This window comes from Rhodococcus cerastii, assembly GCF_033042195.1.
Classification (GTDB): domain Bacteria; phylum Actinomycetota; class Actinomycetes; order Mycobacteriales; family Mycobacteriaceae; genus Rhodococcoides.
The window spans coordinates 1-56,090 of record NZ_JAWLKF010000017.1; the positions used below are offsets into that span (position 1 = coordinate 1).

A 56,090-nucleotide genomic window follows, 5' to 3' on the forward strand; every position below is an offset into this window, starting at 1 on the left:
CACCTTCGAAGGACGCATCACCCCGAACGGAAACTAACCGACGCCAAGGTCGGATCCACCGTTAATCTGACACTCCCCCCGATGTGAAACCTCGGCGCGATAGATGTCGGATCGCACGGATCGAATGCGGGTGATCGATCGATGCATGCTGATCGTAATCGCAGGTTTGGCCGTCGACATTGCGGCGCTGGCAGCATGGAAATGCTGCTCGACGATCATCTGTGGTCGGCCGGCGCAGGAGCGACTCGTCCGTGCGTCCCGCGGCGTGTACATGACAGTCACCAGATCGGAGTCTCGGAGGCGGGGAGGTATTTTGCCTTCGGGTTCGACCTCGACGATCACCGTCGAATGGCGTCGTGGATCGCTCCGATGGCACCACTCGGGTAATTCGCCGAGACCGTGGGGCTCGTGATCGAAGAACGGTTCGTCGGACCACACGTCGGCGCGGCAGATTTCGATCCCGACGGTAGGCCACGTCAGGCGGACGTTTTCTTCTGTTCGGAGGGCGAGGCGTCCTGCGTCCCACCATCCACAGTGGGCGGTGTGGAAGACAACCCGGGCATTCCCGAACGCGGACTCCTCCAATTGTGCTGACTGCATGTCGACGCTGCGAAGCAGTTCGGTACGCCGTTGGGGCGTGAGGTCCGAAAATGGATGGTCGACCTCGACAACAACCACGAATCCGGGATCTCCAACGGGTATGTCGTTGGGCCCGAGGCGTGTTTGTTCCATAGTTCTCCTCTATGTGGAGCGAAGGTGTTGCCGAGAAAGTCGGCGAGAGCGGAGTCCGGACTACCGGACTGGCTGCAACTCCATGGGTACACGAGGGCACCGACAGGTTTGTCGCAGATGCTTGTCGAGTCGACTGGACTTGGAGTCCCATCCTGACGGTGTGGGGAATGTGTTTGCCGCGACTATGCGCGTCGACGCTAACCACCCGATTCGGGCCGAGATTCTGGACGAGCGAGCATTGCTCGACAGCCAGCTAATTTAGCTGAGCTGCACGCTTTGACAATCGTCCGCGGTAGGTACCGAGCATCAAAAGGGCCGACCTTGGTTCTCGCTGCACCGGTGGCGAGAAACCCAGTAGAAGAGCCACCAGCCAGCAGGGGAGCACGACAACCTCGACGAGCCGACGCGGTTGGTACACCATGGACCGGGTGACCATTGAGGTACAGACCACTTGGAACGGGCACCGATACACCTGGACGCTGCAGCCGGACGGTTGGTGGGATCTGACGCACCGCACCAGTGCACCGACCGTCAAGCGCCGGCTGCGAGCGCGCGAGTTCGAGAAGGAACATTGCGAACTCGTCACGTACGACTGACCCTGCGAACATCTCCGCGCTGCGTTCGCGCGTCGGTCGGCTTCGCTACGATCTCGAGATCAAGCAATGATCGTCGTCCAGGAAGTGCTTCCCGTCATGAATGTGCCGCTAACCCGCCGCGATGTCCGAGAGCCCGTCCGACGCAGTGCACAGAAGTTGGGATTCGCCGACGCCAGCACTCGCAAAGGCACTGCGGATCAGACCTTTCACATCGACGGTAAGAGAGTGATCGGACGAGGAACAGTCTCTTCGAGACCCGTCGAGGTCGACACACTGCACGCCATACATCGTGACGTCTATCTACTCGATCGGATGAAGAACAAGGTCAGACTCCACACTGCGCACGGCGGGTACAGCACCGAGGCGCGACGGTTCGCGCGTGAGAACAATATTCGCCTCTACACACTCACCTCGAAGGGCGAGTTGCGGCGCCTCGGCCGTGCCCCGGTGATCGCGGGTCGCACGCTCGACCGTATCGGCGTCTATGCGGTCGGGGTGTTGCTCGGGCTCATAGCGTTGGGGTGGGCTCTCACGCACCTGGAGACTGTCGGAACGGTGTTTCTCGTTGTCATCGCGGTGGCGGTAGCCATCCCGGTGCTGTGGATTCTGGGGTGGATTTTTGACCTCACCGGACCCCGGATCCGGAAGTAGCACTGTGGCTCTCTGACGGTAGAAATGCATTCACGGCTCCCTCGCGGCAATTCGTACGTCTGAAGCAGAAATTGTGCGAAGCGAATTCGATTGCGGTCAGCGACCGTGGCTCGGCTCACTCACGTGACCATCCCCGCCCGGAAGGCAGCCAATGCCGCCTCGACTCGATTGCGCACACCGAGTTTCACAAATATCCCGGAGATATGGGTCTTCACCGTCGTCTCGCTGAGGTACAGCTCCGACGAAATATCCGCATTGGTCGAGCCAGTAGCCAAGATGCGCAGCACATCTCGTTCCCGCGGGCTCAGCACGTCCATCGACGCCGATGTCGATGCCGCAGGCAACACCGACGTCGCCACAATTTTCCGGAGCGAATCCTCACTGAACAACGTGTTGCCGGATGCCACTGCTCGAACCGACTGATGGAACGTCTCGGGTGCCTCGCTTTTGCTCAGGAAGCTGTGCGCCCCTGCCTCGATGGCCAGTACCACCAGATTGTCCACATCCATCGCCGTCATCGCAATGACCTTCGGTGGGTGGGCCAGCGTCATCAACTCTCGGGTGGAGTCCAGTCCGCAGACCCGGCGCATCTGAAGATCCATCAGCACCACGTGCGGCCGGTACGCCGCCACTGCAGCAGGCACCTGATCGCCGTCCTCCACGTCGGCCACCACCGAAATGTCCGGGGTCTTCGCGAAGATGTCCGACACACCACGTCGAACAAAGGGGTCGTCGTCGACGATCAGAACGGTGATTGCGGCTGGCGCTGTCATGGTTCGCTGAGCTTAGAACGCGACTCAGACACTGCCCGTCAGGAGTACCACGGCAACCAGCACGCCACCACGAATTCGCCCGGCTGCGCACCGGCCGCGAATGTACCGCCCACTCCGCGGACCTGTTCGGCCAGACCGGCCAACCCCGTGCCCGACCCATGCTCGAACGCCGGTTGCCCCATCAGCTGATTGCGCACGTCCACACGAACACCCGCCTGATCGGACCCGTGCACCGCCACCCGAATCGTCGAACCGCCAGCGTGCTTCTGCGCGTTGGTGAGCGATTCCTGCACTACCCGATACGCCACATGACTGCTCGCAGCGCCAATTTCACCTGGCGTCACGTCGAGCATCAGTGACGTGTGCAAGCCCGCGTCCAGCGCCGAGTGCACCAGGTCGGAGATGCCCTCGACGCTCTGCCGGCCACCGCTCGAGGCATCCGCCGATCCGCGCAGTACGCCGATGATGCGCTTGAGTTCATCGAGTGCATCGTGGGCGGTCTGCCGAATCAGCGACGCAGTTTGGGCTACCTTCTCGGGCCCATCGGCGCTGTTGACCTGCATTCCGCCTGCGAACAGCGAGATGCGACTGAGGCTGGCCGCGAGGGTGTCGTGCATGTCGCGGGCGATGCGGGCACGTTCCGCATTGAGCAGCATCTCCTCACGGAGCGCGTTGGACTCCACCGTCACTTTGTCTCGCGCGACCACAGCCTCCGTCAGGTCGGATCGCGTGCGGCGCAGTATTGCTCCGCCCACGACCAACCCGACGAGCACTGCCGCGACGACCCACGGAATCCACGCCGGGACGTCCCATTCCACCGGTATGGACCCATCCTCGGCCTTCGTCGAACCGATGGTCAGGACGGAGTAGTACCGACTGCGATGGGCGTCGTACGTCAACGACACCCCGCACGCGACGTACACAGCGACTGCGGCAATCACGAGCGGCTTGGTTCGCGCGAACGCACCGACAGCAAACAGAGCAATCAACGCTGCCGTCGCATCGGTGGCGAAGAACAGCGGCCCGGCCAACGCCAGTCCCAGAACGACCCATGGCCGTTCGTGTCGCCAGATCAAGGCGACGCCTGCGATCAGGTTGAGCGCGACGCCGAGGCCCAGGTTCCACCCCGGCGTCCCGGACGCACCCGCCAACCCGGCGGTCATCATCGAGCAGAACAGGCTGAAGGCCACCGCCGCCGTCGTCCAGGCTTTGCGGCGCAGGGTGCCTGTCCGATGGGTGCTCACGAGGAGAAGCGTACGGCCGAGCACCGACACGGCGAATCGTCCGAACGGCCCGCATGGCCCATCGGATGCGACCGAAAGGAGGAGGCATACCGACCGGTCAGCCGAGGCGCGGACAGGGCCGACTGCGGTGTGGTTGATGCATCGCCGAACGAGAGGAATTTCGACATGCCCAACCACAACCCGAACCCCCAGCAGCAGTACGCCCCGCCCGCTCCCGAGCAGAAGAAGAGTTGGTTTGCCCGACACAAGATCCTGACCGTCATCCTGGCTATCGTCGTGCTGGGTGTCCTCATTCGGCTCATCGGTGGTGGCTCGTCGGAGAGCCCGACAGCTCCCGCGCCGGCCGGTTCCCCGTCGTCGGAAGAAGCGGCTCCTGCGGCCCCGGCCGAGCCGACTCAGCCGGGCATCGGCGTCCCAGTGCGCGACGGAAAGTTCGAGTTCGTCGTCACCGCGGTCGCACCACCCGTCGCGACGGTCGGTTCGGAATACCTGACGCAGACCGCACAGGGCGAGTTCGTTCAGGTGACGATGACCGTGCGCAACATCGGCGATCGTGCGCAGAGCTTGGACGCTTCCTCGCAGAAGTTGCTCGACGCCGACGGCAAGCAGTACTCGGTCGACAGCCTCGCGACTGCCTACCTCGACGAGGGCATCGGCTACGAGCAGATCAACCCAGGCAATGCGCTGGATACAACCGTCGTGTTCGACGTCCCCGTGGGAACCGTGCCTGCGGAAATCGAGCTGCACGATTCGGCGTTCTCGGGCGGCACGACGGTCGCGCTGCGGTAGCCGCCACCGATCGCTCTCCGTTCTCTCTCAATCTAATTCATCCGACGCGGCTCAGGCTGCGTCCTACGGAAGGAAACAATGACCAACCCGAAACTCTCTCTTGTTGCTGCTCTGCTCGACCGGTCCGGCTCGATGCATTCCATCGCTGACGACACCCGCGGCGGGTTCGACTCGTTCGTCGCCAAGGAGCGTGAGGCCGCCGGTCGGACCGTGGTCACGCTCGCGCAGTTCGACGACCGGTACGAGCTGGTCTACGACAACGCGCACATCGAGGACGTCGCTCCGCTCGTGCTCGAGCCGCGGGGCAGCACCGCGTTGTACGACGCGATCGGCCGGTTCGTCAGCGAGGTCGGCGCAGGTCTGGCCGCGATGCCGGAGGACGAGCGTCCAGGTTCGGTGACGGTGCTCGTGATGACGGACGGTCACGAGAACGCGAGCCGGGAGTGGACGAAGTCTGCTGTGCGGGAGCTTATTCAGCGGCAGGAAGCCGTCTTCAACTGGGACTTCGTGTTTCTGGGATCGAACATCGATGCCGTCGAGGTGGGTGCCGATCTTGGTTTTCAGCGGGACAAGTCGATGACGTACGTCTCGACGTCCGTTGGTGTGACTGCAGCCTTCGATTCGGTGGCGGACTATCAGCACCGGAAGCGATCGGCTGGTGTCGATGCGTGTTCGGTGTCGGCTTTCACTCCAGCGGACCGGAGACGAGCGCGAGGGGAGTAGGAGCGGTCGGCGACGGACAGGTGCGTGGCCACTCGCTGCAGACTCTCGACTGCCATCCGAGTGGAACCGCGCACGGCGCTGCTGCGTCTAACAGGCAGCGGCTCGATAGGTCAACAGATTCTGGACGTTTGCTGGGGGAGGTTTTGATGGGATCTGAACCGTTGTCGGTGGTGTTGGGGGAATTACGTGGTTTGTGTCGGTCGACTTACCGTGTTGCCGATGAGCTTGCTCGCGCACTCAGTTCGGTACAACCTGATGTCGAACGTGTGGCCGATGGTTGGGTCGGTGCTTCCGGTAGTGCGTTCGATGCTCATTGGGAGGAGCTGTGTAGTCGTGCCCGGGTTGTGACACAGGAGCTCGCATCGATCGCAGTCGATCTCGAGCAAGCAGCTCGGGAGTATGTCGATGCAGATGATGTGATCGAACTGCGCGTATCGGTTCTCGACCTTGACTGAACCCGAAGCTGAGTTCGCCGTCCAGCTGGGCGATCTTGAAATTTTGGTCTTGCGGCTCGACGGGCTGATCGAGTCTGTTGATCGAAACGTGGCTGAGCTGTCCGCGCAGGCAGCGAGTGTGAGGTCGTGTTGGACCGGTGAGTCAGCTGACGCCTACACCGAACGACACCATGCTTGGCATACCGCAGTGAGTGAGTTGACCGACGCAATTTCCGATGTTCAGGCGCGCCTCAGAAACGCGCACCACCAGTATTCGGATGCCGTAGCAACCAACTTGAAAATGCTTGCGCGGGAATGAGCTTCTGTGGCTCCGAATAAAATTCATGTGGATCCCAACACCTACTACGCTGCCGCCAACGTGTGTTTCAGGGTGGCATCGGGCCTGTGCGACGCAGTGCGCTCCGCGGGGAGTGTGTTGGATCGGTGTGGCTCGATGGCAGGCGCCTATCCCGAAGGTGCCACCTGGGCCGGAAGATACGACGAGCATGTCAACGACTTCTATTTCGGTGCGAACGATTTGGTGGAAGCGCTCGAAAACTACGGCGACGTGTTGACCCAGGCGGGCTACAACTACGCCGTCGCGGAGTGGGCAGCCAGCCAGTCAAGTGGCCTGCCGACTATGCCTGAGCTACCGAACTACATCGAAACGGCCGTTCTCACACCAGCGCCGGCGGCAGGGGGAACCGGTGAAGGGCTGCTCGATGACGGTCTCGGGCTGGTCGGGGAGATAGGAATACCGATTCCAGACGGTGACACAGCCAAACTGGAGCTCGCCTTGGGGGCGTGGAACGTCCTCGCTACGGGCAGCGGATCGACTAATCTGCCAGATGATCTCGTTGCCGCGGCAGCGTTGTTCGCCGATACAACTGGCCCCGACGTCGAATTCATCGATGACGACTTGCGTGAGTTGGGCACAGCGGCATCCGACTTGATCGCGGCAGCAGCTGAACTGCGCGACGCGTGCGCCGAATACAAGGCGTCGTTAGTAGAACTGCGTGAGGATCTCGAGTCGATCCTCACTGAGCTTGCTAGAGAACTTGCGGTAACCGTAGCCGTGGCAGTCGCGGCCTCGTTCATCACCTTTGGGGCCGGGGCTATTGCTGGTGCCGGTGCGTCGACCAGAGCCATGATGAAATACGGCAAGATCGTCCGAGAGGCCATCGTCCTCTGGAAATCAGCCAAAGGTCTGCGTACCAGGCTTGAATTCGCTAAGGACCTCAAGCGGCTGCGTGCAACTCTAGGACGTATCAAGGATCTGGGAAGGCGGACGAAGCCTGCTCCGGTGGGACCGCCGCCGCATGTTCCTACCGGGTGGGTACGTTCCCCCGTGAGGAATGGAAAGGGCGAGATGTGGCAGAAGCCGGGATCCTCCGGAAATTCCGATTCAATGCGGATCATGGATCCGACCGCGCGGTACCCGAACGGGTATGTTCGCTGCTACAACGAACACGGTCAGCCCGTCAACCTGGACGGTAAACCGGGGCCCAACCCTGAAACTCATTTTCCCATCGAGCCGGACGGCTCATTTTCAGTCCCGAGAGGGTGGTAGCACGTGGACATTCCTCTGGTAGGTCAAGTGATCGCGTCTCTGGAGTTCGGGTTCTCCCTCGCGCTGCGTACGAATCATGACTACGAACTACGTATCGAATCGACTTTTCGGCTCGATGAGCCTGAGTCCGACGGGTTCCAAGGTGCGCCCGACGCATCGCTCTCCGAAAACACCGCTGTCAGGCGTCTCGAGGGCAGACAGGTCGTACGCGCGCACGCCTCCGACGACGGCGACCTGCGGATCGAGTTTGCCGACCACACAAGTCTGGTAGTTCCTTTCGACCCCGATTTCGAAGCATGGACCGTTGCGGCACCCCAAGGCTTCAAGGCGGTCAGTGTGGCCGGCGGCGGGCTCACAGTCTGGGACTGAAGGGAGCGGGACCGGCAAGGACAGTCTGGAAGCCATAGCCGGCCGGCCTGCCACGCGGATGACGAACCTACCTGGACTTGATCGGATCACCGACCGCCGTACTTTGAGGTGATGCGGGTTTCCAACCACTGCAGGGCGATGGTGGGTGGCAGTGCCATCACGAGAATCAAGACAACCGTGCCCATGATGTTCTCCATCCGCACCAGGCTGACGTTGCGGAGGAGTTCGTAGCCGATGCCACTGGACGACGAGAACATCTCGGCGAGAAGCAGTCCCAGGAACGCCAAACCGAAGGTCATGCGCATACCCGTCGCCAGTGCGGGCAAGACCGCGGGGATGACGATCTGACGTATCAACCTGGGCCAGCTCACCTGCAGTGACGCTGCCATCTTGAGGTGGATTCTCTGGACCGATGCCGTGGCCTCGACGGCGACGAGGAACATCGGGATGAAGGCGGCGTAGAAAGAGAATCCGAACCGGCTCAGTGCGCCGATGCCCAGGAACGACAGGAAGATCGGGTACAGGACGATCTTCGGGATGCTGTTGATCGAGTAAACGATTGGGGCGATGGTTCGGGTCCAGAACGGACTCAGTCCCAGCGTCAGACCCAGCAGGGAACCCACGACCGTGCTGGCCAGAAACGCGAGCACGAGGATGCGCAGCGAGTCGCCGACATTGGCGCGGAAGTCTGCCTTGCCCAGGTCCTCGACGAGCGAAGCCATGGCCTCGGCAGGCGTCGGGAAGATGAGACTGTCGACCAGAACGGCCGCGATCCACCAGATCAAGACTGCGAGGACCGCCACGACCACCGGAGGGAGGAACCGTCGAGCGTTGGTTCGGCCCGCGGACGAGACGGCTTTCGGGGGAGCGGTGGGGGCGGTGGCTACTCTGTCCAAGGTGCTGCTCATCAGCGGCGCCTCCAATCGAATCGGTTGAGCGCGAGCGAGATCAGCGAGGTCGAGAGCAGAGCGATCAGCGCCACGATGAGGATCCCGGCATACATGTCGGCGATGTCGAACCCGTCGTAGGCAATGGAGATGAAGTGTCCGAGCCCCTGCGTCGACAGGATGAACTCACTGGCCAACACGGAGATGACGGCGTACGAGAGCCCCAGCTTGAGTCCGGTCACGATGCTCGGCAACGCATACGGAAGCAGAACCGATCGGAAGTACTGCCACCGTGTGAGCATCAGTGTCTTGCCGAGCTTGGTGACGATCGGCGACACCGCATTGAAGCCGGTACGTGCGTTCAACGCCACCACACCGAAGGCGAAGATGGTGGACAGAATGGCGATCGGAGCCACACCGGCACCGAACAGCACCACCATGATGGGGTAGAGCGCAAACGTCGGGACGGCGTAGTAGACGTTCAGATAAGGCTGAAACGCCCTGTCCCACAATTCGTACCGCCACAGAACGTAGGCGGCGGCGACGCCGAGTACGGAACTGAGCACAAACGCCAGAACGATGATCCCGAGCGTCCGTCCCAGCTCGTCGATCAGGAAGTCAGGATCGGTCAGCAGACTCAGCGACGTCGAGATCATGTCGGTCACCGGAACGATGTCCAGCGGTGAGGCGAAGAACCGTGCGGAGATGTCGATGGCCACCAGTGCCGCGACGAGGATGAGCACGGTCCATCCCCATGCGGGGAGACCGAGTTGTCTGGAGGGGGCCGGCCGGATGTATCCGGGGACCACGGAGGCGCGTGTGCTCTCGCGCGTGGGGGCACTCATGGTTCGATGCTCATCGTCTTCTTGGCCTCGTCCCGCAGCCGCGACCAAATACGTTCGTGCAGAGCGATAGCCTCGGGACTGGCCAGTACGTCTTCGGACCGTGGATGCGGGAGGTCGATGTCCACCTCGTCGATGAATCGACCGGGCCGCGCACTCATCACCAGCACCCGATCGGACAGCAGTACCGCTTCCTGGATGCTGTGGGTGATGAACAGGACTCCACACGTGAGCTTTTCGACGATCTTGAGTAGCTCGTAAGACATGACCAACCGCGTCTGCTCGTCGAGTGCACCGAACGGTTCGTCCGCGAGAATGAGGTCGGGTTCCATGGACAGGCAGCGCGCGATGGCCACACGCTGGCGCATACCGCCGGACAACTGGGTGGGGTAGTGGTCGCCGAACTTGCTCAGCCCCACGGTGTTCAGCAACTCGTCGGCGCGGGACCGACGTTCTTTCTTCCCGACACCCCGGACTTCGAGAGCGAACGCGACGTTGTCGCGGACGGTCCGCCAGGGCAGCGTCGCCGATTCCTGGAAGATCACTGCCGTCTTGGACCGAGGGCCGGTCAGCGGTTGGCCGTCGACGTGCACGGTGCCGCCGTCGTGATCCTGTAGACCGGCGAACACCTCGAGCAGAGTGGACTTGCCGCAGCCACTGGGGCCGACGACTGAGACGAATTCGCCTCGGCCGATGGACAAGTCGATCTCGTGCAGGGCAGTCACATCACCGAAGCGTCGCGACACCGACGATGCGACGGCGATGGCGGAGGTGGTGTCGGGGCGGGGTCGAGTCGCTGCTTGGGTCACGTCGCTACCTTCTGGTGGTGGGAAATGCTGTCAGGAGTCGCAGTCGCCGGGAACATCGTTCTCGACTCCTTCGGCGAGGAACTCCGGGTCGAACAGAGTGCAGAAATTGGGTACGCGATCGCTCCCCGACGCTTCCACGCCGTCCTGGGCGGATTCGACGGACGCTGTATCGAAGCCGCCGCCCCACGTGCCGACCGAGGACGCGCGTTCGACCACTGCGGTGGCCGACTCGACGTCGAATCCCGTGTAGTTCGCGTAGATCTGGGCAGCGGCAACAGGATCGGCCTCGATCGACGCGACCGCCTCGGTGTAGCCGGCGTTGATGGCGCGCACGACCCCGGGGTTGCTCGCGGCGTAGTCCTTCGTCGTGGTGATCGTCGACTGCAGGAACCGTGACATGTAGTCGGGACTACTGACGATCAGCTTGAAGTCCTCGGGTCGCTGTTCGGCGACGATCGAGGGGACGAGGGCGATATCGACGTTGCCGGCTTCGAGAAGTGCGAAGCCCTCGCCGATTCCGCCGGAGGCAACCCGCTCGATCTGGCCGGCGTCGACGCCCGCGAGAGAGGGAATGAGGCGGGTCAGGGCGTCGGACGCCGAGTTGGGCCGGGTGTAGGCCCACCGGCGGACGTCCTCGATGGAATTGATGTTCGGGTTCGAGGCGAGCGCGTAGAAGTTCATCGGGTACGGCCCCTGCGTCCCACCGCCGACGATGCGCAGCTCGGAGCCGGCCGCGTCCGCCTGCACGATCGACGGGTAGCTGACTTCACCGATGGGGATGTTGCCGTCGAGCAGTGTGCGCATGGTCGCGCTGCCGCCCTTGCCCGGAACGATGTTCTCCACGATCACACCGTGCTTCTCGAACAGTCCCTGCTGCTGAGCGACAAGCCAAGGGATGCTGTAGATTTCGGCTGCTGCCGAGACGGTGACGTCGATCGTGACCGGGTTGGCGGGGTCCGCGTCGGGACCGGGATCTGATCCGCAGGCCACCAATGCGGCGGACAGTGTCAGAACTGCCATGATGGACGTGGCTCGGCGTAAATGCATCTGCGTCCTCGCTGGATGATCGGCGTCGCACGGATCGAAGTAGTCCGCGCATTGCCGAGGTCTGGAATGTCGGCTGCCACAACCTCAGGTGTGGTGAGACCTAAGTAACAGCTGCGATCTACCTAAACATAAGATATATAGACCGTCAAGGGGCGTGTATGTGCGTCTCGATGCGCAGATTCGGACAGTTTTGGTCGAAAACATCAGATGTATGACGGTGGCATTGACGCAATGGGCACCATGCATGCGATCGGTGCATGTCGAAAGTTCGGCCACGCTAGGCTCGAGCCGATCGTCAGCCGTCGTCGAGATACAGGGGGAGAAGTGGCCGAATCGGCATCGCTCAAGGGCACAGTCAAGAGCGTCCCCGCATATGCGGTCCTTGCGGGACATCTGCGCACCCGCATCCTGTCCGGCGAACTGCAGCCTGGTGAGCGCCTCCCTGGCGAAGCGGAGCTGACCGCAGAATTCGGCGTCGGGCGTAGCACCATTCGTGAAGCTCTCCGATCCCTGGCCAGCCAGAACCTGATCGAGACGACACGTGGCGTCACCGGGGGAAGCTTCGTCGCCGTCCCCAGCGTCGGGCACATCAGCGAGCATCTGGAAACCGGTGTCGCACTGATGGCTGCCGCGGAGACCGTCACTGTCGACCAGCTGATGGAAGTCCGCAACCTGATGGAGGTGCCGGCCGCCGGCATCGCTGCGTTCCGCCGCACCGACGAGCATCTCGAACAGCTCAACGCGTCGATCTTCGACCCCAACGAAGTGCAGGGGCCCGAAACCTTCGCCAAGAACCAGGAATTTCATCTGGTCTTGCTCCGCGCCGCGCACAACCCTTTGCTCGAGCTCATCACCGCGCCCGTGTTCCGTGTTCTGTCCGGACGATTCGGGCGTGATCACGCACCCGAGGGCTTTTGGCAATGCGTCGACAGTGACCACCGGGGTCTGCGCGACGTGGTGGCCGCCGGTGATTCGATGGCTGCGATGGACCTGATGCGCAAGCACCTCGACCACCTCGGGGACTCCTACCGTCAGATGGATCGCCTCCGCAACCCGTAAACATCTGCTCTTTACCGAGTCGGTCTGCCTGAAGTCCGTCGATTATCGGTTTCGCTGAACCCTTGACGCCGTAAACATCTGATGTTTATGGTCTAGGTAAGGCACTCGCCAAACCGACACGAGGAGACACGGTGGCAATCCATCCGGCCGTTCTGGGGCGCTTCTTCGACGACTACGCCGTGGGGGACGTCTACCAACATCCCTTCGGGCGGACGATCTCGGAGACCGACAACACGTGGATCACGCTGCTGTCGCTCAACACCAACCAGAACCACTTCAATGCGCACCTGGCGTCGCAGAACCCCATCACCGATGGGAAGGTCATCGTCAACTCCGGCTTCACAGTCTCTGTGGTACTGGGACTTTCGGTGATCGACATGAGTCAGAACGCAATCTCGAACCTGGCCTTCACCGACATCAAGATGTCCCATCCGGTGTACGCGGGCGACACCCTGTACGCGGAAAGCATCTGCACCGGACTGCGTAAGTCAGAGTCGCGCCCCTACGCCGGCATCGTCTCGATGATCACCCGCGGCCTCAATCAGGATGGCGTTGAGGTCATTTCGTGGAAGCGGTCGGTCATGGTCGCCACCCGAGACAGTGGCATCGGGCAGAACTACTTCCCCGAAGCGCAGAACGGCCCGCTCGAACTTCCCCAGATTAAGGATTCCGACGCATGAGGCCACTCGAAGACGTCCGCATCATCTCGCTCGAGCAGTACGGAGCGGGCCCGTTCGGCAGCCTGCATCTGGCCGACCTCGGCGCGGATGTCATCAAGATCGAGGACCCCAGTGTCGGCGGCGACGTCGGACGCTACGTCCCGCCCTACAACGAGGGCGAGGACTCGCTGTTCTTCGAGAGCTTCAACCGCAACAAACGCTCTCTCTCGCTGGATCTTTCGACGCCCAGTGGGCGAGCGGTGTTCGAGGACCTCGTCCGCACCAGCGACGCCGTCTACTCCAACCTCCGCGGCGACGTGCCGGAGAAGATCGGCATCACCTACGGCCAGCTCAAGCACCTCAATCCCGCGATCGTATGCTGCAGCCTCACCGGGTTCGGTATGACCGGCCCGCGCTCGAAAGAGCCCGGCTACGACTACATCCTGCAAGGCCTCGCCGGCTGGATGAGCGTCACCGGCGATCCCGACGGTCCGCCTACGAAATCCGGTCTGTCGCTGGTCGATTACTCCGGTGGCTTCGTCGCCGCCATTTCGTTGTTGTCGGGATTGCACGCTGCGCGACGCGACGGCATCGGCGGTGACTGCGACGTCTCGCTGTACGACACGGCGATGTCTCTGCTCACGTATCCCGCGACGTGGCATCTCAACGCAGGCTTCGAGCCGATCCGCACGAAGAACTCCGCTCACCCGTCCCTGGTTCCGTTCCAGGCGTTCGAGGCAACGGACGGCTGGCTCATCGTCGGCTGCGCGAAGGAGAAGTTCTGGGACCGGCTCGTCGTCGCCATCGACCGACCGGACCTCGGTGCCGATCCACGGTTCAGCAACTTCTCGCTGCGCGGCAAGCACCAGGACGTACTGTTGCCGATCCTGGAAGAGGTGTTCGCCACCAACACGGTCGAGCACTGGCTCTCGAAGCTCGGCCCTGCCGGGGTCCCGACCGGCCCGATCAACGACGTCGAGCACGCCCTGACCGAGCCGCACACGATCGCCCGCAATCTGGTGGTCGAGACCGAGCATCCGGTCTACAACACGGTGCGTCAAGTCGCGTCCCCGGTGAACTTCGGTTCTGAGGCCAAGCAGTACCGCCGTGCGCCGCAGCGCAACGAGCACTTCGACGACATCGTGCGCGACCAACTGGGCTACGACGACGAACGCGTCGCGAAACTGAAGGCGGAGGGCGCCTTCGGCACGGCGAAGGACGAGGTGCGGGCGTGACCTCGACGATCTTGGCGCAGTGGGCATCGAGTGTCACCGTCGCCGATCTGTCCGAGGACGTCCGGCACGCGGCCGCGCGTCACCTACTCGATGGCGTCGGCAATACCGTTGCGGCCCAACGCCTCGGCTACGGCCGACCGGGCTGGACGGTGGCCGACACATTGGGTGGGCCACCCGAAGCGCGGCCGCTCACCGGCACCCGAGGCCTGTCCGCGCCGGCCGCCGCCTTCGCGACCGGGGTGATGCTCCACTCTCTGGACTTCGACGACACGCATGCCGGTGCGCTGGTCCACGCGACAGCGGTGTCGTTGCCTGCGGCATTCGCCGTCGGGCAGCAGGTGTCGGCCTCGGGTGCCGATGTGCTGACCGCCGCCGCTCTGGGCCTCGAAACCGCCTGCCGTCTCGGCGAAGTGAGTCCCCATGGGTTCCATGCCCGGGGTGTACACGCAACCGCAGCGGTAGGACCGTTGACAGCCGCACTCGTCACCGGACACCTCTCGAAGTTCGACACCGAGACGATGGTCAACGCTCTGGGTATCGCCGGATCGTCTAGTTCGGGACTGCTCGAGTTCCTCGACACGGACGCGGACACCAAGGCACTGCATCCCGGATCGGCCAGCATGAACGGTGTGCTGGCTGCCCGGCTCGCGGCCGCCGGTGCCACCGGACCGTCCTCGGTTCTCGAAGGTCGACGCGGCATCTACGCGGCGCTGACCGATCGGCCGACGAACTTCGCGGCATTGACAGAAGGACTCGGCATGCGGTGGGAAGCCACCCGAATCGGCATCAAGCCGTACCCCAGTTGCCAGCTGATGCACGTCACGCTCGACGCAGTGTCGAAGGCGCTCGGGGACAGTGCGGTCCAGGCGAGCGACGTGGCCGACATCGAGGTGTTCGTTCACCCCGATTCGAGCCCGTTCGTGTGTGGCCCGAACACCGGGGTTGCGTCACCGCGCAGCACCTACGACGGCAAGTTCGATCTGCCCTGGAGCGTCGCCGCACTACTGCACGACGGAGCGATCACCGTCTCGACCTACACCGACGAATCCATCGCGAGGGAGGATGTTCTCGTCACCGCCCGCAAAGTGCGTGTGACCAACCTCCCGTCGGAGGTTCCCGCGGCGGCCGCGTCGGGCAGGGCGGTTCTCACGCTCACCGACGGACGAGTACTCGACGCCTCCGTCGGCGGCAGCCAAGGCTCGGCCGGGTTCCCGTTGAGCGACGACCGTCTGCTGGAGAAGTTTGTCGCCAACTGCGGCAACGATTCTCGTGCCGCCGAGCTCGCCGACCGCATCCTCGGACTGGTCGACGAACCCGACCTGGCCCCCATTCTCGATCTCGCCGCAGCCATCGCGCCGGCACCCTGACACTTCGATCGACGACACCCCAATCGACAGGACTTCATCATGGACTTCACGTACGACGAACAGCAGATGGCCTTCCGGAAAGCACTGCGCACCTTCGTCGACAAGGAAATCATCCCGGTCGCGAACGAGTGGGAGAAGACGGGCCGGTACCCCACCGAGATCGTCGAACACATGAAGGCCATGGGCCTGTTCGGGATCACGACGCCGGAGGAGTACGGCGGACTCGACCTCGACAAGGTCTCGTTCACCCTGGTGTACGAGGAGCTCGCCCGCGGATGGATGGGCGTTGCCGGAATTCTCGGCAGCCACAACCTCTCGTGCTGGATGATCGGCAAGCACGGCACCGAGGAGCAGAAGAAGACACTGCTGCCCAAGCTCGCGTCCGGTGAATGGCGTACGGGAGTCGGCCTGACCGAGCCCGGTGCCGGAACCGACCTGCAGGGCATCAAGACCACCGCCAATCGCGACGGCGACCACTACGTCGTCAACGGTGCGAAGACATGGATCACCAACGCCCGACACGCGAATGTGCTACCGGTACTGGTCAAGACCGATAGCACGACGACGCCGGCACACAAGGGCATGTCGCTGCTGTTGATCGACACCACGACCGACGGGTTCGAGGTCCAGCGCGACATGGGCAAGCTCGGCTACAAGGGCACCGAGTCGTGTGAGATCACGTTCACCGATGTGCGCGTTCCCGTCGACGCACTGCTCGGTGGTGTCGAGGGCCGTGGTCTGCAGCAGGCGCTGTCGGGGCTCGAGATCGGCCGTCTCAATATCGCCGGACGCAGTGTCGGCATCGCACAGGCTGCGTACGACGCTGCGCTCGAATACGCGAAGCAGCGCACCGCCTTCGGTCAGCCCATCGCCGAGTTCCAGGCGATTCAGCTCAAGATCGCCGACATCGCGACCCAGCTGCAGGCAGCACGGCTGATGACGTACTGGGCTGCATCGCAGGCAGATTCGGGCAAGCGCGTCGACATGGAAGCGGGCATGGCGAAGTACTTCGCCTCCGAGGCCGCCATCACCGCCAGCCTCGAAGCCATGCGTATCCACGGTGGCTACGGCTACTCAACAGAATTCGTCGTCGAGCGCCTCTACCGCGACGCCCCGCTGATGGCCATCGGCGAGGGCACCAACGACATCATGCGTACCGTCATCGCCAAATCCCTCGTCGCGGGTACGGGAGTCATTGGATGAGGTCCGCTCTGACGTACCTCTACGTTCCAGGGGACGTGCCGGAGCGCTTCGACAAAGCACTGGCATCGGGCACTGACGCGGTGGTGTTGGATCTCGAAGACGCCGTCACTGCGGCCAACAAGGATCATGCCCGTGCAACGGTGGCCGAGTGGGTCGCGTCCTGCGATCCGGGTGACGTGCAGATCTGGGTGCGCGTGAACCCAGGGCCGTTGCAGGAGGACGATATTCGTGCGGTGCTGCATCCGAACCTGACCGGTATCTGGCTGCCGAAGGTCTCGTCTGCCGGCGAGATCGAGCAGGCTGGCATCCTTCTGGGTGGCAGCAGCGCGGTGGTCTCGCCCCTCATCGAGACGGCCGCAGGGGTGTTCGCTGCTCTCGAGATCGCCCGTGCGCCTCGGGTCAAGTTTCTTCAGATCGGTGAGGTGGATCTCGCCGCCGATCTGGGCGTCGACGGCTCTGCGGAAGCGCTGTCGTTCGCTCGGGCGCAGGTGGTGGCAGCCAGCGTGGCGGCGGGTATCGATCCACCGCCTGCGGCAGTGTCACGGAACTTCCGAGATGCCGACGCGTTCGAGGCCGATACGCGCACTCTGGCCGGTCTAGGTTTTGTCGGCCGCGCATGTATTCATCCGGCTCAACTCGCGCCGGTGCGAACGGTGTTCGTGCCGTCGGAGACGGAAGTCCGCGAGGCCAAAGAACTGTTGGCCGACTTGGAACGTGCAACCTCGGGCGTGGCCGTCGACAGCAAGGGATTCCTGATCGACGAAGCTGTGGCCCGAACCGCTCGTCGAGTGGTCGCCAGAGCTGCTGCGCGGGAGTCGATCAGCACCTGACGTCAGCCGAAGGCAATGCGAAGCCCGACGCTCGCTGTGGCCCCACCGGCGCTGAGGATGAAGTTGTGCCGACCTTCGTCGCGGAACACCATCTGCATCGGCAGGAACCAGAATCGATTCTCGCCGGTGAAGCCGGCACCGGGGATCTGCAGGCCACGCTGATTCACGATGTGTTCGCCGTGTGCGTCGAGCACTTCGAGAGTCGCGGGAAAGTCCTTACCGATGTCATCGGGTCCCGTCTGCAGCAGTGCGACCAGTCGGCATTCGAGCATGCGGGACTGGCGGGGAACCGTGCAGGTATCCCAGACGCCGCCGAGGATGTCGAGCATGTCGTTTGAGGCTCGCGCATACTCGGCGAAGAACAATCCGGTGATGATCATCGGTTGAGGCCATCCGTTTCGTAGTATCGAAGTGACTTCATGGCGTCCAGGACGGTCGGTCGCAAGGGTGCCGGCACCTCGTATATCCCGTCGCAGATTAGCCACCCGTCGGCGATGAATTGGTCCAGTAGGCCGCGGAGCATCAACGCAATGATGTGTTCGTACAGATCCCCGGAGTGGGCCGAACCGACCTCCGGGAGCCGCTTCCGTGGAGTGCCCGTCATCGCGGCGAGAACTATCTGTCCGGCAACGACATCGGGGGCTTGCGACTGGCGGCGCGGGTCCTCGCTGTGGAAGTACCGGCGGACGACGTGCGAGAGAGCCGTCCGGTGGGCGGCCAGCGAGCCGGGAAGTGAGTGGGCGAACTCGTCGGCCCAGGGGCCGCGTATCGCCGTAGTGGATGTCAACTCGATCAATCCGGCCGCCGTCGCCGCATCCCACAATGTCATCAAGTCGCGGATGTCGCGCATGGATCGTGAATTCCGCGCTCGCGCGTCCAGATCCACCCCGACGGCCTCCGCCAGCTCGCTGACCGACCCGGGCCGGGGAACACCCGTGCCGGTGATCGGTCGTGACGTACCGAGCCAGTCGAGGAGCGAACGAAGCTGCGCTATCGGCTTCGATGCGGTCAGCGCTGCAAATTCGTCCTCGGCGGTCGGTGGTGTGAGCTCGATATCGTGGGGCGTTAGTCCTTCGACCGGGGACTCGACTGTCGGCTCGATGTCGTCGGCGAATTCCGTGTCGGTGGTACGGGATCCCCGGCGACCGAACAGTGGAATCACGCGAGCGAGGTTGCTGTCTGTTCGGTCGGAGGGCACGAGCACAGCATAGGAAAAATGTGGGACCGACGACGGAACGAGCCGAACCGCAGGTCGTCTTCTGGACACGTTTGCGATGGTCGCGATGGACGGCAACTCCATCCCCGCTCTCGACGGTTGGACGCCACGCGATGCCGCGGCAGATCCGGCTCGTCGCGATGATCTGATTCGTCTCCTCGATTCTTTTCCGGGCGAGGAACGACCTGGTGCGATGAGAGTGCGTCGACTGCGTACATGCTGGATGTGTGGGGAACACATTTACGCTGCTCGCCTGAGGTCAACGAAGCACCAGCTCACCTGCGTCCGATCCAATGGAACCGATGCGCCGGTAGCTGCGTCCAACATCAAGGACGGGTTCCAGGGACGGAGTGCTGTGAGCAAGATGCGATTGCTGATCGGGAGTGCGGTCGGACTGATGCTGGTGGCAACCGGATGCGGAGGGGCGACCGAAGACATTCCCCTTGCGGGCCCGTCGACGACATCGGCGACGGCAACCGCGCCGGCCAATGGTGCGTGGGATCCGTGCACCATCCCAGACGCTGCCATCGAAGATGCGGGCTTGGCGGTCGAGACGAAGTCCCCGAACTTGGTAGGGGATCTACCGATTTCGGAAGACTGGATGACTTGTTTTTGGACGAATCCACTGCCGACGCCGTGGTATCGCGTCGGTATCTTCTCGTCTACTGAAAGTCTCGACTACCTGCGTGAACGGGGACCGTTCGAGAATTTCGAGCCCATCGAGGGACTCGACGGCATGCGCTTCCAGCGGGCCATCAAGTACGACGAGGTCAACTGCGGTGTCGCTTTCGGCCACCCGGGTGGCGTCGTGTACCTGAATCTCGACGGGTTGGTGATGACACCACCTCTTGACGATCCGTGTGTCGAGGTCGAACGGTTGGCGCGTTCAATCCGGCCGTCCTTGCCGTCTGAAGGTAGGTGAAGGCAACCGATGGGTTTAAAAACGAACGAGCTTGCATCAACGATGCAGCAGTGGCAGTCACTGTCGATGCAGGCAGAGTCCGGGCAGCTCGAGATTCCCGAAGGCGTGGCGTTCCGGTGTGACGAGGTGTGCGCTGCCTACATCAGACACTTGAAGGATATGGTGGTGAAAACGCAAAACTTGGTCGACGTAGAGGCATTCGGTACCTTGGATTCGGCCAGGCAGCTCGGCGAGAAGTTCGAGAGGATTGCCTTCAGTGGTGATCGATCGCTGCACGTCGTGCTGATGCAACATATCGAGGTCATCGAGCTGATGCGGTCGGTGTTCAAGCGCTATTTCGATGAGGCCGAGTATGCCGATCAGCGGACATTGAAGTCCATCGGGGAGATCGCGGAGGGTCTGGGCGAGTGACTTTCACATCCAGGTGTGATCGGTGCCGCTGTGCGTCTACGTAGGTACTGCGCTGCTTGTCGAATCGGTAATCGAGCTGAAGGCTTGATTGCGGCTGAAATACATTGAGCCCCAGTAAGGCCGAGCGTAGCGCACGGACAGCATGGTTCTACTGGAGGTCTCGCTGCTTTGGTCGGACTCCTTTTTCGGGGCGCAGTCGTTGACTGGGCTCTGAGCCGGGGACTCTTGAAGTGCGAAATGGGTTGAGCTGCTCAGCCGAACGCAATGATTGTCCAAGCCGTAACCCTCGGCTATTGTCGAAGAAGGTTCAAGAGTGACAGCCGTAGGTACCTGGCCGGCTGTCCGGCAACCCCGTCTCCATCGACAGGGTGCCCCAGGGGAAGAACCGGCGCGTCCCGCAATCGCAGGCGCGCAAGTCGATGGAGGGTTGCACCTCCAGAATGAGGTGAACAATGTCCGGTAGCGACGAACTCCAAGCAGCACAGGCGAAGTGGGAACCCATTCCGCACGAACGCCGTCGTACCTGGTGCCAGACGCTCCTGAGTTACCCGCCGATCTGGTACGGCGTGTTTCCGATGCTCGAGACTCGGAGGTTGGTACTCGAAGGCGGTTACGCAAATGCCGAAGCCTGGATCGACCTCGCGAAACGTGCTGAAGCAGTGGGATTCACGCCTCGGACGTGGCTGATCTTTCGGCAGAGTCTCGAACCCGCGTACCTGAAGGATCGGTTCCCGTCCCATCCCGAGAACATGCCCAAGCGGCGTGGGAACGGTGGTGTCGAGACGGTGGTCGTCGACCCCGAGGATTTCTCCGAGTGGCCATGGTTGTTCGAGGCGGGGTACCGCGCGGGCGAGGCGACCTTGCAGACGCTGTCTCGCTGACGCCGTCCACCAGGCCCTCGACGGGTCGGCTTGTCAGTGGAACCGCGGAGATCGCTGCTGCGTCTGACAGTCAGGAGCGGCAATGACTGTCGCCCGATTCCGGAAGGGTGGACGCGTGTGGAGCTTCCTCTCGTACGGCACACGATTGTGTCCATGGAATTCGGGTTCTCCCTCACGTTGCGTACAGATCGTGATTGCGAAATTCGCATCGAGTCGAATTTTCGAGTCACTGAGCCTGGGACCGTGGTGTTCCGAGGTCTGCCGCACACGCTGCTATCCGAAGACAGCACTGTCCAGCGTCTTATCGGCAGACTGGTCGCGTACGCGTGTGCATCCGATGATGGCGGCTTGCTAATGGAGTTCGCCGACCGTGCAAGCTTGGTAGTTCCCTTCGCCCCTGATTTCGAAGCGTGGACCGTTGCAGCGCCGGAGGGCTTCAAAGCAGTCAGTGTGGCGGGCGGCGGGCTTGCGGTGTGGGACTGAAACAACTATCTGGCGACTGCTACCGGACCAGAGAACAGCCCGAGACTACGGAACCGGCGCGACCCCTGCTGCGTCTGATGCTGTGGGGCCGCGTCCGCAACGCCATTGGTGATGGTGCTGTGCAGTTGCCGGCAAGGGGTCGGCAATCGGCAAACTGGCGACAGGGGCGTGGGATGCGATTTTCTGATGTGCGGGCCAGTGAAGTGCGGCGCTGGGTGGCATCGCCGGGGTCGATGATCGCTCGAAGCGTGATCTTCGGGGTTGCGGCGCTGATTGCTCTGTACTTGTGCGTGGTGAGTGTCGTGGAGGGAATGATCGCCTCTGCGCTGTCGACATTCGGATTTTCTGTGTTCTGCACCGGCACAATGGCTTTCGCGTGGACCAACGTCCCGTCGATCACGACAGGCTCTGACGTCCGCCGTTGGGTGCAGGGCTCGACTGTGCGCTACAACCCGCTGGGCTTGAGGTTGCTCGCCGTTATAGTCAGCTCTCTGTCGATCTGCGTGATCGCGATGGACTTCACCTCGGGTGGGGTGGGATGGGTTCTTGCGGCAATGGGATTGTCCATGGCCTCATTTCTGATTCCAATCCTGTTGCGCAGCATTCGCAACGGCTACCTCGAGCTTTCGGACGACGGGATTCGCCACCGCGGCTGGGCATTCGACATCCAGGTACCGTGGGTGGATATCCGAGACCCGCTGTGGTTGTGGAGTCGTACCCGTTGGTCCTGGTGAGGGTCGACGAAATGGCGAAGATGAACCGGCGCTTCACAACCTTGCTCTGGAGAATCGAAATCATGCCGAAAGGTAAGTACATCGAACTCGACTGCAGACGCTTCGATGTCCACCCGGTGGCGCTGGAACAGTGGATTCGGTTCTATATCGACAACCCAGACGCCCGAGTCGAACTCGGAACCGATGCAGCAGCAGAGAGACTGACGGGCGTGGGTGTGCAGCGCGCCTGACCAGACTGTGCGACGTCATCAACGAGTTCCGGTACGCAAGACCCTGAAATCGTTGCGTACGAGACGATCGGAACCCTTTACCGAGAACCGATTCGGGTTCCATGGCTGAGCTCTACGGCCACGCGGGGTTGCAGTCCGCCTGGCCGGTCGGGCATTGAGGCTTGGTCAACGCGAATCCAGAGGTGGCACAGGCGTTCCGGATCGAGTCCGCAAAGTAAGGTCACAGCCCAGCGCATTCGCGATGGCGATCGCACCATCGAGTTGGATCGAGTCTTTGCCGCCTTCGAGAGCTTGGATCGTCGACCGACCCACGTCGGCGAGCAATGCCAACTCTGCTTGAGTGAGGCGTAACTGAAGCCGACGTGCGACGAAGGCGGCCGCCACCTCACTCGGATATCTCCGACTTCGTCGTCGCGGATGGGCCATATTCGCTCCTTATGCTTGCGACTACATGCATAGGCGACAATACGACCCTCTTTTATATGACTGAGCCCTGTTATGCCTGTGAACGAAAGCATAACGACATATCCGAATGTCGACTCGCCCGTGTCGGTGGTCAGTTCATTGCGATACTGAATCGACATTGCCTGTCCAACCAAACACCTACGAGTGCGGTGACTTGGATCTGTATCAGTCAGGCACCGCCCTGTACTCAGATGGCACGACAGGGTACGAAGCCGAGTGCGATACGTATGTCCCGCCGGCACCGCCTGAATTGAGATATTGCGATTACGGCGGCACCGCGGTCTTCACCGATGGGTCGTACGTGGTGAACGATCCGAGATGCGCGGCGACAGCGTCGGTACCCGATGCAGGGTCTCGATGGAGTCGATTCGACGGTCGCCACAGCTGTGCTCGACGCAGCCACGACCGAACAGTCGATGCTGTTGGCCGAGATCTACCGCCGGGGGAGTGGATGGCGCTTTCGACCCATCGGCCAAGGTTATGACGACGGATTGGCTGAACTTGCCGTCAGATACGGCGCGGAAGTCGACGAGTAGCCAAGAACAGGATCCTGTCAGGCATGTCCCATGCGTGCCCGGGACGGGGCAACGCGGCGTTAGCTCGAACGCGTTGCCGAAAGAACACTGACTTCGTTGGGTCCGGTGCAATCGATCGCAGGGTGATATGTCAACCGTCTCCCGATCGTTCCTATTCAGGCGAGATGTTCAGAATGCGATCAACGGGACAGGGCGGTTACGAACGGAGGGCCGGTGGCATCCAGCTGGGCCATTCGGCCTGTCCTACGAGGTGACCGCGATCGAACCGGGCAATCGTGCGGAACGGGCGTCGCGCTGATGAATTGTCGTACACCTGAGCGCGATCCACCATCTCGACCGCAGAGCGAAGGAGAGGCCACAACCGGTCGTACCGTTCGCGAACTTTCGCCTCCGGAACCGAATGGCCGCCTTGATCGACACGGTTCTGTACTCGGGCCACAGCCGTTTCGACGGGAATTGCGATTACGTGCAGCGTCACCAAATGGCCTGCACCGACGGCAGACTGGACCAGTTCGACCGTGGACTCGTGCGAGAAGACGGTCTTGGTGACGAACGACGATCGTGCCGAGAGGAATTCCGCACGCAGCTCGGCAGCAACTTTCGACGCATCGTAGGCGTGCGCAGACTCGTCGCCGGGCCATCGATCGTGCGCGATCTCGTCGGCATTGACGAACGGAAGATGCGTGACCGGTGACAGTACGCTCGCGTTGAAGGTGCTCTTGCCGGCACCATTGGGCCCAGCGAGTAGATGAAGTACCGGGTCCGAGATCGGTGTTGTCACGATGGGCTGTCTCGGGAGCGCGCTCTATCGACGGTTGCTCTACTCGACGTTGCCGTGCTCGTCGGACTCGACGTACGAGCGACCTTCTGCAGTGAATTCACTCTCGAAGTCGAGCGACTCCGTCACCGATTCGATCTGTTCTGTCCACTCCGCGCGAACGACGGCCTGCCTGTGCGGCGTCAGGTCGTCATAGCGCGCCTTACCTGCGAGCACATCGGCAATATCGCGTGCCGGGACTCGATGTGAAAGCTCCATCTCACGGCCGATCAGTGCCCAGTGGGCAATCTGTTGGGCGGCACTTCGGCTTGCAGCAAATCCGGCCACTTTTGCCGCATCGTAGAGTTCGTCGTCGATACGTAGAGACGAGGTGGTGCCCATGTGATGTCCTATCGCCGCAGCAGTATTGCCAGCGTAGCAATCTGCCACAACGCTCTGCTGGGTCTCGATCAACGAGGTCCGACGAGTCCCCGTCACGCGCCGTCCAGCGCACCGAGCAGCCCGGTGAAGGTAGCCCCACCCGTCAGGCCACGACTGTTGCGAACTGTTCGAGGGAGTAGTCGACGTCCGCCGCCTCGATGGTCAACGGCGGTCTGATCTTCAGGGTGTTTCCGTACAGGCCGGTGGCCGAGATCAAGACCCCGCGTTTCTTCATCGCGTTGACCGCGCGCAGTGCCCCGGGCGGATCCGGTCGACCTGCAGGGCCGATGAATTCGACTCCGACGAACAAACCTGCACCCCGGACGTCCCCGATGGAATCGACGCGATCAGCGACCGTGCTCAGGCCTGCCAGCATGCGCTCACCCATCGCGGCCGAATTGGCCACCAAGTCCTCGTCTCGGATCATGTCCAGTACCGCTTGCGCCGCAGCGATGGTCACCGGATTGCCACCGAAGGTGTTGAAATAGCGCAGGTCTCGTCCGAACTGTTCCGCCAACGAGCTCTGCATCACCAGTCCGGCGATGGGCATGCCGTTGCCCATCGGTTTGCCCATCGTGACGATGTCGGGCAGCAACCCGTGCCGCTCGAAGCCCCACATCGATGCGCCCAGCCGGCCGAATCCCGGCTGCACCTCGTCGGCGATCAACAGCCCACCCGCAGCATGAACGACATCTGCCGCGGGCTTCAGGAACGGCGTCGGCTCCGGCAAGATCCCGTCGGAGGCGAAGATCGAGTCGATCAGCAAAGCCGCGATACCGATCCCGGACGAGGCCAGGTCGTCGATCTGCGCCTGCACCTGTTCGGCGAACCACGTTCCCAGATCGCCCTCGACCCGGTACGCATCCGGTGCCGGAACTGTCCGCAACCACGGAGCGTCGCGAAAGGACGCCGGACCCATCGACGGCGAACAAGCCGCCACATCCACAGTCCCACCGTGATAGGCACTTTCGGTGACGATGATGCCCTGGCGGCCGGTCGCGTGCCGTGCGATCCGGAGAGCGAGGTCGTTGGCCTCGGACCCGGTGCACGTGAACATCGCGGTGTTCAACCGGTCGGGGAAGGTGCCGACCAGATCCTCGGCGTATCCGATCACCGCCTCGTGCAGGTACCGCGTGTGCGTGTTGATCAACGACATCTGCCGAGTGACGGCCTCGACCACCCGGGGATGGCAATGCCCCACGCTGGCAACGTTGTTGTACATGTCGAGATATCGCGTGCCATCGGCGTCGAAGACATACACACCCTCGCCTCGTACCAACTCGAGCGGAGTCTCGTACATCAGGTGATAGGCGGGCCCGAGCACCCGCCTTCGACGCTCGACCAGATCGAGCGTGCGAGTGCTGAGACCCACGGCCGAGGACGCATCGAAACCGTTGACGCTCAGGGCTCCGACGCGATCGAGTGTGGTCACCTCACAACCCCTGCAGCCAGAACGCCCAACGCGGATCCGCCATCTTCATCCTCGCGCGGGCAAGCTTCCAGGTTCCGTACTTGTGGTAGTCGAAATCCCATGCGGTGCTGAGCTTGTGGTTCATGCAACCCCACAGCCCCCATTTGACGTCGGCGAGTGCGCTGCACACCTGCACCCGGGAGATCATCGACCACTCGGCTTTGCCGTAGAACTCTTCGATCAGCTCCATGGTCTGCTGCTCGCCGTAGAACATCTCGGTGATCATCACGGCCAGCTCGTAGGCGCGGTCGTTGTTCGACGCGAACTCGTAGTCCACCAACTTCATCGGTAGACCGTCTCCGATGAGGATGTTGCCCGGCATCGGGTCGTTGTGACACGCAACCAGATCCAGTCCGGACGCCAACATCGCGTTCTTCGCCTGCCCGTACTCCGCGAGGATCACCTCGGCGTCGCGCGGCAATCTCACGCCGAGTTCGGCAACCTGATCGAGGTGTTCGTCGATCATGTCGAAAATCGTCTTCGTGATGCTGAGCTTGCTGCCAGAATGCAGCACGCGATACAGATCGATCATGCCCAGGGGAATCTCGGGGCGCTTGAGGTCACCGTTGGTGCACGCCCGATAGCCCTCGAGGAACTCGATGACTTCCACGCCGGTCACCGGATCGAACAGCACCACCTCGGGGCCGATGTCCAAAGCACCTGCACGACGCGCAGCTTCGTTGGCCAGCGACCGATCGATGAACGAATCCGTTCCGGCGCCGGGAAGTTTCATGAAGTAGCGCTTGAGTTTTCCCTCGACGGTGATGCGCCAATTGCTGTTCATCAGCCCTCCGGGTACCGGGGTATAGGTGATGTTCAGTCCCTCCCACTGCGCAACAGCGGCCAGGGCTTTCTCCACCTGCCGCTCGGGTTCGGTGCGGGCAGATCCCAGTGCGATCTCGTTCATGGCCACCTCAGATGTTCCGTACTCGGTCGTCGAAATGCGGGTCGCGCAGTCCAGCGCGCGCCCTCAGGAACTGCCAGTCGGAGAACTTCGAATATTCGTGCGTGCCAGGCCTCATCGCGTCCGCATACGAGCCGATGAGGGCCCACCGCAGGCAGTCGGCGATGCCGTAGATACGGGCGCGATCGAACAACGCACTGTCGAACGACCCCCACATCATCTCGAACACCTCACGTGCGTCGGTGTCGAACGGGCGGATCTCGGCGAGCAACGCACCGATGTCCTGCAGCGGATCCATCAGCGCCGCAACGTCCCAGTCGACGAGCCGCATGCTGCCGTCGTCGAGCACCAGCACGTTGGAGACATTGCCGTCGCCGTGGCATGGCACCGCGTCGACGCCGGCGCTCTCTATCCGCGCTTCGGCGGGTCCGAGAGTGCGCAGCATCCAGTCGAAGTCGGCCGGCAATGCGCCGCCGACCCGCTCGACCAGGCCCCGCACATGCGCCAGGTCCTCGAACACCGACGCACGTCTGGTGATTCCGCTGAGCCGGTGAACGGAGGTCCGCAGTGCCACGAGCTTTTCGACGCTCGCATCCTCGTCGAACAGATCGAGCGTTGCGGTCGAACAGAGTCCGGTGAAATCCTCCATCACCAGCACACCGGACGCTGCGTCGGAGAAGAAGACAGCGGGGCCGATGCCCGCGTCACCGGCCGCGGTGGCAGCGGAGAATGTTGCTGCGATATCGATGTAGTCGCGGGCATGCGGTTCCATCACCTTCACGTATGCGGCCGACCCTGCCCCCGAGTCCGCAACCTCAGCCCGCGCCGAATAGCGCTCGGAGTCCGCGCCCCACCAACTGGGGCTCGCCATGGTGGTACTGGGGTCCAACGTCAGGTCGCCCGTCGCCCAGATACCCAACTCGCTCAATGTCTGTCGCACAGTCATCCCAGTGCTCCGATCGTGTCAGCGGCCACAGCTGTCGGCCAGTCCATCTCGAATCCGCGTGCGCTCTCGAGCCATTTCGTCAGCCGGAGCACCGCCTGATCTGCGAACCGCGGTCCGACGACCTGGATTCCGACGGGCATGTGTGCGCTGAAGCCGAAGCAGAGTGCCGAGGCAGGCTGTGCGGTCTGGTTGAACCACGCGGTGAAACTGCAGTGGCCCAATGGTTGTGCCGGGTCGAGCCCGACCTCTTCGGCCCCGAAACCCACCGTCGGAATGACCGGCGAGATGACGAAGTCGAATTCGGCCGTCTGCGCCCGAATCATCTCCTGCGAGCGCATCACCGCGTCGGTGTCGCGCGAGAATTGAGCCGCCGAATTCTCTGCCGCCGCCGTGGCCCAGTCCGCGACCGCGGGCAAGACGTCCGATCGACGATTCTCGGGAATGGCCTCCCACTCCGTGCGCGCACGAACCTGGAACAGGCGATCCAACGCCGGGTACGGATCTGCGCCGAAGACCGGCGGCATCTCGGTGACCACGGCACCCGCTGCACTCAGTTGCATTGCTGCAGAACGCACCACGGCCTGTACGTCGTCGGAAACGGAGGGGCCGTAGCCCATGTCCAGCATGACGCCGATGCGAAGTCCGGCAGGAGCCAGGCCCCCGCGTATATCGGTGGTGTCCTCGTAGGGCAGGCTCCACGTGTCCCGGGGATCGGGCCTCGAGATGACACCGTAGAGATCGATGAGATCGTCGACGGTGCGCGCCATCGGACCGGCCGATCGCATGGTCGACGGAGCGGTATGCGGAATGCGGCCCTGCGTCGGCTTCAATGCAACGAGCCCGCAGTGTCCCGCAGGCAACCGCACCGACCCGGCGATATCGGAACCGACAGAACCGAAACCGATGCCCGACGCCAACGACGCACCTGCGCCTGCACTGGATCCACCGGTATTGCGAGAGAGGTCCCAGGGGTTGCGGGTGATTCCGTACAGCGAGCTGACGCCCGCCGCCATCATCCCCATGTCGGGCATCGTCGTCTTTCCGATGATGACGGCACCGGCTTCTTTGAGCCGGGCAGCCGGTGGTGCGTCGACGGTCGACATCGGCAGGTCCGCATTCGCGGCGACGCCGTGTCGCCACGGCATACCGATCGCATGGATGCTGTCCTTGATCGTCACCGGAATGCCGTCCAAGTCGCCCCGGGCACGACCGGATACGAGTCGATCGGTCGCGGCCTGAGCTGCCGCACGTGCACCCGATTCATCCACGTACGCCATCGCATTGATCACGGGGTCGATGGCCGCCAGATGCTCCAGCGTGGCATCGAGCAGGTGCAGGGGAGTGGTCTCACCTCTGCCGAACGCCTCGCGAATCTCGGCGACCGTCTTCGTCAAGAGGGGATTCATCGAGTGCCTTTCGTGCCGGCGAGTTCGACGGGCGGGACGACCCCGATATCGCCGCGCACCATGCGCGCGACCGTCTCGGCGAGCATCTTCACGCCGTCGAGCAGGTCGGTGTCGTGGGTCAGCTCCTTCTCGCTGTGCGAGATGCCGTCGACACTGGGGACGAACAGCATCACCGTCGGAACGACGTCCTTGAGATTCACCGAGTCGTGGCCGGCCATGGTGAGCATCCGTCGACACGACAATCCGAGGGACTCGGCGGCTTCCTCGGCGAGTTCGACGCCCTCGATCTGGTAGCTCGTGGACGGACGCAGCGCCGACGTGTCGATGCTGACGCGCACCTCCCCGTCGGCGTTCACGGAATCGATTGCTGCAAGCATCTTCTCGTGGGCCTGCTCGAGAACCTCGGGATCGGAGGACCGGATGTCGATGGCCATGGTGACCTTCGACGGCACGACGATCGGGGAATTGGGTTCGACGTCGAACTCGCCGACCGAGGCCAGCAGCGCCTGTTCCGGAAACTGAGTCGTGAGATCGCGGGCAGCGAGCACGATTCGGGATGCGCCGACCAACGCGTCGTGACGCAGGGCCATATGAGTTGCGCCGGTGTGCGACTGCTCGCCGTGCACGGTGATCGAGTACTTCCGCGCGGCCCAGTTGGCGGTGACGATGCCGATCGTCGTGCCAGTGCTTTCGAGGATGGGACCCTGTTCGATGTGGATCTCGGCGTAGGAGGCGGCCTCGGGAGCGGAATCATTGCCGTGGAAACCGATATTGGACAGGGCATCCCGCACGCTGACACCACTACGGTCGGTGACCTTCAGGATGTCGTCGGCCTCGAACTTGCCGATGAAGACCCCGCTTCCCATCAGACTGGGTGAGAAGCGGGAGCCTTCCTCGTTGAACCAGTTCACCACCGCAAGGTTGAATTGTGGTGCGACCGAGCCACGTTCGACACACTCGGCGACCTCGTACGCAGCGTGGGCTGCGGCGAGGACCCCGTAGGCCCCGTCGTACTTCCCGGCGGTCGGCTGACTGTCGAGATGCGAACCGACGAGGACGTACGGTGCGCCTGGGGCAAATTCCACTGTGCCGTACATGTTGCCCACCGCGTCGACAGTGGTGGTGAAGCCGTGCCGGTCGAACCAGTCGGCGAGGAACCGCCTGGTTCGACCGTCGTCCGCGGTTGCTGCCTCGCGGTGCACACCACCGGCGGCGGTGGCACCGAACTGCGACATAGCGGTGAAGTCGTCGAGAAATGTCACGGTCAGATCTTTTCCGGTGCGGGGTTGGTGGCCAGTTCTTCGATCTGGTCCTCGAAGGACAGGTCGACCGGTGCCGTGCGGGTAGGACGCTTCCCGACCTCGAACATCTCGTCGACGCGGGCTTTCTCCTCGGCCGTGGTTCCGGTGGCCTTGGAGACGATGAGGAACACGGCCAGGTTGACGGCCATGCCGACGACGCCACCGGTGAGGCTGCCCAGCCCGGCGATGTCGTCCGGGAAGATCGCGGTGAGCACCAGTGCGACGGTGAATCCGGAGATCATTCCGGCGACTGCGCCCTTACCGTTGCCGCCTCGCCAGAAGATGCCGAGGAACAGCGGAATGGCAAGCTGCACAACGCCTTGGTACGAGATCTGCGCGAGGAGTTGCAGGCGCGTCATGTTGAAGGTGGCGTAGGCGACGATGGCCGCCGCTGCCATGAACGCGAGCATGCTCGTCTTGGCCACCTTGGTGAGCTGGCTGTCGGTGAGCTTGCGCTTGTCGGAGTTGACGATGTCGTTGGCGATCTGCAGTCCGCAGACCTGCACGCTGCCGTCGATGTGGCCCATGGACGCGGCGAACACCATGGTGGCGGCAAGCCCCAGAAGCCACGTCCCGCCGTAGCTTTCGGCAATGGTGAACCAGCCGGTCTGCGGCGAGTCGGCGACGGCGGGAATGACCGTGCCGGCGATGCCGACGAGCATGAGCAGGGAGTAGAAGACGCCGGAGATCAGCACGGTGCGGATGGTGCCGGACTTGACGGCGCGAACACTGGACGCGGTGTAGATGCGCTGGAAGCTCGTCGGCCAGCACAGCGATCCGACGACACCGGTGAAGATGAGCGCGAAGAGGTAGAACGGACCGTAGGAGTCGCCGTCGCCGGGAACGCGCAGGTACTCGTCGGCGACGTCTCCGAGGGTCGAGAAGCTGATCGGACCGCCGGCGACACCGGAGAGCAGAATCAGGCACAGTGCCGCAGAGAAGACGTAGGCGACCAGACCTTGGAACATGTCGGTCATGATCAGGCCGCGCATCCCCATCTTGACCGTCCAGTACTGGCGGATGACGATGACGGCCAGGCCGACGAACAGGCACGTGGTGACCGACCATGCTCCGGCACTGGCGATCTGGAAGACCTCGCCGAGTGCCTGCATGCCGAGCACGACCCAGGGGAAGAGCGAGACGATGCCGATGACGCTGGCAACGATCTTGGTACCGCGCGAGTTGAAGCGCAGGCCCAGCAGGTCGGGCTGTGAACGGAGGTTGTACTTCGCTCCCCATCGCCACGCGCGGGTGGCCATGAAGTACATCATGGCGACACCGAGGCTGGAGTACGCGAGGCCGTACAGGCCGAATACGCCTGCGCCGCTGGCTAGTCCGAAGAACGCGATGAACACCGAGCCCGGCCACCACGAGTTGACGTAGCTCATCGCGACGTACCAGGGACCGTAGCTGCGACCGCCCACCGAGTACTCGTCGAACGTGGGGGAGGTCTTCTGTTGGGTGGTGTAGAGGATGAAGATGACGACGGCGTAGAAGACGCCGAGCATTCCCAGCATGATCAACATGTCATTCTCCAGTCAGCGGTGCGGTAGCGGGGAGGAGATCCTCGTCGAGTTCGCCGCGGATGTCCTCGACGATGTAGAGACCCCAGAGAGTGAGTCCCAGAACGACTCCGTTGATCAGCCAGTACATGATGGCGAACGGAATGCCGAGAATCTCGTAGCGAATGCCACTGCCCCACATGTACAGCGGGGGGAACAGTGCGAAGACCAGAGCGAGAGCGTAGATACCGCCGAAGAACGTCATGATGCTCTTTCGGCTCAGGCCGCGAATGTACTCTTTCATGTGCGTCATCCTTGGTTGACTATTTTGAGAACCGAGTCGTGAATTGCGCCGTTGGTCGCAATCCCGTTGCCTTTGTCGAAGTCTCGCGCTCCGTCGAGCGAGGTGAACGTGCCGCCGGCTTCCTCGATGATCACCGGCATGGGGGCGAGATCGTAGATCTGCGTCGTGTAGTCGACCACCGCGTCGGCCTGGCCGCTCGCGACCATCATGTAGCCGTAGGCGTCGCCCCACGTCCTCAGCACGGCACCCGTGGCGTGGAGGTCGACGATGGTATCCGGGTGCCAGTCCTCGAGCCAGGTTGCCATCACATAGGCACCGTCCAGATCGGTTCTGGTCGAAACATGTACCTGCTCACCGTTTTTCCAGCACCCCTTGCCGCGCTCGGCGTGCATGAGGATGTCTGCGCTGGGTAGGTTGATGACGCCGAAGACGATCTGCTCGCCTTCTTCTAGCGCAATCAGGTTGGCGTACAACGGAACTCCGTGCACGAACGACTTGGTACCGTCGATCGGGTCGACGATCCATCGGTAGTCGGACGTGCCACTGGTTTCACCGAACTCCTCCCCGAGAAAGCCGTCGGCGGGGAAGTGCTCGGCGACGCCGGCTCTGATGTGCGTCTCGATGTCGCGATCCGCTTGTGTAACAGGGGAACCGTCCTGTTTCTGTTCGACGGTGAGGGCTGAGGTGTCGAACCAGCGACGAGCGATCTCGCCCGCCGAGCGGGCGAGCTCCACGCCGAGAGCGGCGCGTGCCGACCTGGAATCCTCCACGGTGTTGCACCCTTCGGTAGATGTTGCGTTCTCGGGTAGGTGCAACGATGGGCGTAGACCATTTCTGGTTTTCTCGTCGATACGTGAACGTCGTGTAACGCGTGACCTGGTTGCGGGTCATAGGACACCCGCCGTGTTAATCGTGCGTTAATGCCCAGGTCGAGGGGTGTTGCTCGGGCCTGATTGAAGATTGAATGGGCTTCTGCAGTCGTGACGAGTGAATCGAGGTGATTCGGTGCTGTTGATGGAGCAGACGCACGCGGCGCTTCTTCGGTTGGCTGCCGAGCTCGAATCGCGGTCCGTCGCTCGGTTGCCTCCCGAACGCGAACTGGCCGAGCGACTCGGCACGTCACGGACGACGCTGCGCAAAGCGCTGGATCTTCTCGAACGCGACGGCGTCATCCGACGGACGAAGGGGCGAGCCGGCGGTGCGTTCCTGACCTCGGTTACACCGGGTTCGTCGTCACCGGAAAGTGCGCAGTCCCTCTGTCAGAGCCGGCGACTTCTGCGGAGCCTCAACACCGTCAAGGGCGTCCCGCAGATGCTGCACGAACAGGGATTTCGCGACGGGACCAAGGTCATCTCGGCGCGGATCGCCGAGCCGAGCCCGGAGGCGGCGCAGGTGCTGGGAGACGGACCGGTGGTATCGCTGCTGCGGCTGCGCTTCGCGGACGGGGACACGCTGTCGCTGGAGCAGATGTACCTCAGCGACAGCATCTGTGGCCGAGTTCTGGAGACCCCGTTGAACTCGGTGTACGAGGCACTGCGTACCAGGCTCGGCGTATCGGTCTGTATGGCAGACGAATCCATCGAATTGGCGACGATCAGTGCGCCTGCGGGCTCGTTGCTCCGACAGCCCGAGGGAACGCCCATCCTGAAACTCGAACGCATCGGATACGACCAGTCCGAACGACCCGTCGAGTATTCGGTGGACCTGTTCCGCGCTGACCGAACTCGATTGAGTGTGCGCACCTCGTCGCTGGTGAGTGCGTCGGTCACCGAGACGTCTACGTAGAGAGCAGGCCCGGAGACCGTGGTCCCCGGGCCCGGACGCGGATGGCTACTCGGTGCAGCAGTGCCCCGCGGATTTCGGCGTCTCCGGCGCCAGATCCAGCATCGGATTGCCGTCGAAGAATCCCGTGGGCTTGAGGTGCAGACTCACATGGCTGACCGGCATGACCGGCCAATCCTCGGGGCGCACCACGTGGTGCGCGGCGATCGTGGGCCAGATGACCAGGTCTGCGTCTTCGAGTGAGCGATCCTGCGCGGTGTATGCCACCAGGCCGTCGAAGCCAGGATTCTGGGCCACGTACTCACCGGCTGCATAGCGTTCCCGCTCTGCGTACGGCGTCGCCCACAGGTGCTTGGCGGCGAACCCGCCTCGGCGAGCCTGCTGCGAACCGGGCTGTGCCAGAGGCAGAGCGACCGCACCGGACGGCTCGATCTTGTACCCGATATGCCCGCCGAGCTTGTTCCTTTTGTCCGCGTTGGCAATCAACCACGAACGAGCCCGGAGTGGATCGGCGACTCGCTGCGCCTGCGATTCGGTGACGAGATGGCGCTTGGTCTGACGCCACGCGTTGCCGTGCGGATTGTCCGGCCCGACGGGAACTGCCTCGGCTTCGAGTTCGTAGAGATTGTTGCGTAGCCCGTCCACGTTCATGTCCAGGCGAACGCTGAAGAAGTGTTGATGATGCGGTCCGTAGAGCCCGGGAGCGACGAGGGTGCCGAACTCGGGGATCGTGCCCGGCTCGATCGCGCCGGTGGAAATGATGCCGGTCAGCTTGATCTCGAACTCGATGGACCCGTCGAGATACAGATGCCAATAGAATCCGTAGTCGTAGTTGCCCACGGTGGCGAAGAACGACACGACGAGACGACGGTTGCGTCGGACCTGGCCCACATTGTCGCGAAAGTCGGTGTGCTTCCAACCGATGCTGTAGTCCTCCTCGTGCATGCAGATCGCATTCGGAAGTTCGATCGGCTGACCGTCCTGATCGTTGACGTACGCGTCGAAGTAGTGAATCTCACCGAGGCAATCACAACCCAGCTGAAGCGAATTGGCGAGAACACCCAAACCGTACTCGCCCTCGTCGAACACGTTCTTGTTCCACTGACTGTCACCGGGATCGCCGTACGGTACGTACATTTCCGACAGCGACGCCCGATGGATGATCGGCCGCAGAGTTCCGCGATCGACGTAACCGACGTCGTGCAGCACCAACCCCTCACGGGGTGTGAAGCCGACGCGCAAGCGCCAGTTGGCCCACTCGACGTAGTGGCCGTCCACCGTGAACGACGGACCGTCGGGTTGGGTGATGTCGATCTTCTTCATCGGGGCGCGTTGGTGGGAGAACTCCGGGACATTCCCGGGGCGTTCGTAGAATCCGGGTAGGTAGTTGCCGGGAGTCTGTGGGATGGGTACCACTCCGGTGTCTGCGACGTCGACGACCTCCATCGTGTCCATATCGACTGTGACGACAAGGTTCTCGACGGGCCGCGCGTATCCGTTCTCCTGCGCTTCGCTTCGTACGAACGTCAGCGGGCGGGCGAGGCGTCGACCACCGGGGTTGTCGCCCTCCATGGTGTGGCCGCTGGCCCACTTGTCCACCATCGCCAGCGAGAAGTCGGTGACGCCGCGCTTGACCATCGCCTCCTGCCACCGTGGATCGGCCTTGATGACGTCCTCGCAGCGAAGGAACTCCTCCAGTGTGATGGGTGGCTGGGCATCGGCGATCTCGGTGTAACTGATCAGGGCATCATGGGTGAGCGAGACCACTGCCTCGAAGGTGGCATGGGCGTCCCGGTCACGCAGGACGACGAATGCTCGACGGTCCGTATCCGATTGCTGCAGATCAACTTTGGTCGGCTCCAGCAGCTCGATGTAGACGAAGCGCGCAGCGGAGGTCAGGCTCCGCTCGCGAGTCACGATCGCCGACGTCCTCGAAATCTCCTGCGGGGTCAGCGGTTCGAAGGGGTGAACTACAACGGGCGCAAAGGTATCGGTCATCGTGGCTCCTGCAATGGGTAGTGGAGAAGTTCCGGCGGAATGCGGCGCGTGCGAAGGAAAACGACGACGGCGGCGAGCGCGAGTTCGGTCGCAGCAAGAATCGAGGCCGCCGAGACGTCGCTGACGCTGTCGGTGACGAGGGCCTGATGATGACCCGCCGGACCGGAGGCATGCGCAAGCAGCATCACGGCGCTCGACGTCGCCATGATCACCCATGGACGATTGCTCGTCGACCGCCACAGATCGGCAGCACACAGCAGGCACACCACCGCCATGGCGGCGACCACAACACCGAGTGCGCTGCCGATCCCCATCCTCAGGTGGAGAACGGCCGAGGTCACCGCCAGTGCCGCTGCACAACGGTTGATCAACACTGTCGGTGGCTCCCTGTCGTCGCTGTCGGTTACGACGTTAGGGGTAGACCATTACTGGTATTCGTAGGTCGTGTGAGGGACGTGTAACTCGCCGACCGGATCAGACCAACTCGATGACGTTCAATGCCCCGTCGGCATGCGAGCTACGCAGTCGCTTCTTGTCGTATTTGCCGACGCTGGTTTTCGGGACCTCGTCGATGAAGGTCCATCGCTCCGGCAGCTGCCAATGCGCGACGCGGCTGTCGAGGAACTCCTTGAGTTCTTCGGCTGTCACCGATGCGCCCTCGCGGACGACTACGGCCACCAGGGGCCGCTCGTCCCACTTCGGATCGGGCACTCCGATCACCGCAGCCTCGCGAACTGCCGGATGCCCCATCACCTGGTTCTCGAGCTCCACCGACGAGATCCACTCGCCCCCGGACTTGATGATGTCCTTGGAGCGATCGGTCAGTCGTAGGTAGCCGCCCTCGGAGATGGTGCCCACGTCACCCGTCCGCAGCCAGCCGTCGTCGAACTTGTCGTCTGCGTCGGCGCGATAGTAGCTGCCGGTGATCCATGGGCCACGGACTTCGAGTTCACCGACGGTCGCACCGTCCCACGGCAACACCGTGCCTGCATCGTCGACGAGTCGTGCGCGAACCCCGGCGACGAATCTGCCCTGCGTGCAACGTAAATCGAACTCGTCCTCAGCCGACAGCCCGGCATCGGGCTTGCCGGACGTGCCCAGAGGCGAGGTCTCGGTCATGCCCCAGGCCTGCGAGATGTGCACCCCGTACTTCTCGTGGAACGCCCGCATCAAACTCGGTGGACACGCGGCACCGCCGACCACCACGTCACGCAGACTCGACAGATCGGCCGGGTGCTCGTCCAGGTGAGCGAGCAGGGCCTGCCAGATGGTCGGAACGGCCGCCGCGGCTGTCGGACGCAGTGTCGACATCATCTCCGCCAACGGAGCCGGCTGCAGAAACCTGTCGGGCATGATCAGTGACGCACCGACCATCAGCGCTGCATAGGGCAATCCCCACGACATCGCGTGGAACATCGGCACGATGGCCAAGACCTTGTCGGACTGCGCAATTGCCATCGCGTCGGTCATGCAGGCCTGCATCGAATGCAGGTAGATGGAGCGATGTGAATAGACGACCCCCTTGGGGTCGCCGGTGGTGCCCGAGGTGTAACACATTGCGGCAGCGGATCGTTCGTCGAGCTCGGGCCAGTCGAACTCCTCCGGCTTGCCTGCGAGTAGGTCCTCGTAACCCAGCACCTCGATACCGTCGGGTGCAGTGACCTGCGTCGGGTCGACGCCGACGACGACGAGATGCCGCACGGTCTCGAACGTCGGCAGCAGGGGTGTCAGCAGGGGGAGCAGGCTCGCGTCGGCGATGATCACCTGATCCTCGGCGTGATTGACGATGTAGGTGAGCTGCTCGGGAAAGAGTCGGATGTTCAGCGTGTGCAGCACCGCGCCCATCGCAGGAATCGCCATGTACGCCTCCATGTGCGGGGCGTTGTTCCACATGAACGTTCCGACGCGCTGATCGTCGTCGATGCCGATCGACCGCAGACCGTGTGCCAGTTGCGCTGCCCGCCTACCCAATTCCCCGAAGGTCACCGTGGTCGGACCGGTGTCCGTCCAGGTGGTGATCTCGGCCGAGGAGTGAATGGACGTCCCGAATCGAACCAGCTGGCCGATGGACAGTGGGGTGTCCTGCATGGTGCTCTTCATCGATCTCGCTCCTGAAGTCTCGGCATACACGTCGTTGTGTTGCGCGTCACACCATGCACGATACGGACTTACTCGGACGCGTGGTCTCGGGTACCTCGGATTCGGGCGTCGACCTCGCGAACCATGTCCTGATAGATCTCCGCCGCGGGGTCTATGACCGCGAAGTGGCCCCCGGGTCCTTCGACCGAGCCGACCGAATCCGAGCCCGCCGACGCGGCGGCGTAGTACGCCCGACTGATCTCGAGCAGGTTGGGATCGTCCGATACCGCGCACACCACCAGATGCGGAACTCCGAGCGGAAGCCTCGCGATCGGCGACGATGCCTCGTACGTCTCCTGCGCACCGGCGAATCGCGCACCGATCGCATTCGACACCGCACCCTCACCGAGCCAGCGCTCATCGCCGACCTTCAGATCGAGCACGCCGGCCAGACTCACTGCGAGAGCAGGGGTTACGGCCTTTCCGGCCGAATCGGCTGCGAGGCGCAGAGCGAGTTGACCGCCCGCCGAGTGCCCCATCAGCACTGTTCGGGACAGATCAAGACTGCCGGGTGCCGTCTCCAGCGCCGCCAGAGCGGACGCGACGTCGCCGGTCATCGCATCCCACCCGTGTTCGTCGGGGCGACGATATTCGACGTTCCACGTGGCGTAACCCCGCCCGGTCAGATCGACGGCCATCGCGTCCATCAGGTCGAATTCCCATCGCGAACGCCAGTAGCCACCGTGGATCAGCACGGCGACGGGAAACGGGCCATCGCCCTCGGGTAACCGCTGCTCGACGCGTTGCTCGGGGTGATCCCCGTAGTGCAGGATCGTCCCGGGGTAAAAGCGGTGGAAGTACACGCTGTCGATCGCAAATCGCAGACCGTCGAGCCCGCGGCCGCGAATGTGAGTGCGGATGCCCGGTGATCTGTCCGGTGTGCACTGGCCCAGATCGACTCGAACGACACCGCTGCTGTGCGGCGAAATATCGACCGGGATTCCGTCGCCAGGAACGACGATCGCTTCGTCGAAACCTGATGCGATGTCGACCATTCCGCCCGTCAATCCTCGGGCCGACAGCGCCCTGGCGACCAATTCCTGGGCCGTCGCGAGATCGGCGAACACGCCGGGAGCGGCGACGATGTCGAGGTGCGTCGAGGGGTGCGTCATGGGTTCACGCTACCCAGAAAAGCGTCGACCGAACCCGAGACGGAGTGTCCGGGCTCGGTCGAAGGACGGTGATCAGTTGTCGACGGCCTCGTTCAGTTCGCGCAGACGTGGGAGTGCGCGGTTGGTGAGCAGGTCCTCGCGAGTCTCGGCGGAAACGGCCATGCTGTCCTTCCACAGCGAGCGGCCTGCCATCGCGCCGCGCGCGCCGTTGGCCACTGCGATGCGCACCTGCTCGATGAACGTCTCGTGGTCGACGCCCGCCGACAGCACTGCCCACGGAACACCCTGTGCCGCTTCGGTAACGGCTGCACATGCCTCGGCGGAACCGGGGTAGGGGAGCTTGAGCACCTTGGCACCGCATTCGACCGAGATGCGGGTGGAGTCGGCGATGATCTTGCCGAAGCCGGCCTTGTATTCCTCGTCCGATTCGCCCTCGAGCTTGTAGGTCAGGATTTCGACGATGAGCAGCAGGCCCTCGGCGGAGCAGGCCTTGACGAGGTCGCGGATCTCCTCGGCGACACGGGAATCGACGCCCTGCCGTTCGGGGCGCATGTAGAACAGCATCTTGGCGACGTCGCCACCGAGGTCGCGTACGACGCGCGGGGTGACTCCGTCGACGTACCGGGTGTACCGCAGTCCATCGGTCTCCTCGAAGCCCGAGGCGTCCATGCCGACGACGAGTGCGGTGTTGCGCGAGAGCACACCCTCGTCGACGATCTTCGGCAGTGCGACCTCGGGGTCGAGCAGGATCGCCGGGGCGTGATTGCCGAGGTAGCGAACCAGATCGGCCTTGGCGTCGGCGAGCTGCTCGAGCGTGACCGAGCCGGGTCCGTCGGGAGCGTCCGTCATGACCGCCTTCATGCCGTTGCGCTGATCTCCGGCGACGATGAGCATGTTGCCGTCGGCGGTGGAGATGGCGGCCATTCCGCGACGCTCGAGGGTGGTGAGTTCGTTCATTGTCTTCTCCTGGTGATGGGTTGGGGATGCGAGCAAGTGAGACAACGTTGTCTCGTTGCAGAAATGTGGGCTCAGATTTCTATGAGCGTCAGTAGTCGCGCAGCGAACAGTGCTGCGCCGTAAGCGGTGTCCTGAGAGCGGGTCGACACCGAGACATCAGGGAGCACCTGCGCGCGGGCATCCCGGACGCTGGCCATGCCCGCCCAACCGCCGGTGAGCAGCGTGGTCCGAGCGGGCGCAACCTCGGCGTCGAGGGCAGCGATGAGGCGGGCGATCTCCTCGTTGCCGTGCAACAGGATCGAACGGAACAGCTCCGCCGAGTTCACCCCGTCGGTGCGCACGGTGATGGACAGCACGCCGTCATCGTTGCGCGCCCCGGCGATCTCTATCCCGCCGTCGGTGGACGGTCCGGCGGCAGGCAACGCGCACACTCGCTGATCGAGCAGGTCACGCCCGGCGCGGTCGGTGATGTCACACATCTGCAACGCCCGTCGCATCAACAGTCCGGTCTTGACCCCGGCGACGAGTACGTGTTGGCCAGGAACCACATGCCGCACCGAGTTGATCAGGTGATCGGCCAGACGGCTTCGCGCTGCGGTAGTCAGAGGAGCGTCGAGCACTCGCAGCAGAACCTCGGCGGTGCCCATCGACACGTGATATCGATCGTTGGGGATTGCCCCACCCGATACGGCGGAGACGAGGTGGTCGTGACCGGCCACGGTCAACCGTGCCCCCACGATGGCGTCGGGAAGTGCATGTCCGGTTGCGACCCCCAGGTCGGTGCCTGCGTCGACGAGGGGCGGGATGAACTCGGCCCCGACGCCCAAGTGTGTCAACATCTCCGTCCACGGCTCGCCGGTGTTCTGATCGAGCAGTCCGGTCCGGGAACTCAACGAGTAGTCGGCCGCCGCGCGGCCACCGAGGGCCAACACGACGAACTCGGGCAGATTGAACCAGCGCAGTCCGGCCAGGTTCAGTCCGTTGTCGCGGAGGTGCGCGATCTTGACCACTGATACCTGGACGCCGACGGGCAGGCCTGTCTTGCCGGCGAACCGATCACGAAGATCCTGGGGTAGTGAATCGACCTGCTGCTGCCCGCGCGGATCGAACCATGCGAATGCCGGAGCGCGGACAACGTTGTCTTTATCCAGAAGGAAGCCCGTCTCGCCCATTCCGGACACCGCGATCGCATCGATGCGCGACGCGGGATCGCCGGTCACCTCGGGCAGTCGCCGCGCGACGGCGTCGAGCAGATTCGCGATGGTGGCGAGCAGGTCCTCGGCCTCGAGGTCGGTGGTTCCGCCCGGGCCGTGATGCCACGGCGTCGGACTCTGCTCGATGAGCAGTTCGGTTCCGGCCTCGTCGATCACGAGCACCTTGATGCCGGTGCTACCGAGGTCGAGTCCCGCAACGAGTCTGGGATTCACGGGGATGTTCTCATTTCTGTGCAGGTAAGGGGAGTGCATGTGAGAGTCGTTCGACCAGGGTGGTCGGCGCAATCTGTTGCTCGACTTCGAGATAGGGATCATCGAAGCGCTGCACCAGGCGATCGAACGCGAGGGTGCCGATCCGGTATGGATCCTGGTCGATGCATGTGACGGACGGGCTGACAGCATCGGCGAGCGAGAAGTTGCCGAACGAGACCATGGCAACGTCGGTGCGATCGATCTCGTGCAGCACCGATACCACGGCCGTCGCATGCCGCGCGTTGGCGACGAAGAAGGCGGTCGGCGGATTCCGCAGAGCCAGTAGCTTCTTCACTACCGGCCGTACCGAATCTGCGGCGTGCGAGACGGGCGGTGCGAGGGCGGCGTCCGGTGTCTGACCGAGATCGGTGAGGACGTCGATGTACGCCTCACGGCGCAACTGTGCGGTCTGTAGTCGATCGTCGAAGCCGAGCAACGCAATTCGGGTGTGGCCGCCCTCGACCAGTTTCTCGACGGCCCGCTTGGCGGCACCGTAATCGTCGACGATGACCGAATCGAAGCCCGGGATGGAACGGTCGATGGTCACGGTCGGCAATGTTCGACGCCGAGGCACCAGGAAGTCGCTGTGATCGCCGACAGGCGCGAGGATGATCCCCCGCACGTGTTGACCGGCCAGCAGCGCCAGCTGGTCACGTTCGCGGTGAGCGTCGAACCCGGTGCTGCCGACGATGACGGCCAGTCCGTGTTCGAGAGCGCGATCCTCGACCGCACTGACCAAGGAGGCGAAGAACACGTCGTCGATGGAATCGACGATGATCCCGATGGTGTTTCCCGATCCCGATTTCAACGAGCGCGCAGCGGAATTGGGGACGTAGTTGAGCGTCTGCACCGCGGCCTCGACGCGTTCGCGCAGCTCGGGCAAGACCGTGTCCACGCCGTTGACGACACGGGAGACGGTCTTGAAGCTGACGCCTGCCAACGCGGCGACGTCTTTGATGCTTGCGCGCTCGGTCACGTGAACTCTCGATCGGAGGAATTGTGTTCGCTGTAGTAAAGGTGCGAGACAACGTTGTCTTGTATGATTCACGTCATGCCTCCTGTCTGTCAAGACGTTTCCGTGATCGATCGGGATCAACTGCCGGTTCTGGTTGTCGCGGGTGCTGCAGGAAGTGGAAAGACCACCCTCGGACGCGAGCTGGCGCGCCGCTTCGGCACGGCATTGCTAGACCTCGATACACTCACCAATCCACTACTCGATCAACTGGATTCGCTACTGGACGGGCAGCACTGGAACAGTGCAGGGCCGCACGCAGAACGCATTCGTGCCGGCCGGTATGCAGTGCTGCTCGCTGCTGCGAGGGACCTCGTGGAAATCGGTCAGCGCCCCGTTCTGGTCGCGCCTTTCACCCGCGAACTGACCGCGGGCACGGAGTGGGAACGACTGGTCTCGCAGGTGACCCCCGCAGCAACGATGGTCGTGCACGTCGACGGCTCGCCGGAGCTGCTGGCGCGTCGGCGGGCGGCCCGCGGGGCAGAGCGCGACGCGCATCGGTCGACGGATCGCCCGGTGGAGAAGCCGCGTGTTCCACATCTGCGGATCGATGCCGAATTGTCGACCACACTGCAGGTCGATCTGGTTGCGCATGCGCTCCAGGATCAGTCGCAGCGGTGATCGCTTCCAGGCGTGCAGGATCGGCGTTCGATGAGCTCGACGCCGAGGATATTGCGGCGCTTGAAGCGCTTGCCGGGATTCTCGATTCGGCCGAGTAGTCGCTCGATGGCCAATCGGCCGAGCCGAGCAGGATTCTGGTCGATCACCGTCACCGGCGGCCACACTGCATCCGCCAGCGGGAAGTCGCCGAATCCGACGAACGCCAGATGCAGCAATTCCATCTGCTGCAGCACCGGCACGCATGCCATGGCTACGCGTGCGTTGGACAGAAACAGCGCCGTCGGTGGATCGTCGAGTGCGGTCAATGCGGTCAGGGCGTTGCGGGCATCGTCGCGGCCCATGACGCCGAGCGCAACGAGCGACTCGTCGAACTCGATTCCTTCGGCCTGCAGCGACTCTCGGTATCCCTCGAGCCGATTCCGGCTGGTGGGAATATTGGCACTGTCACCGATGACTGCGATGCGAGTGTGTCCCAACCGAAGCAGATGATCGGTGGCCAACACCGCCCCGCCGTGATCGTCGTCGACGAAGCTGTCGGCCTTGAGGCCGTCGGGTGCGCGATCGACGAAGACCGTCGGAGTTTTGTCGATCCAGCGCTCCAGGTAACCGTGATCGGAACCCGTCGGCGCAATGATCAAGCCGCTCAACTGTCTACGCAGCAGCGACTCGACCAGAGCCTGCTCCTGGTCACCGTCGTGCCCCAGGCTCGTGACCAACACGGCCATGTCGTCCTCGCGGGCGCGCTCCTCGATGGCTCGTGCGATGGAGGAGAAGAACGGATCGTCGATATCGGGCACGGCCACACCGATCGCTGCCGCTTGACCGTTGCGAAACGACGTCGCCATCGTGTTCGGAACGTAGTTCAGTGAATTCAGGGCATCGGTGACGCGAGCGCGCGTTTCGGGGTCGACGTGCGGATCGTTGTTGTACACCCGTGAGACGGTCTTGGCGCTGACTCCGGCCAGTGCCGCGACATCCTGCATGGTGGTCATGATCTACCCCCGTCTGCTCGTCGTCCGCTCGTCATCGACTCGTGTAGCCGCCGTCCACCGGCAACGACACCCCGGTCACCATGGAAGCATCATCGCTCAACAGGAAGGCAATCGGCGCGGCAATCTCGTCCTCGGTGGCCCAGCGCCCCAGCGGCATCTGTGCCAGGAACGGCTCCTCGATCTCCGGACGGCCCCAGTAGAACGCGGACATCTCCGTCATCACGACGGTCGGATTGACTCCGTTGACCCGGATTCCGTGGCGACCGAGTTCCAGGGCCGAAACCCGAGTGATGTTGTCCAGGGCGGCTTTCGAGGAGCCGTACGAGATGTGGCCCGTCAGGGCGACGAGACTGGCCTGGCTCGACACGTTCACGATTGCTCCAGCACCGGCGGCGATCATCGCGGGGACGGTGTACTTGATGACGAGGAGAGCGCCACGCGCGTTGATGGCGATGACCTTGTCGAAGACGGAGATGTCGGTGTCCTGTGGCGTGGCGATCTCGCCGCCGAAGCCGGCGCAGTTCACCACTCCGTAGAGCTCGAGTCCCTCGACGGCCTCGCGCACGCTGTCCTCGGAGGTCAGGTCGAACGCGAGAGGCTGCGCGCCGGTCTCGTCGGCGAGCTTGTCCAACGCATCCACCGATTGACCGGCTGCGACGACGTCGGCCCCGTCGGCCACCAGTCGTCGCACCGTGGCCGAGCCGATACCGCCGCTGGCACCGGTCACCAAGATCTTCCGGCCGTCGAACTTCGCCATGTGCGCCAACCTTCACTGTTTCCGAATCGGTCATGTCATCGATGTCATCCGCCGCATGTGCGTGCTTGATGACATCGGTGTCATGGACGGTACCGTAGCGCCGTTCCGCTGGGTCGAAAATCGAGTAGATCGCAACTATCTCCAGTTCAGAGACGGTACCGCTCGGTCCGATAGCGGGTCGAAGGTGCGGCTTCTGCCGTGAGCAGGATCTGTGCCATGTCACCGGTGACATGAATTTTCACGAAACACGTGACAATGCGGGTTGCGTGGGTCACACTCGTTTACACAACGAGCCCCGCAGGGAGCTCGACCTGCCTCGCAGATCACGATCTCCGACCGTGCTGCACAGGCACCGGTGGGGGTGTTCATCCCGCACCCGACGGTTTTCGATTCGACCAAGGAGTATCCATGGCCAGCGTTGCACCTGTGGCGACACCGATCCTCGAGGCGAGGGGATTGTCGAGGAGCTTCGGAAACGTGCGCGCCCTCGACGACGCCGATTTCGACATCTACCCCGGCGAGGTCGTCGCCCTCATCGGCGACAACGGTGCAGGCAAGTCGACGTTGGTCAAGGCGCTCTCGGGCAGTCTCGCGGTCGACACCGGTGAGATCCTGTTCGACGGCACTGCGGTCGATCTCGACAGTCCCACCGTGGCAGCGGAACTCGGCATCGAGACGGTGTTCCAGGATCTGGCTCTCGCGCCCCACCTGAATGCGCAGCAGAACATGTTCCTCGGCCGGGAACTGCAGGCGAAAGGGCTACTGGGGCACCTAGGGTTTCTCGATGTGTCCACGATGCGCAAGCAGTCGCAGGACGCGTTGAACGAACTCGGAGCCACTGTGCGCAGCCTCACCGTTCCCGTCGGAGCCATGTCGGGTGGCCAGCAGCAGGCCATTGCGATCGCCCGTGCGGTCGCCTGGGCCAAAGGTGTTGTCTTCCTGGACGAACCGACCGCGGCGCTCGGCGTCGTGCAGACCCGAAACGTTCTCGACACCATTCGCCGCGTGGCGGACAGGGGAGTGGCCGTGGTGTTCATCAGTCACTCGATGCCGCACGTGATCGAGGTCGCCGACCGCATTCAGGTACTGCGGATGGGCAAACGCGTCGCCACTCTCGACGCCAAGAACACGACCATGGAAGAACTCGTCGGCGCGATGACCGGCGCAACCACCGGAGCCACACGATGACCAACCAGACCATCAGCCCTTCTCTCGAGCCGATGCCACCCGGCGACACACCGTCTCGCCACTCCTTCGATCTCGTCGAAGCGCTCGGTAAGTTGGCCCGGGTTCAGGTGTTCCAGATCGTGCTCGTATTGGCCGCGATCTGCCTCGTGTTCTCGATCATGGCGCCCGGCAGCTTCCCTGAGTGGGGCAACATCCGCCAGATCATCCAGAACGTTTCCATCCTGGCCGTCCTCGGGATCGGCATGACGTTCGTCATCGTCACCAGTGGCATCGATCTCTCGGTCGGCTCCGTTCTCGTCTTTTCCGGCGTCGTCTCGGCCAAGACCATGGCCGCGATCGGCGGCGACGGGTGGGGAGTTGCCGCCGTCGGAATCGTGGTGGCACTGGGGTGTGGCCTCTGCTGGGGATTGCTGAACGGTTTCCTGATCGGTAAGGCCAACGTGCCTCCGCTGATCGTGACTCTCGGGACCCTGGGCGGAGCTCTCGGGCTCTCGCAGGTCATCACCGGCGGCGTCGACATCCGCGACGTACCACCGGTTCTGGTCGATACCATCGGCTACGGAAACTTCCCGGCCACCACCATTCCACTGATCTCGAGCATCGCGCTGGTGCTCGTGGTGATCTTCGGAATCGTGCTGCATCGCACCAAGTTCGGCCTCTACACCTTTGCCGTCGGCTCCAAGGAACAGTCTGCTCGGCGCGTCGGCATCAAGGTGGACATGCACCTGGTCAAGGTCTACGCACTCTCCGGCACTCTCGCTGGACTGGCCGGCATTCTGTCCTTGTCGCAGTACGGCACCACCGCCATCGCCGGACAGTCGCAGACCAACCTCAATGTCATTGCGGCAGTGGTCATCGGCGGAACCAGCCTCTTCGGCGGCATCGGAACCATGTTCGGCACCGTCGTGGGACTGTTCATCCCTGCCGTGCTGCAGAACGGCTTCGTCATCGTCGGAGTCCAGCCCTTCTGGCAGCAGGTCGCCGTCGGTGCTGTCCTCATCGCAGCGGTCTACTTCGATCAGCGCCGACGTGACGCAGCGAGCCGAGGTCAATCGCCCAGCTCCCTCAAGAAACTCTGGTCTCGAAGTCCCTAGTTCCGGCCAGCCTCGAAACTCCCTTTACTCAAATCCCTTACAAGAAAGTCGACCATGATCACATCACGCACCGCCGTCGTTGCACTGAGTGTCGCTTCGGTCTCCGCCATGTTCCTGGCGGGTTGTTCGTCCGACTCCGGAAGCGGTGGCGGCAGCAACAACATCGCCTTCATTCAGGGCGTCAGTGGCGACGAGTTCTACATCAGTATGCAGTGCGGAATCGAAGCTGCGGCAAAGGACGCAGGCGTCACAGTCGACACTCAGGGCCCGGTCAAGTTCGATCCCACCCTGCAGAAGCCGATCGTGGATTCGGTTGTCGCATCGCGGCCGTCGGCAATCCTCATCGCGCCCACCGACGTGGCCGCCATGCAGGCACCACTCGAGGCAGCCTCCAGAGCAGGTATCAAGGTCGTACTCGTCGACACCACCCTGGAAGACCCGTCCATCGCGGTCTCCTCGATCTCGTCCGACAACAAGGGAGGTGGGGCAGAAGCGTTCAGCGCCATCGAGCAGCTCAACCCATCCGGAGGCAAGGTGCTCGTCATCTCCACCGATCCCGGGATCTCCACCGCCGACGCCCGGGTGGCCGGCTTCGAGGAAGCCGTCGGGGCCAACTCGGCATTCGACTACCTCGGAGTCCAGTACAGCCACAACGACCCGGCCGAGGCTGCTCGTCTGGTCTCGGCCGCTCTGGCGAAGGACCCCGATATCGTCGGAATTTTCGCCGCGAACACGTTCGCGGCCGAGGGCACGGCTACGGGCGTCCGGCAGGCAGGCAAGCAGGATCAGGTCAAGATCGTCGGGTTCGACGCAGGCCCCGCCCAGGTCAAGCAGCTTCGTGAGGGAACAGTGCAGGCGCTGATAGCGCAGCAGCCCGACACCATCGGCACCGACGGTGTCGCGCAGGCCATGGCCGCCATCAACGACGAGCCGGTCACCGCCGACATCTCGACCGGCTTCCATGTCATCACCGCCGAGAACATCGACGGCGAGGGCGCGCAGTACGTCTACAAGTCGTCCTGCTGATCCCTGACGTGTAACCCCCTTCAGCTGCGGTGGTGCTCCTGGTGGCAGACCATGCCCGGGAGCGCCACCGCTCACCACGTTCGTCCGACCCCGAGGACCTGTCATGACCGAGCTTCGCCGCGCGACGTTGGAACACCTGCCCGCGACCGTCGCGAAGCCGGACTACGACTTGGACGAACTGCACTGCGGTGTGGTGCATTTCGGAGTCGGTGCTTTTCATCGCGCTCATCAGGCGGTGTACTTCGATCGGCTTCTCGCGGCCGGCCATCTCGACTGGGCACTGTGTGGAGTGGGAGTGTTGCCGGGAGACAGGAAGATCGGTGACGTCCTCGACTCCCAGGACCACCTCTACACCCTGGTCACGGTGGATCCGGACGGTCGACGCGACGCCCGGGTCATCGGTTCGGTCGCGGATTTCGTCTTCGCGCCCGAGGATCCCCAGGGGGTACTCGATGTGCTCAGCTCACCCGCCACGATGATCGTGTCACTGACGATCACCGAGGCGGGCTACGGCGTGGACGACATCACCGGTGCATTCGAGCCCAGCGATCCTGCAGTGCTCGACGACCTCCGGGACCTCTCGGTACCTTCGAGTGTCTTCGGCTTCCTGACCGTTGCGCTCGCCACCCGCCGGTACCACGGAATTCCACCGTTCACCGTGATGTCGTGCGACAACATCGTCCACAACGGGTCGGTGACCCGAACTGCATTGACGTCCTTCGCCCGTCGGCACGACGCCGACCTGGCAGACTGGATCGACGCATCGGTCGCGTTTCCCAACTCGATGGTCGACCGGATCACCCCTGCTACGACGACCGCAGTCATCGACGACGTGCGCTGCGACTTCGGAATCGACGACGGCTGGCCGGTGCGGTCGGAATCGTTCTCGCAGTGGGTGGTCGAAGACACCTTCTCGTTCGGCCGACCGCCCTTCGTCGAGGTCGGAGTGCAACTCGTCGCCGACGTCGCACCGTACGAACACATGAAACTGCGGCTGCTCAACGGATCTCACCAAGCACTGAGCTATCTCGGTATCCTCGCCGGCTACACCCACGTGCACGAGGTGATGGGAAGTCCCGACCTGTACGAGTTCGTGGCGTCGTACATGCGAACCGAGGCTGCACCGACGCTCGACCCGGTCGACGGAATCGACATCGACACCTACATCGAACAACTGCTGCAACGTTTTTCGAGCCATGCGGTGCGAGACACGCTCGAACGTCAGATCGTCGACGCGTCCGCCCGCATCCCGAAGTTCGTGCTGCCGGTGATCCGCGACCGGCTGGCACAGGACCGATCGGTCGACCACGGAGCGCTGGTGCTCGCCGCGTGGTGCGGAGTCCACGAGCGTGGGGACATCCCGATGGTCGACGCGAACGCCGAACACCTGCAGCGTTTGTCGTGGGAGGATCACGACAACCCCGGCGCTTTCCTGGCGAACCCAGCCGTGTTCGGTGATCTGGCGACGAGTCCGCGGCTACGCGGGGCGTACCAAAGGGCCAAGCGCTCGCTTCAGGACAGCGGTGCCCGCGGAGCAGTGCGGCGCGTGCTGGAACAGTCGGTCGGAGTGGGTCAGACCTTGTAGTACACCACCTGGTGGCTCGTGGCCAGCAATGTTCCACCTTCGGTCCACAGTTCTGCCGTCTGATCGAAGTAGCCCTGATGGAACCGGCGTGCTTGTGCGGTACCGAGGACGTACCCGTCGGAGTGCTGCTCGAGATCGTCGGGCGTCGCGAAGTAGTGGATCGTCAGCGAGATGGTGCCGGCCGGCACGTAGCGACCGAGGCGCTGAAAGATCCTGGGGTAGAACACATCGCTGAGCGAGGTCAGCGCAGCGAAGTCCACCGGACGCGGCGGCGTGTCGCGGATCCACAGTGTCTCGGTCGAGTCGGGTGATTCCTGGTCGTTCAGAGCGCCTGCAACGAAACGCATCTCGTAGTTCTGTGCCCAGGCGATTGCGTCGGGAAAGTTGCCGCGGGGCGTCTCGGCGGGGGAGGGGACGGCCGGGGTCACGGCCTCGGTGTTGTCCCACGTCTCGCGCCTGGTTCCGAACACCGCCGTGGCTGTGGTGGCGACGGCACCGTCCTGGACGAGTTCGAGGTACCAGTGCTGATTGCTCCGGTTGGTTCGCACGGCGCGCGGCCGAGATCTCGAATTCGCCCTCGGCCACCGGACCGGCGAAGTTGACCGTCAGCGAGACCGGCGATCCGAGGCATTCCGGATGCCGTTCGATGGCTCGGATGAACGTCGCAGCAGTGATGCCACCGAACGGGCCGACCATGTTGTTGTACGGCGCTGATGTCCTGCCGCGATACGTGCCGTCGCCGACGGTCTCGAGCGCGACTGCTGTGTCGAACGGATGCATTGTTCTCCCGTAGGTCTCGATCGGCGTTCGTGCCGATTCAAACTATCCGGCCCACTCGGGTGGTACGCAGGGTGGCTCCCTCACGGAATGATTCGCTGGCGACGTAGCTCGGCGACTATCTCGGCGAACATCGCCTCGGTGTCGACGAAACGGTGAAAACCAAGTCGACGCGCTTTGGAACCGTCGGCAAGGACGTCGTAGTCCCACGCGAACACGAAATCGCCGAAGGCCCAGGACGATACGTCGGAATACGGAATCTTCTGCAGCCCGTTCTCGGCGACGATCGAATTCCACAGCGGTTCCTTGTCTGCCATGACATCTGCCAAGGACATCGGTAGGGGAGTTGCGGTATCGAGGTCGAAAAGACCCGCGATACGCGGCCACATGTCGCTCCAGCGAAACAGATCGCCGTTGGTGATGTTGAACGCCTGGTTGGCGCAGCTCGGCGTGGTGGCCGCCCATACTGTCGCCTCGGCGAGCAACGATGCATCTGTCATCTCGAGCAGTGCGTCGAAGGCACCGGGCTTGCCCGGAAACCGCATGGGGACGCCCAGTTTCTTGCACATGGTGGCGTACACGGCGATGACGGTGGCCAGATTCATCGGGTTGCCCAGCGCAACACCGCACACCACCGACGGCCGGATCGCCGACCACGTCCACCGCTTACCGAGTTGCCGCGCCTCGAGAAACTGCTGCTGATCGACGTTGAACTCGGGCGGCATGTGCGGCGGATCCGATTCTCGCGCCGGGGTTTTGAAAGGGCCCAGGTGCGCGCCGTACACCTTGTAGCCCTGCATCAGGCTCACGTGCTCGAGGTCCGGTGAGCTCTCCTCGACGGCCGTGACCACGTTGACGAGCATCGCGAGATTGGGGGCGACGAGTTCGGCCCAGCTCGGTCTCTCCTGGTAAGCGGCGTAGAAGATGTGTGTGACGTCGGTCAGCTCCGCCAGTCGACGGTGGGTCTCGTCGGCGTCGAGCAGATCCACCGCGATGTGCCGGACGCGTCCGGCGTCCGTACCACCTCGGCGTGACAGCCCGACGATGTCCCACTCGCCCGTCCGTTGCAGGTGATCGACCAAGTTGCCGCCGATCACTCCGTTGGCTCCCACTACTACTGCTACGCGTGACATGACCTACTCCAATCTTGATATCGCGATATTGCGATGCCTCAAGTAGACCACATATCGGGATATCGCGATATAGGAGTAAGCTTCGAGGGTGGCTGACGAACTGGACCCCGCGGAGCTCGCAGCAGTGTTCGGTGCGCTGAGCAACCCCGCGAGATTGGCGATCATGCAGTGGCTCAAGGACCCGAGCGATTTTCCGCCGCAGCTCGAGCCGGCCGAAGATGTGGGAGTGTGCCTCAAGCACATTCAGTCGAGGGCGGGCGTGTCTCAATCCACCGCCTCGCAGTACATGGCCGTGCTGCAACGCGCGCAGCTGGTGACAAGCACCAAGATCGGTCCCTGGGTGCACTACAAACGCAACGACGCATTCCTCGACCGATTTGCCGAAACGATCAAGTCGGATCTGTGAAGTTGTCGATCGCCTGATCGATCGAGCTGCTGTCCTGGTGCACGGCTCGCGCCCGGTCCCGCAGGGCGCGCCGGTCGGTTGCACGTGCGATGGCGCTCAGGTCGATGCGTTGCAACAGCTTCTTCGTCACCGGTCGTTTGCTGTCCCAAAAAGCCAGTGCAGCAATGAGATCCGTGGCTTCCTGGCCGGTCAACAGCGCATGGGCGACCGCGCATGCCGCTGGGTCCTCGAACGGAAGGAGATAGGTGGCATCGTCGAACACCGCAGGTCTGCCGTCGTAGGGGCCGATCATTCTGAACTGCGGAACCTTGTGGAATCCGGAGATCGCGATCTTGTAGGGCGCAAACGTGTACGGCCCCACTCCGAAGATGCAGAAGCGCGCCCTGTTGCGGTAGATCGACGACTTTCGGCCATCGAGAGCACCCGCGTTGTCGGTCAGGTACTTCCACAGCTTCGGCGCGCTGTCCGCCAACTGCGCGGTGTCGTCACCGGTATGCGACTGCGGAACGATCATCCACCGCGATACTTCGGTGAGCTTACCGCGGTAGACATCGGTGCACTTGAACAGTGGAAACAGGAACTCGCTCTCGACGTCCACCGAAGCTCCGAGTTTGGTTCGTGGACCGTCGTTCTCGGTCAGTTCCATGACGGCAGACGCGTCGTGTTTGATGCCCTGCCGCCACATCAGTGAACTGATGCCATCGAACTGCTTGCTGCGCTGGTACGCATCGACGTTCGCGACGAGTTGGCCGTCGATGACCCCGATTCTGTTGTCCGGTTGTGACGCAACGATGCTCGGATAGGTCGCCGCGGTGTAGTCGGTCTTACCCGGCCCGAGTTCCACGGTGAACCAGCAGGCGTCGACCCCTGCGTCGAACCACTTCTTCGCATCGATCATTCGTAGACTCGAACCGGTCACCGGAAGCTGCTGCCGAGCGCAGTGCAACAGCACGTTTCTAGCAACCTGGGTCTTGCAGATCATCGCGATGGTCACCGGTCTATCGCTGAACTCGGCGAGGAGCTTGATCCAAATGAATTCTGCGATGTCGAAATTGGAGCTTCCGGTGATCGCATCTATTCCGCGCGCGTTCTCGGTGTTCGCGCGAGCCGGTCTGTTGCTCGAGCCCAGAACCGAGAGCTGAGAATTGGTCACCCATGGTGGGTTGCCGACGACGAGAGTCGGGCCGGTCGCAGATGTCCATGCGATGTCGCGTGCAAGGTCGAAATCGAAAATCGAGGCGGTGATCACTCGGCCGAATGCCGATGCGGCCGCGGCGTACTCGGGTTGCACCTCGATTCCGACACGTTCTGCATCGGGATGACGCTCCCCGATGGCCGACAGGAAGTTCCCGACACCGCACGTGGGTTCGAGGACGCGGGTCCACGCCGTTCGAGGCAGGGTGCTGACCAACGCACGTGCCAACTCGATAGGGGTCTGGAAGTCCCCGAACTCGTTGTTGGGCATCGGTGCCTCCGGCAGTGGTGCGGACAAGTGCCTTCCGTGACACGGGAGCGGAAGCCCCGGAGCCACGGCACCACACCGATGCTGGAGGCACTAATGTGGACTTCGATGAAGCTTTCGCGTGCGGCCCTGCTGCTGTCAACTCTGGTGTTCATCGTTGCTCTGATCTGGGTCGCCGTCACCGCGGGGGATCGAGTTCCCGCGCACTTCGACGCGTCCGGTCAGGTCGATCGCATGGAGTCGAAGCTGTCCTTCCTGCTCACGATGGGCGGCATCGGATTCGCGATGATCGGGTTGTTCGCGAGTATCGGTTGGTGGTTGCCCAAGGTTCCGGCGTCCATGGTGAATCTGCCGAGTCGAAAGATGCACGAGTACTGGACTGCCGCCGAGAATCGACCGGAGCTGAACCGGAAGATGGCCGAGGACCTCGAGTGGATCGGCGCGGCAACGGCATTGCTCTTCGCCTGGATCACCGGCGTTGCGGGCGCGACCACAGGCGACTCCGTCAGCGTCTGGGTTCTCGCGGTACCGACGGCGCTGTACGTGCTGGCCATTCTGGGATACGTGGTGTTCGTCGTCAAAGGTGGCCGGTACCGCGTTCCGAAGGACTGATTCAGGGGAGCGGTTGCAGCATCGCCAGTTTGGTGCCCGACTGCACCAGATAGCTGCCCTCGGCGGCGTCGACCAGCATCTCGAAGCTCATCGATTCGTCGTCGGGAAACATCATCGACGTCGACGCAGTCCACTCGGTCTCACCGGTGGTCACGTCGACCGCGGACAGATCCGTGCCGGCCGAGGTCAACATCAGATCACCGTCGCGCCCGATGATGCTGCCGGTCAGCCCGGCCTGCCACAGATGCTCGCCGTCTCGCAGATCGAGCGCTGTGGTGCCGTTGGATGCCTGCAGCAACCCGACATGGCCGATCACGTACTTCAGAGTGGCGTACGTGCGGGGCTCGTTGAGTTCGTCTCCGGGGAAGTCGTACGACAAGGCGTCGTCGCGCCACAGTTGCTCACCTGTGGTGCGATCGAAGGCCGTATCGCCGAGAACGATCGGGATCGACGTGTCGGTGGGCTCGTCCAGTGAAGGCTGTTGTACGACAGGACTGTCCGACCGTGCGAGGACCGTGCCGTCCAGTCGGAAGGCGACCGACCCTTTCGATTCCGAACCCGTACCTTCGCAATCTTGCACCGATGCAATGGCCAGGTCGCCTGCGGTGCGTCCCACGGCTCCGAGGCAATCCTCGAGGCTGTCCGTCTTCCAGAGTTGTCGGCCGGTCGCGGCGTCGAACGTGGAGAAACCGCCCCCGACGTCGAAGGTTCCGATGTCGTCATCGACCTTCAGTGCGGTGGCGTAGTCGTCTTCCCAACCGGCCCACGCGTGCAGCGGAACCGTCCACTCTGCGCTCGGATTCTCCAGCGTTCCGCGGTGCAGCAGAACATCGTTACCCTCGAGGTCGCCCGATGTCGTGTACACGCGATCGTTTGCGACGGTGACGGCGAAAAGATCGAGATCAGTAGGGTAGTTTCGCGATTCGCCGGTGGCCGGATCGAAGGTGACGTAGCCGGGAGTCTCGCCCCAGGTGGGCTGGTGGCAGACGAGCTGTCCGTCGAGCGGCTCGTCGGCGCACGCCGCTAGGTCCGGGGCCGGGGTCTTCCACAGAACTGTGCCGTCCGTGGTGTCGATTCCGACCATGACTGCCTCGTCGTTGCCGGATTCCGAGGACACCACGGCCAGTGTGAGAGCTGTACCGCCGATCACTATCGAGCCGAGACCCCACGCATACATGGAACCGGTACGCGGAGAGGCGAAGGTAGCTCCCTCCAGCCCCATGTCCGCCGCGTCGACGGCCC

The 56,090-nt window shown here is 63.1% G+C and carries 60 protein-coding genes, 2 pseudogenes and 1 riboswitch (1 of these 63 running past the window's edge); of the genes and pseudogenes, 30 read left to right on the forward strand and 32 right to left on the reverse strand.

Features of this window, described 5'->3' with window-relative positions; translation table 11 throughout:
• Positions 1-1,160 precede the first annotated feature (1,160 nt).
• Both R3P93_RS21795 and R3P93_RS21800 read left to right on the forward strand, forming a co-directional pair.
• A complete protein-coding gene (locus R3P93_RS21795) occupies positions 1,161-1,328 on the forward strand; it encodes a hypothetical protein (protein ID WP_317534060.1) in 168 nt (55 codons plus the stop codon).
• 96 nt (positions 1,329-1,424) lie between these two features.
• Entirely contained in the window at positions 1,425-1,979 is a 555-nt protein-coding gene (locus R3P93_RS21800; RefSeq protein ID WP_317534061.1) for a hypothetical protein, read from the forward strand.
• Between the two features lie 119 nt (positions 1,980-2,098).
• Here R3P93_RS21800 and R3P93_RS21805 read toward each other — a convergent pair whose 3' ends face one another.
• Both R3P93_RS21805 and R3P93_RS21810 read right to left on the reverse strand, forming a co-directional pair.
• Positions 2,099-2,752, reverse strand: a complete 654-nt coding sequence (locus tag R3P93_RS21805; protein ID WP_317534062.1) for a response regulator transcription factor — start codon at positions 2,750-2,752, stop codon at positions 2,099-2,101.
• Positions 2,753-2,790: 38 nt separating this feature from the next.
• Positions 2,791-4,026: a sensor histidine kinase gene (locus tag R3P93_RS21810; RefSeq protein ID WP_394855345.1), complete on the reverse strand. Its 1,236-nt coding sequence runs from the start codon at positions 4,024-4,026 to the stop codon at positions 2,791-2,793.
• Positions 4,027-4,161: 135 nt separating this feature from the next.
• Between R3P93_RS21810 and R3P93_RS21815 the strand changes: the two genes are divergently transcribed.
• The 6 genes from R3P93_RS21815 (at position 4,162) to R3P93_RS21840 (ending at position 7,881) form a co-directional block, all read left to right on the forward strand.
• Positions 4,162-4,785 (forward strand): DUF4352 domain-containing protein, encoded by a 624-nt coding sequence (locus R3P93_RS21815; protein WP_317534064.1) that lies wholly within the window; start codon positions 4,162-4,164, stop codon positions 4,783-4,785.
• A 78-nt stretch (positions 4,786-4,863) separates the two neighbouring features.
• Positions 4,864-5,508 (forward strand): vWA domain-containing protein, encoded by a 645-nt coding sequence (locus R3P93_RS21820; RefSeq protein ID WP_317534065.1) that lies wholly within the window; start codon positions 4,864-4,866, stop codon positions 5,506-5,508.
• A 146-nt stretch (positions 5,509-5,654) separates the two neighbouring features.
• Positions 5,655-5,963 carry a WXG100 family type VII secretion target gene (locus R3P93_RS21825; RefSeq protein WP_317534066.1) on the forward strand — a complete coding sequence of 103 codons (309 nt, stop codon included), beginning with the start codon at positions 5,655-5,657 and terminating at the stop codon, positions 5,961-5,963.
• A complete protein-coding gene (locus R3P93_RS21830; protein WP_317534067.1) occupies positions 5,956-6,261 on the forward strand; it encodes a WXG100 family type VII secretion target in 306 nt (101 codons plus the stop codon). Before R3P93_RS21825 ends, R3P93_RS21830 begins: the two co-directional genes overlap by 8 nt.
• A 135-nt stretch (positions 6,262-6,396) precedes the next feature.
• The gene (locus R3P93_RS21835; protein WP_317534068.1) at positions 6,397-7,512 is read left to right on the forward strand and encodes a hypothetical protein; all 1,116 of its coding nucleotides are present in this window, start codon (positions 6,397-6,399) and stop codon (positions 7,510-7,512) included.
• Positions 7,513-7,515: 3 nt separating this feature from the next.
• Complete coding sequence (locus tag R3P93_RS21840; protein ID WP_317534069.1) at positions 7,516-7,881, forward strand: DUF6188 family protein; 366 nt, start codon at positions 7,516-7,518, stop codon at positions 7,879-7,881.
• Positions 7,882-7,967: 86 nt separating this feature from the next.
• Here R3P93_RS21840 and R3P93_RS21845 read toward each other — a convergent pair whose 3' ends face one another.
• Genes R3P93_RS21845 through R3P93_RS21860 form a run of 4 tightly spaced genes read right to left on the reverse strand, consistent with a single transcriptional unit; the run spans position 7,968 to position 11,439 of the window.
• Complete coding sequence (locus tag R3P93_RS21845; protein WP_317534070.1) at positions 7,968-8,789, reverse strand: ABC transporter permease; 822 nt, start codon at positions 8,787-8,789, stop codon at positions 7,968-7,970.
• Positions 8,789-9,613, reverse strand: coding sequence for an ABC transporter permease (locus R3P93_RS21850; RefSeq protein ID WP_243595433.1), 825 nt, complete (start codon positions 9,611-9,613; stop codon positions 8,789-8,791). The genes R3P93_RS21845 and R3P93_RS21850 overlap by 1 nt, the downstream gene beginning before the upstream one ends.
• Positions 9,610-10,419, reverse strand: coding sequence for an ABC transporter ATP-binding protein (locus tag R3P93_RS21855; protein WP_317534071.1), 810 nt, complete (start codon positions 10,417-10,419; stop codon positions 9,610-9,612). The genes R3P93_RS21850 and R3P93_RS21855 overlap by 4 nt, the downstream gene beginning before the upstream one ends.
• A 30-nt stretch (positions 10,420-10,449) precedes the next feature.
• A complete protein-coding gene (locus tag R3P93_RS21860) occupies positions 10,450-11,439 on the reverse strand; it encodes an ABC transporter substrate-binding protein (protein WP_317534072.1) in 990 nt (329 codons plus the stop codon).
• A 351-nt stretch (positions 11,440-11,790) separates the two neighbouring features.
• Between R3P93_RS21860 and R3P93_RS21865 the strand changes: the two genes are divergently transcribed.
• From R3P93_RS21865 to R3P93_RS21890, 6 genes are all read left to right on the forward strand, one after another.
• Positions 11,791-12,525 carry a FadR/GntR family transcriptional regulator gene (locus tag R3P93_RS21865; RefSeq protein ID WP_317534073.1) on the forward strand — a complete coding sequence of 245 codons (735 nt, stop codon included), beginning with the start codon at positions 11,791-11,793 and terminating at the stop codon, positions 12,523-12,525.
• Between the two features lie 131 nt (positions 12,526-12,656).
• Entirely contained in the window at positions 12,657-13,205 is a 549-nt protein-coding gene (locus R3P93_RS21870) for a MaoC family dehydratase (protein ID WP_032379726.1), read from the forward strand.
• A complete protein-coding gene (locus R3P93_RS21875; protein ID WP_317534074.1) occupies positions 13,202-14,419 on the forward strand; it encodes a CaiB/BaiF CoA transferase family protein in 1,218 nt (405 codons plus the stop codon). The genes R3P93_RS21870 and R3P93_RS21875 overlap by 4 nt, the downstream gene beginning before the upstream one ends.
• Positions 14,416-15,786: an MmgE/PrpD family protein gene (locus R3P93_RS21880; RefSeq protein WP_317534075.1), complete on the forward strand. Its 1,371-nt coding sequence runs from the start codon at positions 14,416-14,418 to the stop codon at positions 15,784-15,786. The genes R3P93_RS21875 and R3P93_RS21880 overlap by 4 nt, the downstream gene beginning before the upstream one ends.
• 39 nt (positions 15,787-15,825) lie before the next feature.
• On the forward strand, positions 15,826-16,989 hold the full coding sequence (locus tag R3P93_RS21885) for an acyl-CoA dehydrogenase family protein (RefSeq protein ID WP_317534076.1): 1,164 nt from the start codon (positions 15,826-15,828) through the stop codon (positions 16,987-16,989).
• A complete protein-coding gene (locus R3P93_RS21890) occupies positions 16,986-17,819 on the forward strand; it encodes an HpcH/HpaI aldolase/citrate lyase family protein (protein WP_317534077.1) in 834 nt (277 codons plus the stop codon). Before R3P93_RS21885 ends, R3P93_RS21890 begins: the two co-directional genes overlap by 4 nt.
• Before the next feature lie 2 nt (positions 17,820-17,821).
• On the opposite strand, the gene R3P93_RS21895 is transcribed toward R3P93_RS21890, so the two are convergent.
• Both R3P93_RS21895 and R3P93_RS21900 read right to left on the reverse strand, forming a co-directional pair.
• On the reverse strand, positions 17,822-18,199 hold the full coding sequence (locus tag R3P93_RS21895) for a DUF6941 family protein (protein WP_149407822.1): 378 nt from the start codon (positions 18,197-18,199) through the stop codon (positions 17,822-17,824).
• Positions 18,196-19,017: a hypothetical protein gene (locus R3P93_RS21900; protein WP_317534078.1), complete on the reverse strand. Its 822-nt coding sequence runs from the start codon at positions 19,015-19,017 to the stop codon at positions 18,196-18,198. Before R3P93_RS21900 ends, R3P93_RS21895 begins: the two co-directional genes overlap by 4 nt.
• Before the next feature lie 100 nt (positions 19,018-19,117).
• Between R3P93_RS21900 and R3P93_RS21905 the strand changes: the two are divergent.
• The 7 genes and pseudogenes from R3P93_RS21905 to R3P93_RS21935 form a co-directional block, all read left to right on the forward strand.
• Positions 19,118-19,252, forward strand: a pseudogene (locus R3P93_RS21905) (hypothetical protein); the annotation flags it as partial.
• Positions 19,253-19,432: 180 nt separating this feature from the next.
• Positions 19,433-19,957 carry a DUF3558 family protein gene (locus R3P93_RS21910; RefSeq protein ID WP_317534124.1) on the forward strand — a complete coding sequence of 175 codons (525 nt, stop codon included), beginning with the start codon at positions 19,433-19,435 and terminating at the stop codon, positions 19,955-19,957.
• A gap of 42 nt (positions 19,958-19,999) precedes the next feature.
• Complete coding sequence (locus tag R3P93_RS21915; protein WP_317534079.1) at positions 20,000-20,368, forward strand: hypothetical protein; 369 nt, start codon at positions 20,000-20,002, stop codon at positions 20,366-20,368.
• A 305-nt stretch (positions 20,369-20,673) separates the two neighbouring features.
• A riboswitch (SAM riboswitch) is annotated at positions 20,674-20,792 on the forward strand.
• Between the two features lie 28 nt (positions 20,793-20,820).
• A complete protein-coding gene (locus tag R3P93_RS21920; RefSeq protein WP_317534080.1) occupies positions 20,821-21,249 on the forward strand; it encodes a mandelate racemase/muconate lactonizing protein in 429 nt (142 codons plus the stop codon).
• A gap of 153 nt (positions 21,250-21,402) precedes the next feature.
• Positions 21,403-21,732: a DUF6188 family protein gene (locus R3P93_RS21925; protein ID WP_317534081.1), complete on the forward strand. Its 330-nt coding sequence runs from the start codon at positions 21,403-21,405 to the stop codon at positions 21,730-21,732.
• Positions 21,723-22,466, forward strand: coding sequence for a hypothetical protein (locus R3P93_RS21930; RefSeq protein WP_317534082.1), 744 nt, complete (start codon positions 21,723-21,725; stop codon positions 22,464-22,466). The genes R3P93_RS21925 and R3P93_RS21930 overlap by 10 nt, the downstream gene beginning before the upstream one ends.
• Before the next feature lie 11 nt (positions 22,467-22,477).
• Positions 22,478-22,696, forward strand: a complete 219-nt coding sequence (locus R3P93_RS21935) for a hypothetical protein (RefSeq protein WP_317534083.1) — start codon at positions 22,478-22,480, stop codon at positions 22,694-22,696.
• A gap of 165 nt (positions 22,697-22,861) precedes the next feature.
• Here the strand turns inward: R3P93_RS21935 and R3P93_RS21940 are convergent, their stop codons facing one another.
• A complete protein-coding gene (locus R3P93_RS21940; RefSeq protein WP_082898556.1) occupies positions 22,862-23,122 on the reverse strand; it encodes a helix-turn-helix domain-containing protein in 261 nt (86 codons plus the stop codon).
• A gap of 383 nt (positions 23,123-23,505) precedes the next feature.
• Here R3P93_RS21940 and R3P93_RS21945 point away from each other — a divergent pair, with 383 nt between their 5' ends.
• On the forward strand, positions 23,506-23,697 hold the full coding sequence (locus tag R3P93_RS21945; RefSeq protein ID WP_394855346.1) for a TerD family protein: 192 nt from the start codon (positions 23,506-23,508) through the stop codon (positions 23,695-23,697).
• A gap of 196 nt (positions 23,698-23,893) precedes the next feature.
• On the opposite strand, the gene R3P93_RS21950 is transcribed toward R3P93_RS21945, so the two are convergent.
• The 10 genes from R3P93_RS21950 to R3P93_RS21995 form a co-directional block, all read right to left on the reverse strand.
• On the reverse strand, positions 23,894-24,478 hold the full coding sequence (locus R3P93_RS21950) for an AAA family ATPase (protein WP_317534084.1): 585 nt from the start codon (positions 24,476-24,478) through the stop codon (positions 23,894-23,896).
• A gap of 39 nt (positions 24,479-24,517) precedes the next feature.
• The gene (locus R3P93_RS21955; RefSeq protein WP_317534085.1) at positions 24,518-24,928 is read right to left on the reverse strand and encodes a TA system antitoxin ParD family protein; all 411 of its coding nucleotides are present in this window, start codon (positions 24,926-24,928) and stop codon (positions 24,518-24,520) included.
• Positions 24,929-24,998: 70 nt separating this feature from the next.
• Complete coding sequence (locus R3P93_RS21960; RefSeq protein ID WP_317534086.1) at positions 24,999-26,327, reverse strand: aspartate aminotransferase family protein; 1,329 nt, start codon at positions 26,325-26,327, stop codon at positions 24,999-25,001.
• A gap of 1 nt (position 26,328) precedes the next feature.
• The gene (locus R3P93_RS21965) at positions 26,329-27,273 is read right to left on the reverse strand and encodes a phosphotransferase (RefSeq protein ID WP_317534087.1); all 945 of its coding nucleotides are present in this window, start codon (positions 27,271-27,273) and stop codon (positions 26,329-26,331) included.
• Between the two features lie 7 nt (positions 27,274-27,280).
• Positions 27,281-28,216 (reverse strand): phosphotransferase family protein, encoded by a 936-nt coding sequence (locus R3P93_RS21970; RefSeq protein WP_317534088.1) that lies wholly within the window; start codon positions 28,214-28,216, stop codon positions 27,281-27,283.
• Positions 28,213-29,622: an amidase gene (locus tag R3P93_RS21975; protein ID WP_317534089.1), complete on the reverse strand. Its 1,410-nt coding sequence runs from the start codon at positions 29,620-29,622 to the stop codon at positions 28,213-28,215. The genes R3P93_RS21970 and R3P93_RS21975 overlap by 4 nt, the downstream gene beginning before the upstream one ends.
• Positions 29,619-30,884 carry a M20 family metallo-hydrolase gene (locus R3P93_RS21980; RefSeq protein WP_317534090.1) on the reverse strand — a complete coding sequence of 422 codons (1,266 nt, stop codon included), beginning with the start codon at positions 30,882-30,884 and terminating at the stop codon, positions 29,619-29,621. Before R3P93_RS21980 ends, R3P93_RS21975 begins: the two co-directional genes overlap by 4 nt.
• Before the next feature lie 2 nt (positions 30,885-30,886).
• Positions 30,887-32,449 carry a sodium:solute symporter family protein gene (locus R3P93_RS21985; protein ID WP_317534091.1) on the reverse strand — a complete coding sequence of 521 codons (1,563 nt, stop codon included), beginning with the start codon at positions 32,447-32,449 and terminating at the stop codon, positions 30,887-30,889.
• A gap of 1 nt (position 32,450) precedes the next feature.
• The gene (locus R3P93_RS21990; RefSeq protein ID WP_317534092.1) at positions 32,451-32,729 is read right to left on the reverse strand and encodes a hypothetical protein; all 279 of its coding nucleotides are present in this window, start codon (positions 32,727-32,729) and stop codon (positions 32,451-32,453) included.
• Positions 32,730-32,734: 5 nt separating this feature from the next.
• On the reverse strand, positions 32,735-33,499 hold the full coding sequence (locus tag R3P93_RS21995) for an inositol monophosphatase family protein (RefSeq protein ID WP_179276600.1): 765 nt from the start codon (positions 33,497-33,499) through the stop codon (positions 32,735-32,737).
• A 217-nt stretch (positions 33,500-33,716) separates the two neighbouring features.
• Between R3P93_RS21995 and R3P93_RS22000 the strand changes: the two genes are divergently transcribed.
• Positions 33,717-34,514 carry a GntR family transcriptional regulator gene (locus R3P93_RS22000; RefSeq protein WP_094688278.1) on the forward strand — a complete coding sequence of 266 codons (798 nt, stop codon included), beginning with the start codon at positions 33,717-33,719 and terminating at the stop codon, positions 34,512-34,514.
• A 45-nt stretch (positions 34,515-34,559) separates the two neighbouring features.
• On the opposite strand, the gene R3P93_RS22005 is transcribed toward R3P93_RS22000, so the two are convergent.
• The 7 genes from R3P93_RS22005 to R3P93_RS22035 form a co-directional block, all read right to left on the reverse strand.
• Positions 34,560-36,509, reverse strand: coding sequence for a primary-amine oxidase (locus tag R3P93_RS22005; RefSeq protein WP_317534093.1), 1,950 nt, complete (start codon positions 36,507-36,509; stop codon positions 34,560-34,562).
• The gene (locus tag R3P93_RS22010; protein ID WP_317534094.1) at positions 36,506-36,883 is read right to left on the reverse strand and encodes a hypothetical protein; all 378 of its coding nucleotides are present in this window, start codon (positions 36,881-36,883) and stop codon (positions 36,506-36,508) included. Before R3P93_RS22010 ends, R3P93_RS22005 begins: the two co-directional genes overlap by 4 nt.
• Positions 36,884-36,983: 100 nt before the next feature.
• Positions 36,984-38,609 carry a long-chain fatty acid--CoA ligase gene (locus R3P93_RS22015; protein WP_068047015.1) on the reverse strand — a complete coding sequence of 542 codons (1,626 nt, stop codon included), beginning with the start codon at positions 38,607-38,609 and terminating at the stop codon, positions 36,984-36,986.
• A gap of 68 nt (positions 38,610-38,677) precedes the next feature.
• Positions 38,678-39,760 carry an alpha/beta hydrolase gene (locus tag R3P93_RS22020; RefSeq protein WP_082898557.1) on the reverse strand — a complete coding sequence of 361 codons (1,083 nt, stop codon included), beginning with the start codon at positions 39,758-39,760 and terminating at the stop codon, positions 38,678-38,680.
• Between the two features lie 72 nt (positions 39,761-39,832).
• Entirely contained in the window at positions 39,833-40,717 is an 885-nt protein-coding gene (locus R3P93_RS22025) for a tagatose-bisphosphate aldolase (protein WP_094688286.1), read from the reverse strand.
• 71 nt (positions 40,718-40,788) lie between these two features.
• A complete protein-coding gene (locus tag R3P93_RS22030; protein ID WP_317534095.1) occupies positions 40,789-42,144 on the reverse strand; it encodes an FGGY-family carbohydrate kinase in 1,356 nt (451 codons plus the stop codon).
• Positions 42,145-42,154: 10 nt separating this feature from the next.
• A complete protein-coding gene (locus R3P93_RS22035; protein ID WP_197477921.1) occupies positions 42,155-43,159 on the reverse strand; it encodes a LacI family DNA-binding transcriptional regulator in 1,005 nt (334 codons plus the stop codon).
• Between the two features lie 102 nt (positions 43,160-43,261).
• Here R3P93_RS22035 and R3P93_RS22040 point away from each other — a divergent pair, with 102 nt between their 5' ends.
• Positions 43,262-43,816 carry an AAA family ATPase gene (locus R3P93_RS22040; RefSeq protein WP_179271993.1) on the forward strand — a complete coding sequence of 185 codons (555 nt, stop codon included), beginning with the start codon at positions 43,262-43,264 and terminating at the stop codon, positions 43,814-43,816.
• Here R3P93_RS22040 and R3P93_RS22045 read toward each other — a convergent pair.
• Together R3P93_RS22045 and R3P93_RS22050 are read right to left on the reverse strand one after the other, a co-directional pair.
• On the reverse strand, positions 43,801-44,808 hold the full coding sequence (locus tag R3P93_RS22045; protein WP_068046994.1) for a LacI family DNA-binding transcriptional regulator: 1,008 nt from the start codon (positions 44,806-44,808) through the stop codon (positions 43,801-43,803). The genes R3P93_RS22040 and R3P93_RS22045 overlap by 16 nt on opposite strands.
• A 31-nt stretch (positions 44,809-44,839) precedes the next feature.
• Positions 44,840-45,565, reverse strand: a complete 726-nt coding sequence (locus R3P93_RS22050) for an SDR family oxidoreductase (RefSeq protein WP_068046991.1) — start codon at positions 45,563-45,565, stop codon at positions 44,840-44,842.
• Positions 45,566-45,973: 408 nt separating this feature from the next.
• Here R3P93_RS22050 and R3P93_RS22055 point away from each other — a divergent pair, with 408 nt between their 5' ends.
• The 4 genes from R3P93_RS22055 to R3P93_RS22070 all read left to right on the forward strand — a co-directional run bounded on the left by R3P93_RS22055 (position 45,974) and on the right by R3P93_RS22070 (position 50,458).
• Positions 45,974-46,753, forward strand: coding sequence for an ATP-binding cassette domain-containing protein (locus R3P93_RS22055; protein WP_068046988.1), 780 nt, complete (start codon positions 45,974-45,976; stop codon positions 46,751-46,753).
• Positions 46,750-47,847 carry an ABC transporter permease gene (locus R3P93_RS22060; RefSeq protein ID WP_082898561.1) on the forward strand — a complete coding sequence of 366 codons (1,098 nt, stop codon included), beginning with the start codon at positions 46,750-46,752 and terminating at the stop codon, positions 47,845-47,847. The genes R3P93_RS22055 and R3P93_RS22060 overlap by 4 nt, the downstream gene beginning before the upstream one ends.
• Before the next feature lie 54 nt (positions 47,848-47,901).
• Positions 47,902-48,873, forward strand: a complete 972-nt coding sequence (locus R3P93_RS22065; protein ID WP_068046985.1) for an ABC transporter substrate-binding protein — start codon at positions 47,902-47,904, stop codon at positions 48,871-48,873.
• Between the two features lie 103 nt (positions 48,874-48,976).
• Positions 48,977-50,458 (forward strand): mannitol dehydrogenase family protein, encoded by a 1,482-nt coding sequence (locus tag R3P93_RS22070; protein ID WP_317534096.1) that lies wholly within the window; start codon positions 48,977-48,979, stop codon positions 50,456-50,458.
• Here R3P93_RS22070 and R3P93_RS22075 read toward each other — a convergent pair.
• Both R3P93_RS22075 and R3P93_RS22080 read right to left on the reverse strand, forming a co-directional pair.
• Positions 50,446-51,238 (reverse strand): annotated as a pseudogene (locus tag R3P93_RS22075) (acyl-CoA thioesterase). The gene R3P93_RS22070 and the pseudogene R3P93_RS22075 overlap by 13 nt on opposite strands.
• 80 nt (positions 51,239-51,318) lie before the next feature.
• On the reverse strand, positions 51,319-52,368 hold the full coding sequence (locus R3P93_RS22080) for an SDR family oxidoreductase (RefSeq protein ID WP_317534097.1): 1,050 nt from the start codon (positions 52,366-52,368) through the stop codon (positions 51,319-51,321).
• Between the two features lie 88 nt (positions 52,369-52,456).
• Between R3P93_RS22080 and R3P93_RS22085 the strand changes: the two genes are divergently transcribed.
• On the forward strand, positions 52,457-52,774 hold the full coding sequence (locus tag R3P93_RS22085; protein WP_068046973.1) for an ArsR/SmtB family transcription factor: 318 nt from the start codon (positions 52,457-52,459) through the stop codon (positions 52,772-52,774).
• On the opposite strand, the gene R3P93_RS22090 is transcribed toward R3P93_RS22085, so the two are convergent.
• Entirely contained in the window at positions 52,758-54,266 is a 1,509-nt protein-coding gene (locus R3P93_RS22090; RefSeq protein WP_231893675.1) for an SAM-dependent methyltransferase, read from the reverse strand. The genes R3P93_RS22085 and R3P93_RS22090 overlap by 17 nt on opposite strands.
• A 78-nt stretch (positions 54,267-54,344) precedes the next feature.
• Between R3P93_RS22090 and R3P93_RS22095 the strand changes: the two genes are divergently transcribed.
• Positions 54,345-54,848, forward strand: a complete 504-nt coding sequence (locus R3P93_RS22095; RefSeq protein WP_231893676.1) for a DUF1648 domain-containing protein — start codon at positions 54,345-54,347, stop codon at positions 54,846-54,848.
• Between the two features lies 1 nt (position 54,849).
• Here R3P93_RS22095 and R3P93_RS22100 read toward each other — a convergent pair whose 3' ends face one another.
• A protein-coding gene (locus tag R3P93_RS22100; RefSeq protein ID WP_317534098.1) for an outer membrane protein assembly factor BamB family protein crosses the window boundary here: on the reverse strand, positions 54,850-56,090 show its 3' portion. It continues 151 nt past the right edge of the window; only the last 1,241 of its 1,392 coding nucleotides appear in the window; its start codon lies beyond the right edge, outside the window; the stop codon is at positions 54,850-54,852.

What these genes read in the sequence shown, in the direction of transcription:
- R3P93_RS21890 (WP_317534077.1), top strand. Translation starts at nt 16,986, where the DNA reads ATGAGGTCCGCTCTGACGTACCTCTACGTTCCAGGGGACGTGCCGGAG.
- R3P93_RS21910 (WP_317534124.1), top strand. Translation starts at nt 19,433, where the DNA reads ATGCTGGTGGCAACCGGATGCGGAGGGGCGACCGAAGACATTCCCCTT.
- R3P93_RS22020 (WP_082898557.1), bottom strand. Translation starts at nt 39,760, where the DNA reads ATGACGCACCCCTCGACGCACCTCGACATCGTCGCCGCTCCCGGCGTG.
- R3P93_RS21945 (WP_394855346.1), top strand. Translation starts at nt 23,506, where the DNA reads ATGCAGGGTCTCGATGGAGTCGATTCGACGGTCGCCACAGCTGTGCTC.
- R3P93_RS21990 (WP_317534092.1), bottom strand. Translation starts at nt 32,729, where the DNA reads ATGAAAGAGTACATTCGCGGCCTGAGCCGAAAGAGCATCATGACGTTC.
- R3P93_RS21965 (WP_317534087.1), bottom strand. Translation starts at nt 27,273, where the DNA reads ATGAACGAGATCGCACTGGGATCTGCCCGCACCGAACCCGAGCGGCAG.
- R3P93_RS22005 (WP_317534093.1), bottom strand. Translation starts at nt 36,509, where the DNA reads ATGACCGATACCTTTGCGCCCGTTGTAGTTCACCCCTTCGAACCGCTG.
- R3P93_RS21805 (WP_317534062.1), bottom strand. Translation starts at nt 2,752, where the DNA reads ATGACAGCGCCAGCCGCAATCACCGTTCTGATCGTCGACGACGACCCC.
- R3P93_RS21885 (WP_317534076.1), top strand. Translation starts at nt 15,826, where the DNA reads ATGGACTTCACGTACGACGAACAGCAGATGGCCTTCCGGAAAGCACTG.
- R3P93_RS21915 (WP_317534079.1), top strand. Translation starts at nt 20,000, where the DNA reads ATGCAGCAGTGGCAGTCACTGTCGATGCAGGCAGAGTCCGGGCAGCTC.
- R3P93_RS22060 (WP_082898561.1), top strand. Translation starts at nt 46,750, where the DNA reads ATGACCAACCAGACCATCAGCCCTTCTCTCGAGCCGATGCCACCCGGC.
- R3P93_RS22045 (WP_068046994.1), bottom strand. Translation starts at nt 44,808, where the DNA reads ATGACCACCATGCAGGATGTCGCGGCACTGGCCGGAGTCAGCGCCAAG.
- R3P93_RS21940 (WP_082898556.1), bottom strand. Translation starts at nt 23,122, where the DNA reads ATGGCCCATCCGCGACGACGAAGTCGGAGATATCCGAGTGAGGTGGCG.
- R3P93_RS21845 (WP_317534070.1), bottom strand. Translation starts at nt 8,789, where the DNA reads ATGAGCAGCACCTTGGACAGAGTAGCCACCGCCCCCACCGCTCCCCCG.
- R3P93_RS22070 (WP_317534096.1), top strand. Translation starts at nt 48,977, where the DNA reads ATGACCGAGCTTCGCCGCGCGACGTTGGAACACCTGCCCGCGACCGTC.
- R3P93_RS22025 (WP_094688286.1), bottom strand. Translation starts at nt 40,717, where the DNA reads ATGAACGAACTCACCACCCTCGAGCGTCGCGGAATGGCCGCCATCTCC.
- R3P93_RS21815 (WP_317534064.1), top strand. Translation starts at nt 4,162, where the DNA reads ATGCCCAACCACAACCCGAACCCCCAGCAGCAGTACGCCCCGCCCGCT.
- R3P93_RS21860 (WP_317534072.1), bottom strand. Translation starts at nt 11,439, where the DNA reads ATGGCAGTTCTGACACTGTCCGCCGCATTGGTGGCCTGCGGATCAGAT.
- R3P93_RS22065 (WP_068046985.1), top strand. Translation starts at nt 47,902, where the DNA reads ATGATCACATCACGCACCGCCGTCGTTGCACTGAGTGTCGCTTCGGTC.
- R3P93_RS21985 (WP_317534091.1), bottom strand. Translation starts at nt 32,449, where the DNA reads ATGTTGATCATGCTGGGAATGCTCGGCGTCTTCTACGCCGTCGTCATC.
- R3P93_RS21895 (WP_149407822.1), bottom strand. Translation starts at nt 18,199, where the DNA reads ATGATCATCACCGGATTGTTCTTCGCCGAGTATGCGCGAGCCTCAAAC.
- R3P93_RS21850 (WP_243595433.1), bottom strand. Translation starts at nt 9,613, where the DNA reads ATGAGTGCCCCCACGCGCGAGAGCACACGCGCCTCCGTGGTCCCCGGA.
- R3P93_RS21920 (WP_317534080.1), top strand. Translation starts at nt 20,821, where the DNA reads ATGTCCGGTAGCGACGAACTCCAAGCAGCACAGGCGAAGTGGGAACCC.
- R3P93_RS21820 (WP_317534065.1), top strand. Translation starts at nt 4,864, where the DNA reads ATGACCAACCCGAAACTCTCTCTTGTTGCTGCTCTGCTCGACCGGTCC.
- R3P93_RS22080 (WP_317534097.1), bottom strand. Translation starts at nt 52,368, where the DNA reads ATGTCACGCGTAGCAGTAGTAGTGGGAGCCAACGGAGTGATCGGCGGC.
- R3P93_RS22095 (WP_231893676.1), top strand. Translation starts at nt 54,345, where the DNA reads ATGAAGCTTTCGCGTGCGGCCCTGCTGCTGTCAACTCTGGTGTTCATC.
- R3P93_RS21800 (WP_317534061.1), top strand. Translation starts at nt 1,425, where the DNA reads ATGAATGTGCCGCTAACCCGCCGCGATGTCCGAGAGCCCGTCCGACGC.
- R3P93_RS22055 (WP_068046988.1), top strand. Translation starts at nt 45,974, where the DNA reads ATGGCCAGCGTTGCACCTGTGGCGACACCGATCCTCGAGGCGAGGGGA.
- R3P93_RS21925 (WP_317534081.1), top strand. Translation starts at nt 21,403, where the DNA reads ATGGAATTCGGGTTCTCCCTCACGTTGCGTACAGATCGTGATTGCGAA.
- R3P93_RS21825 (WP_317534066.1), top strand. Translation starts at nt 5,655, where the DNA reads ATGGGATCTGAACCGTTGTCGGTGGTGTTGGGGGAATTACGTGGTTTG.
- R3P93_RS21935 (WP_317534083.1), top strand. Translation starts at nt 22,478, where the DNA reads ATGGCGAAGATGAACCGGCGCTTCACAACCTTGCTCTGGAGAATCGAA.
- R3P93_RS22015 (WP_068047015.1), bottom strand. Translation starts at nt 38,609, where the DNA reads ATGAAGAGCACCATGCAGGACACCCCACTGTCCATCGGCCAGCTGGTT.
- R3P93_RS21970 (WP_317534088.1), bottom strand. Translation starts at nt 28,216, where the DNA reads ATGACTGTGCGACAGACATTGAGCGAGTTGGGTATCTGGGCGACGGGC.
- R3P93_RS21875 (WP_317534074.1), top strand. Translation starts at nt 13,202, where the DNA reads ATGAGGCCACTCGAAGACGTCCGCATCATCTCGCTCGAGCAGTACGGA.
- R3P93_RS21835 (WP_317534068.1), top strand. Translation starts at nt 6,397, where the DNA reads ATGGCAGGCGCCTATCCCGAAGGTGCCACCTGGGCCGGAAGATACGAC.
- R3P93_RS21975 (WP_317534089.1), bottom strand. Translation starts at nt 29,622, where the DNA reads ATGAATCCCCTCTTGACGAAGACGGTCGCCGAGATTCGCGAGGCGTTC.
- R3P93_RS22050 (WP_068046991.1), bottom strand. Translation starts at nt 45,565, where the DNA reads ATGGCGAAGTTCGACGGCCGGAAGATCTTGGTGACCGGTGCCAGCGGC.